At 64.9% G+C, this 57,671-nt stretch carries 50 protein-coding genes and 1 pseudogene (2 of these 51 only partly in view); 33 read left to right on the top strand and 18 right to left on the bottom strand.

Translation table 11 applies throughout. The annotated features are described in order from the left end of the window. The 4 genes from N7650_RS11815 to N7650_RS11800 form a co-directional block, all read left to right on the top strand. A protein-coding gene (locus N7650_RS11815) for an ABC transporter ATP-binding protein (protein WP_279898322.1) crosses the window boundary here: on the top strand, nt 1-1,389 show its 3' portion. 447 nt of this gene lie to the left of the window's left edge; 1,389 of the gene's 1,836 nt are visible here — the last part of the coding sequence; the start codon falls outside the window, past its left edge; its stop codon occupies nt 1,387-1,389. 187 nt (nt 1,390-1,576) lie between these two features. Further along, nucleotides 1,577-2,731 carry an LLM class flavin-dependent oxidoreductase gene (locus N7650_RS11810; protein WP_279898321.1) on the top strand — a complete coding sequence of 385 codons (1,155 nt, stop codon included), beginning with the start codon at nt 1,577-1,579 and terminating at the stop codon, nt 2,729-2,731. After that, a complete protein-coding gene (locus N7650_RS11805) occupies nt 2,728-3,786 on the top strand; it encodes an ABC transporter substrate-binding protein (protein ID WP_064304748.1) in 1,059 nt (352 codons plus the stop codon). The genes N7650_RS11810 and N7650_RS11805 overlap by 4 nt, the downstream gene beginning before the upstream one ends. 295 nt (nt 3,787-4,081) lie before the next feature. Next, the gene (locus N7650_RS11800) at nt 4,082-5,212 is read left to right on the top strand and encodes a hypothetical protein (RefSeq protein ID WP_279898320.1); all 1,131 of its coding nucleotides are present in this window, start codon (nt 4,082-4,084) and stop codon (nt 5,210-5,212) included. Here N7650_RS11800 and N7650_RS11795 read toward each other — a convergent pair. Next, nucleotides 5,209-5,781, bottom strand: coding sequence for a sce7726 family protein (locus N7650_RS11795; RefSeq protein ID WP_064304750.1), 573 nt, complete (start codon nt 5,779-5,781; stop codon nt 5,209-5,211). The two genes, N7650_RS11800 and N7650_RS11795, sit on opposite strands and share 4 nt — an antisense overlap. 283 nt (nt 5,782-6,064) lie before the next feature. On the opposite strand from N7650_RS11795, the pseudogene N7650_RS11790 reads away from it, so the two are divergent. Both N7650_RS11790 and N7650_RS11785 read left to right on the top strand, forming a co-directional pair. Further along, nucleotides 6,065-6,199, top strand: a pseudogene (locus tag N7650_RS11790) (cytochrome c); the annotation flags it as partial. A gap of 530 nt (nt 6,200-6,729) precedes the next feature. Beyond that, entirely contained in the window at nt 6,730-7,026 is a 297-nt protein-coding gene (locus N7650_RS11785; protein WP_279898318.1) for a DUF3077 domain-containing protein, read from the top strand. 107 nt (nt 7,027-7,133) lie between these two features. Here the strand turns inward: N7650_RS11785 and N7650_RS11780 are convergent, their stop codons facing one another. From N7650_RS11780 to N7650_RS11735, 10 genes are all read right to left on the bottom strand, one after another. Then, the gene (locus N7650_RS11780) at nt 7,134-8,057 is read right to left on the bottom strand and encodes an alpha/beta hydrolase (RefSeq protein WP_279898317.1); all 924 of its coding nucleotides are present in this window, start codon (nt 8,055-8,057) and stop codon (nt 7,134-7,136) included. A gap of 66 nt (nt 8,058-8,123) precedes the next feature. Continuing rightward, nucleotides 8,124-9,404, bottom strand: a complete 1,281-nt coding sequence (locus tag N7650_RS11775; RefSeq protein ID WP_009407793.1) for an OprD family porin — start codon at nt 9,402-9,404, stop codon at nt 8,124-8,126. A 50-nt stretch (nt 9,405-9,454) separates the two neighbouring features. After that, on the bottom strand, nt 9,455-10,318 hold the full coding sequence (locus N7650_RS11770) for an aldose 1-epimerase (RefSeq protein WP_009407794.1): 864 nt from the start codon (nt 10,316-10,318) through the stop codon (nt 9,455-9,457). Between the two features lie 93 nt (nt 10,319-10,411). Continuing rightward, nucleotides 10,412-11,503, bottom strand: a complete 1,092-nt coding sequence (locus N7650_RS11765; protein ID WP_279898316.1) for a mandelate racemase/muconate lactonizing enzyme family protein — start codon at nt 11,501-11,503, stop codon at nt 10,412-10,414. Beyond that, entirely contained in the window at nt 11,500-12,312 is an 813-nt protein-coding gene (locus N7650_RS11760; protein ID WP_279898314.1) for an NAD(P)-dependent oxidoreductase, read from the bottom strand. Before N7650_RS11760 ends, N7650_RS11765 begins: the two co-directional genes overlap by 4 nt. 64 nt (nt 12,313-12,376) lie before the next feature. Further along, nucleotides 12,377-13,666, bottom strand: coding sequence for an MFS transporter (locus N7650_RS11755; protein ID WP_009407799.1), 1,290 nt, complete (start codon nt 13,664-13,666; stop codon nt 12,377-12,379). An 85-nt stretch (nt 13,667-13,751) separates the two neighbouring features. Then, entirely contained in the window at nt 13,752-14,045 is a 294-nt protein-coding gene (locus N7650_RS11750; protein WP_009407801.1) for a Dabb family protein, read from the bottom strand. A 15-nt stretch (nt 14,046-14,060) separates the two neighbouring features. Then, complete coding sequence (locus N7650_RS11745) at nt 14,061-15,467, bottom strand: aldehyde dehydrogenase (NADP(+)) (protein ID WP_009407803.1); 1,407 nt, start codon at nt 15,465-15,467, stop codon at nt 14,061-14,063. A gap of 12 nt (nt 15,468-15,479) precedes the next feature. After that, the gene (locus tag N7650_RS11740; protein WP_009407805.1) at nt 15,480-15,926 is read right to left on the bottom strand and encodes a nuclear transport factor 2 family protein; all 447 of its coding nucleotides are present in this window, start codon (nt 15,924-15,926) and stop codon (nt 15,480-15,482) included. A 3-nt stretch (nt 15,927-15,929) separates the two neighbouring features. Then, on the bottom strand, nt 15,930-16,739 hold the full coding sequence (locus N7650_RS11735) for a ribonuclease activity regulator RraA (protein WP_279898309.1): 810 nt from the start codon (nt 16,737-16,739) through the stop codon (nt 15,930-15,932). Between the two features lie 173 nt (nt 16,740-16,912). Between N7650_RS11735 and N7650_RS11730 the strand changes: the two genes are divergently transcribed. From N7650_RS11730 to N7650_RS11720, 3 genes are all read left to right on the top strand, one after another. Continuing rightward, nucleotides 16,913-18,520: an IclR family transcriptional regulator C-terminal domain-containing protein gene (locus tag N7650_RS11730; protein ID WP_009407810.1), complete on the top strand. Its 1,608-nt coding sequence runs from the start codon at nt 16,913-16,915 to the stop codon at nt 18,518-18,520. 202 nt (nt 18,521-18,722) lie between these two features. Continuing rightward, nucleotides 18,723-18,887 (top strand): hypothetical protein, encoded by a 165-nt coding sequence (locus tag N7650_RS11725; protein ID WP_279898308.1) that lies wholly within the window; start codon nt 18,723-18,725, stop codon nt 18,885-18,887. A gap of 4 nt (nt 18,888-18,891) precedes the next feature. After that, entirely contained in the window at nt 18,892-19,533 is a 642-nt protein-coding gene (locus tag N7650_RS11720) for an XRE family transcriptional regulator (protein WP_064304801.1), read from the top strand. Nucleotides 19,534-19,545: 12 nt separating this feature from the next. Here the strand turns inward: N7650_RS11720 and N7650_RS11715 are convergent, their stop codons facing one another. After that, on the bottom strand, nt 19,546-20,028 hold the full coding sequence (locus N7650_RS11715; protein ID WP_080604708.1) for a hypothetical protein: 483 nt from the start codon (nt 20,026-20,028) through the stop codon (nt 19,546-19,548). A gap of 348 nt (nt 20,029-20,376) precedes the next feature. Here N7650_RS11715 and N7650_RS11710 point away from each other — a divergent pair, with 348 nt between their 5' ends. Continuing rightward, a complete protein-coding gene (locus tag N7650_RS11710; RefSeq protein ID WP_009395443.1) occupies nt 20,377-21,156 on the top strand; it encodes a helix-turn-helix domain-containing protein in 780 nt (259 codons plus the stop codon). A gap of 311 nt (nt 21,157-21,467) precedes the next feature. Here N7650_RS11710 and N7650_RS11705 read toward each other — a convergent pair whose 3' ends face one another. After that, a complete protein-coding gene (locus N7650_RS11705) occupies nt 21,468-22,958 on the bottom strand; it encodes a class I adenylate-forming enzyme family protein (RefSeq protein WP_279898306.1) in 1,491 nt (496 codons plus the stop codon). Nucleotides 22,959-22,960: 2 nt separating this feature from the next. Beyond that, on the bottom strand, nt 22,961-23,983 hold the full coding sequence (locus N7650_RS11700) for an alcohol dehydrogenase catalytic domain-containing protein (protein ID WP_279898304.1): 1,023 nt from the start codon (nt 23,981-23,983) through the stop codon (nt 22,961-22,963). A 146-nt stretch (nt 23,984-24,129) separates the two neighbouring features. Between N7650_RS11700 and N7650_RS11695 the strand changes: the two genes are divergently transcribed. The 7 genes from N7650_RS11695 (at nt 24,130) to N7650_RS11665 (ending at nt 33,176) form a co-directional block, all read left to right on the top strand. Then, a complete protein-coding gene (locus tag N7650_RS11695; protein WP_279898303.1) occupies nt 24,130-24,831 on the top strand; it encodes an enoyl-CoA hydratase/isomerase family protein in 702 nt (233 codons plus the stop codon). Nucleotides 24,832-24,922: 91 nt separating this feature from the next. After that, entirely contained in the window at nt 24,923-27,430 is a 2,508-nt protein-coding gene (locus tag N7650_RS11690; protein WP_279898302.1) for a TonB-dependent receptor, read from the top strand. 6 nt (nt 27,431-27,436) lie between these two features. Next, nucleotides 27,437-28,774: an MFS transporter gene (locus tag N7650_RS11685; RefSeq protein WP_279898300.1), complete on the top strand. Its 1,338-nt coding sequence runs from the start codon at nt 27,437-27,439 to the stop codon at nt 28,772-28,774. A gap of 21 nt (nt 28,775-28,795) precedes the next feature. Further along, complete coding sequence (locus N7650_RS11680) at nt 28,796-29,980, top strand: acyl-CoA dehydrogenase family protein (RefSeq protein ID WP_279898298.1); 1,185 nt, start codon at nt 28,796-28,798, stop codon at nt 29,978-29,980. A 9-nt stretch (nt 29,981-29,989) separates the two neighbouring features. Continuing rightward, the gene (locus N7650_RS11675; RefSeq protein ID WP_009395434.1) at nt 29,990-31,303 is read left to right on the top strand and encodes an amidohydrolase; all 1,314 of its coding nucleotides are present in this window, start codon (nt 29,990-29,992) and stop codon (nt 31,301-31,303) included. 272 nt (nt 31,304-31,575) lie between these two features. Beyond that, nucleotides 31,576-32,625, top strand: a complete 1,050-nt coding sequence (locus tag N7650_RS11670) for an NAD(P)-dependent alcohol dehydrogenase (RefSeq protein WP_279898296.1) — start codon at nt 31,576-31,578, stop codon at nt 32,623-32,625. A gap of 158 nt (nt 32,626-32,783) precedes the next feature. Next, complete coding sequence (locus tag N7650_RS11665) at nt 32,784-33,176, top strand: GFA family protein (RefSeq protein WP_279898294.1); 393 nt, start codon at nt 32,784-32,786, stop codon at nt 33,174-33,176. Here the strand turns inward: N7650_RS11665 and N7650_RS11660 are convergent. Further along, the gene (locus tag N7650_RS11660; RefSeq protein WP_009395431.1) at nt 33,173-33,586 is read right to left on the bottom strand and encodes a MerR family transcriptional regulator; all 414 of its coding nucleotides are present in this window, start codon (nt 33,584-33,586) and stop codon (nt 33,173-33,175) included. The genes N7650_RS11665 and N7650_RS11660 overlap by 4 nt on opposite strands. A gap of 84 nt (nt 33,587-33,670) precedes the next feature. Here N7650_RS11660 and N7650_RS11655 point away from each other — a divergent pair, with 84 nt between their 5' ends. The 3 genes from N7650_RS11655 to N7650_RS11645 all read left to right on the top strand — a co-directional run bounded on the left by N7650_RS11655 (nt 33,671) and on the right by N7650_RS11645 (nt 36,207). Next, on the top strand, nt 33,671-34,900 hold the full coding sequence (locus tag N7650_RS11655; RefSeq protein ID WP_279898293.1) for an NADH:flavin oxidoreductase/NADH oxidase family protein: 1,230 nt from the start codon (nt 33,671-33,673) through the stop codon (nt 34,898-34,900). A gap of 78 nt (nt 34,901-34,978) precedes the next feature. Further along, complete coding sequence (locus tag N7650_RS11650; protein WP_170394523.1) at nt 34,979-35,536, top strand: hypothetical protein; 558 nt, start codon at nt 34,979-34,981, stop codon at nt 35,534-35,536. 2 nt (nt 35,537-35,538) lie between these two features. Next, nucleotides 35,539-36,207, top strand: a complete 669-nt coding sequence (locus tag N7650_RS11645; protein WP_009395428.1) for a hypothetical protein — start codon at nt 35,539-35,541, stop codon at nt 36,205-36,207. A 48-nt stretch (nt 36,208-36,255) separates the two neighbouring features. Here the strand turns inward: N7650_RS11645 and N7650_RS11640 are convergent, their stop codons facing one another. Beyond that, nucleotides 36,256-37,356: an HNH endonuclease gene (locus tag N7650_RS11640; protein WP_009395427.1), complete on the bottom strand. Its 1,101-nt coding sequence runs from the start codon at nt 37,354-37,356 to the stop codon at nt 36,256-36,258. 294 nt (nt 37,357-37,650) lie between these two features. On the opposite strand from N7650_RS11640, the gene N7650_RS11635 reads away from it, so the two are divergent. From N7650_RS11635 to N7650_RS11580, 12 genes are all read left to right on the top strand, one after another. Then, nucleotides 37,651-39,237, top strand: a complete 1,587-nt coding sequence (locus tag N7650_RS11635) for an FAD-binding protein (RefSeq protein ID WP_279898291.1) — start codon at nt 37,651-37,653, stop codon at nt 39,235-39,237. Next, entirely contained in the window at nt 39,234-39,614 is a 381-nt protein-coding gene (locus N7650_RS11630; protein ID WP_279898290.1) for a 4Fe-4S binding protein, read from the top strand. The genes N7650_RS11635 and N7650_RS11630 overlap by 4 nt, the downstream gene beginning before the upstream one ends. Further along, on the top strand, nt 39,607-40,299 hold the full coding sequence (locus N7650_RS11625; protein ID WP_279898289.1) for a peroxiredoxin-like family protein: 693 nt from the start codon (nt 39,607-39,609) through the stop codon (nt 40,297-40,299). Before N7650_RS11630 ends, N7650_RS11625 begins: the two co-directional genes overlap by 8 nt. Before the next feature lie 35 nt (nt 40,300-40,334). Then, the gene (locus N7650_RS11620; protein ID WP_279898287.1) at nt 40,335-41,663 is read left to right on the top strand and encodes an LLM class flavin-dependent oxidoreductase; all 1,329 of its coding nucleotides are present in this window, start codon (nt 40,335-40,337) and stop codon (nt 41,661-41,663) included. A gap of 248 nt (nt 41,664-41,911) precedes the next feature. After that, complete coding sequence (locus N7650_RS11615) at nt 41,912-42,703, top strand: class II aldolase/adducin family protein (RefSeq protein WP_279898285.1); 792 nt, start codon at nt 41,912-41,914, stop codon at nt 42,701-42,703. 3 nt (nt 42,704-42,706) lie between these two features. After that, complete coding sequence (locus N7650_RS11610) at nt 42,707-43,693, top strand: ABC transporter substrate-binding protein (protein ID WP_009395419.1); 987 nt, start codon at nt 42,707-42,709, stop codon at nt 43,691-43,693. Nucleotides 43,694-43,854: 161 nt separating this feature from the next. After that, on the top strand, nt 43,855-46,293 hold the full coding sequence (locus N7650_RS11605) for a TonB-dependent receptor (RefSeq protein ID WP_279898284.1): 2,439 nt from the start codon (nt 43,855-43,857) through the stop codon (nt 46,291-46,293). A 50-nt stretch (nt 46,294-46,343) separates the two neighbouring features. Further along, nucleotides 46,344-47,663 (top strand): LLM class flavin-dependent oxidoreductase, encoded by a 1,320-nt coding sequence (locus N7650_RS11600; RefSeq protein ID WP_064304290.1) that lies wholly within the window; start codon nt 46,344-46,346, stop codon nt 47,661-47,663. A 9-nt stretch (nt 47,664-47,672) separates the two neighbouring features. Continuing rightward, entirely contained in the window at nt 47,673-49,268 is a 1,596-nt protein-coding gene (locus N7650_RS11595; RefSeq protein ID WP_279898282.1) for an ABC transporter substrate-binding protein, read from the top strand. Between the two features lie 2 nt (nt 49,269-49,270). Continuing rightward, the gene (locus tag N7650_RS11590; protein WP_009395410.1) at nt 49,271-50,215 is read left to right on the top strand and encodes an ABC transporter permease; all 945 of its coding nucleotides are present in this window, start codon (nt 49,271-49,273) and stop codon (nt 50,213-50,215) included. Continuing rightward, a complete protein-coding gene (locus N7650_RS11585; RefSeq protein WP_279898281.1) occupies nt 50,212-51,057 on the top strand; it encodes an ABC transporter permease in 846 nt (281 codons plus the stop codon). Before N7650_RS11590 ends, N7650_RS11585 begins: the two co-directional genes overlap by 4 nt. Beyond that, complete coding sequence (locus N7650_RS11580; RefSeq protein WP_279898279.1) at nt 51,054-52,715, top strand: ABC transporter ATP-binding protein; 1,662 nt, start codon at nt 51,054-51,056, stop codon at nt 52,713-52,715. Before N7650_RS11585 ends, N7650_RS11580 begins: the two co-directional genes overlap by 4 nt. A 168-nt stretch (nt 52,716-52,883) precedes the next feature. Here N7650_RS11580 and N7650_RS11575 read toward each other — a convergent pair whose 3' ends face one another. Together N7650_RS11575 and mqo are read right to left on the bottom strand one after the other, a co-directional pair. Beyond that, nucleotides 52,884-55,418 carry an EAL domain-containing protein gene (locus tag N7650_RS11575; protein ID WP_279898277.1) on the bottom strand — a complete coding sequence of 845 codons (2,535 nt, stop codon included), beginning with the start codon at nt 55,416-55,418 and terminating at the stop codon, nt 52,884-52,886. Nucleotides 55,419-55,589: 171 nt separating this feature from the next. After that, the gene (gene mqo / locus N7650_RS11570) at nt 55,590-57,239 is read right to left on the bottom strand and encodes a malate dehydrogenase (quinone) (RefSeq protein ID WP_009395405.1); all 1,650 of its coding nucleotides are present in this window, start codon (nt 57,237-57,239) and stop codon (nt 55,590-55,592) included. Between the two features lie 397 nt (nt 57,240-57,636). On the opposite strand from mqo, the gene N7650_RS11565 reads away from it, so the two are divergent. Beyond that, nucleotides 57,637-57,671: the start of an APC family permease gene (locus N7650_RS11565; RefSeq protein WP_279898276.1), read on the top strand. Its footprint extends 1,450 nt past the window's final position; the window shows 35 of its 1,485 coding nt (coding positions 1-35); the start codon lies at nt 57,637-57,639; its stop codon lies beyond the right edge, outside the window.

Below are 57,671 nucleotides of genomic sequence, written 5' to 3'. Positions count from 1 at the left end.
GCCGACCGCGACGTCGATGCCCTCGAGCCGCTGCTGATCCAGGGCCCGCCGGAACTGCTCGGCGCCCTGCTGCGCTGCACCCTGGCGGCGCTGATGCTGTGGCTGATCACCCCGCTGTTCTTCTTCGCCCTGATTGGCAGCGTGCCGTTGCTGTTCCTCGCCACCTGGGCCTTCAAGCGCGTGGCCCAGCGCAACTGGGCCAGGGTCGCCGAGCAGCGCAGCCGCTTTACCGCGCACCTGGTGGAGAGCGTCGGCGGCGTGCGCCTGCTGCAGCAGAGCGGGCGCGAGGCGGACAACCAGCGGCGCTATCGCGGGCTGCTGGACGAATTCAACAACGCCCTGATCACCGGCAGCCTGCGCTCCGGCTGGTTCGCACCCTTCACCGCGCTGCTCGCGGCCGGCGGCATGGCGGTGCTGGTGCTGGTGGGCGCCTACTCGCTGGCACAGGGCACGGTGACCGTGGGCCAGGTCGGCGAAAGCCTGTTCTACGTGATGCTGTTCCTCGGGCCGCTGCAGGAACTGACCGATCTGTTCGAGCGCTACGCCACCGGCTCGGCTTCGGCGCAGCGGATCTTCCTGCTACTGGATACCGCGCCGGAGATCCGCGATCCGGAGCGACCACTGCCATTGCCACGGGTGCAGGGCGAAGTGCATTTCGACAAGGTGCGCTTTGCCTACCAGCCCGACAGCGGGCGACCGGTGATCGATGACCTGGACCTGCGCATCCGCGCTGGCGAGGTGTTGGCCATCGTCGGCCCGTCCGGGCATGGCAAAAGCACCCTGGTGCAGTTGCTGACCCGCTTCTACGAAGTCAACGACGGCGCCGTGCGCCTTGACGGCGTGGATATCCGCCATGTCAGCCAGGCCCAGTTGCGCCAGCATATCGGCGTGGTGCTGCAGGACAACGTGCTATTCGCCGGCAGCATCCTCGACAACCTGCGCCTGGCCGCGCCGGGGGCGGACGACGCCAGCCTGATCGCGGCGGCGCGGGAGCTGGGCGCGGACGAGGTGCTGGAGCGCTTGCCCCATCAGTACGCGACCCAGGTCGGCAGCCTAGGCAGCCATCTGAGTCATGGCCAGCGGCAACTGGTATGCCTGGTGCGCGCCTACCTCGCCAACCCGGCGGTGCTGGTGCTGGACGAGGCCACCTCGGCGGTGGATGTGCACACCGAGCGACGCATCCAGCGGGCGTTGCGCAGGCTGTGCCAAGGCCGCACGGCGATCATCATCGCCCACCGCCTGGCGACCATCCGCGATGCCGACCGCATCGTGGTGATCCGCCAGGGCCGCGTGCAGGAACAAGGCAGCCACGGGCAACTGCTGGCGGCGGACGGAGCCTACGCGGCGCTGTATCGCAGCCATGACCAGCTGGCCGTGCATGAACAGTGATTGCTTTTGGGGTGCTGCCCAGGCAGCACCCCGTGGTGGCCTTCAGGGCCTCATCGCTGGCAAGCCAGCTCCCACAGGTGCGGCGAACACAGTACCTGTGGGAGCTGGCTTGCCAGCGATGAGGCCCACGAGAACACCGTGGCACACAGGTTGCACCTTCTCTTTTCAATTCACCAAAGGACCCGCCATGACCACCGAATTCTTCTGGCGCCTGCCCCTGGGCACCGACGGCCCGCAACTGACCACCGACAAGCACAACCGCGGCAGCTTCGCCGGCCAGCACGGGCATATCGCCCCGGGCCTGCTGGCCGACGGCAGCCCCGATGGCTTCACCTACATCGACTACATCGCCCAGGTGGCCAAGGCCGCCGAGCTGGCCGGCTTCGAAGGCGCCCTGCTGCCCACCGGCCCGGAGCCGTGGATAGTCGCCGCCGCCCTGGCCCGGGAAACCCGGCGCCTGCGTTTCCTGGTGGCGTTCCAGGCAACCTGGACCCTGCCCGCCTACGCCGCGCAGCAGGCCGCGATCCTGCAGCACCTGAGCCATGGGCGCCTGGACTGGAACATCATTACCGGCGGCAGCCCGGCCAGCCAGCGCGCCCAGGGCGACTTCCTCGACCATGACCAGCGCTACCAGCGTACCGGCGAGTTCCTCGACATCATCGATGGCCTGTGGAACCACAAGCGCTTCAGCTACGAAGGCCAGGTCTACCGTCTGGAAAACGGTGCCCTGCCGCCGGGCCTGGGCAACGAGCGTAAACCGGCGGTGTACTTCTCCGGCTTCTCCGACCCGGCACTGGAAGTGGCGGCCCGGCATGCCGACGTGTACCTGAATTGGGCCGAGCCGGTGGACAAGCTCAAGCCGCATATCGAGCGGGTTCGTGAACTGGCCGACAAGCAGGGACGCACGGTGCGCTTCGGCCTGCGCGTCGACCTGTTCGCCCGGGAAACCGAGGAAGCCGCCTGGCGTGACCTGCGCCGCCAGTTCGAGCGCCTGGAAGGCAAGCCCAGTGCGGTCTCCAGTGCCTTCACCCGGGCCAGCGACTCGGTCGGCGGCGCACGGCAGACCGCCTATCATCAGAACATCCAGGACTTCGACGACCTGGTCATCGGCCCTAACCTCTGGGCCGGGTTCGCCAAGGCCAAGCCGGGGCCGACCGTGGGCCTGGTGGGCAGCCACCAGAACATTGCCGAGCGCCTGGCCGAATACCGCGACGCCGGCTTCTCCACCTTCATCCTCGCCGGCAACCCGCACCTGGAAGAAGCCCTGCGCATCGGCCAGGAAGTCCTGCCGCTGCTGCGTCAACCCACTCCCCAGGCTTTCAAGGATACGATCGCCCCATGAGCACACCTCTCGATACCCTTTGGTACACCCACAGCCCGGTGCCCACCGGCCTCGGCATCGCCGTGCAGACCGGGCGCCTGGCCGAGGCCTTCGCCCCGCTGGGCACCTCGATCCAGTCGCTGCGCGAATCCAGCGAACGGGAAGTACGCGAGGCCCACTACGACCACCACCTGCCCAACTCGGTGCGCCATGGCGGCAATATCCCGGCGATCTGGGCCTACTCGGCCGGGGTCGAAACCCGGGTGCTGGGCTTGAGCTGGGCCGATGAAGTGCAGTTGATCCTGACCACCGCCGAAAGCGGGGTGAAAACCGTCCGCGACCTGAAGAACCGCCGCTTCGGCCTACCCAAGTGGGCCAACGTACAGATCGACTTCACCCGCGCCCAGGCCCTGCGCGGCCTGGAAAACGCCCTGCGCCTGGAAGGCCTGAACGTGGGTGATGTGGAACTGGTGGACTATCCCTATGGCGGTACCCACAGCGACGAGCAGGTCACCCATGTCCACGGCGCCGCCGTCTATCTCAGTGGTGCCCGCATCAGCCGGCGCAACAACGAGCTGATCGGCCTGCTGCGCGGCGATATCGACGCGATCTTCCTCAAGGGCGCCACGGCCTTGCAGCTCGCTTATGAACTGGGCCTGCATGTGGTGATCGACACCGGCTCGCACCCCGACCCGCTGATCCGCGCCAACAACGGCACACCGCGCACGCTCACCGTGGACACCCACCTGCTGGACAACCACTTCGGCGCCTGCAAGCGCATCGTCGACGTGCTGCTGCGCACCGAGCAATGGGCCTGGGCCAACCCGGACGAGACCCGACGCTATCTGGCGCGGGAGCTGAACACCAGCGAGTACTGGGTGGCGGCGGCCTACGGCGAGGACGCCCACCGGCGCCTGCGCACGACCCTCGACAGCCGCTCGATCACCGCCCTGCAGGACTTCACCGATTTCCTGTATCGCTGGGAGTTCATCCCACGGCACTTCGATGTGCGGGAATGGATTGATTTCAGGGTGCTGGAGGCGGTGATCGGGTCGACTTCGCGGGTGGCGACCTGAGGGAAACAGCTGTTGTAGCTCATGACCTCATCGCGCATTTTCTGGCGATGGGGTCGAGGTAAAAAACGATGCATAACCACACCGAAACTTATGTTTATAAAAAAGGAAATCTCTTACACCGAGCAATAAGCAAGAAACAAACCTTGAAACAAACGGTATGAATTCCCGGCATTCAATCATTTAAACGCCATCTATAACTACTTCGCCTTACCTTCAAAGCAAGCCAAGCACAGGCGTCATCTCCGAGTGCAGAGTGTGACGCCTAACCCATGGCATTGGAAAATGCGGAGTAAATATGGATCAGTTGAAAGACATCATTTATGCACCCTGCCTGCGATCAAGTACATACGACCTTCTGGCACTAAGAGAAATCGAGGAGCGTCGCCGAAAGAGGATTAGTCCAATCATATCTGCCAGGGGTAATGATTTGACCTTGATAAGCGAGTTCGCCAAGTATTGGGAAGGTGATAGCTTCTGGCTGGACTCATCAAGATTTCCACAGGACAGCCAGACCGAACTGACAAAGAAACTGAACGATCCTAGCGGAAATTTTGACGGCAAGTTTTCTGCCTTCAGTAAGATCAAACAGATCAATCCAGGCACACTGCCCGTTGTAGGTTTCAGTTCCGGTGATAAACCGCGTAACGTGGTGCAATTCGCCCTTCGACTATATAAGGAGTTTTCAGCGGTCGCCATTCGCATTGAGGGTTCTGGTGCAGTTCTTGAACGCAACCTGGCAACAGCGCGCGCCGTTCTGAACGCTGTCAGCGACGAAGATCTAGCACGTACAACCATCATCCTGGATGCCTGGAGCATCAGCCAGATCCCTTCCATGCAGGAAGGAAGCAGCCTTCAGAAAATGCTCCGTCTGACCGAGGAGTACGATGTCGCCAACGTGATCACCCTAAGCACGTCCTGGCCCGACGACCGTCCAGACAGAGGTGTCAACGCGACTGTGCCCTGCATTGACCCTTTCTGGCAGGCGATCACGCACAAACAGTTGGGTACTAGGGGAGTAGCACATGTCTACGGGGACTACGCTGCTACTAACCCGATGCGCGATCTGCTGGACGATTTCGATCCCAAGAAAATGGCGCAGCCTATTCCTTTCGCCGGCTACTACAACGCTTGCTCCTGGCATCAGGAACGCCATGGTGCAGGTGGTGAAAACGAGAAATATCGGGATATCGCCCGCTCATTCAGGGCACTCGGTAACTACCACGGTGACGAGTTCTGCTGGGGCACACGTGCAATCGGGGCGATCGCTAGTGGCGCACGTGAAAAGCCCGGAAATATGGCATTCTGGAACAAGATCCGTATCAACCAACACATCTGCGCCATGCTTGAGGACCTCTCGGGAGGCCTGCTGCAAGCCCTAAGCAACCCACATGAGCCTGAGTACGACGATCTGGATGACCTGATCTAGCCGCCCTTACGGTCCTTGAGACAAGCCAGTACACAACTGCGAATCGAGTCGATAGGAACAGATCCGGAGACCTTGCCGCGGACTTCCGCCTTGGTCTCCTTCTTTTTCACAACGATGCCGTTTTGCTCGCACAAGGCATCCAACTCCTCACGCCAGAGCAGACCAGTGAGGTCGTAAGCATTGGCTTGGCGATTAGGCTTAGCATTGCGCAACAACACGAGCCCTCCCAGGTCATCAGCAACAAGAATGCCGACGCCTTTGGGCGTGACCTCGAGTGCCTTCTCAAGATGGCGACCATGGGTACACAGCCACACCTCATCGAAGACGTTGAAATAGGCATCACATTGGCTCGGCCAGCGTTTCAGCGTATCGGCACCGGATTTGATTTCAAAAGCGACAAGGCGGCCATTGGCAACTGCAAGATCCGCCCGGAAGGTCATGTCGATGGACCGCCCTTCCTGCCGGTTGACGAACCCCAGCTCCTCGATAAGCACATCATTGACGTCCTTGGAGAGATGGGTCGTGACCCAACCTTTCAGGTTGTCCCGGATGGCGGCAGGCGAAAGCATGGCGATTCCTCAAACGATAAGCGGCGGGAGTATAGGAAATCGCCAAGGGCCTAGCCAGCGTCACCTATCGGTAGCAGCCAGAAGAGTTGTTTCTAAACGGCAAAGACCGATTTCATCTTGCATGGTCGGGAAAATATGCAATAAAGGCCGCCCTACGGATTACCCGGCCTTTCGAGCCGCCATGGACTGCCAAGCCGATGAACATCAATAAGACCTGCATCGCCCTGCTGGGCCTTCTGACCCTGCCCCATGCCTCACTGTCGATTGCCGACCCTGCCAACGGCTCCGACTCAACGGCAATCTGATTCCGAAGACCTTGCAGGAAAATGGCGTGAAGATGCCGCCGTTTACCTGGAAGGTTCAGGATTTCCGGGATTTGAATCAGTACATGGTGGGGGTGATTTCAAGAGCGCGGTGATCCGGGTAGGACAATCAAGGCTGCTAAGCCATTACAGAAAGGTACAGTTGCCACCCTTTGCTTGATTCGCCGCGGCCCCTGTGGGAGCTGGCTTGCCAGCGATAGCGGTGGTGAATTCACCGGCGTCATCGCTGGCAAGCCAGCTCCCACAGGGTCCGTGTCGTCAGGCCGGCTTCCCGCCATATCAGGCAACGAAACTTCACCGATTTCCGACTTTCTTGTAGGCAATTTCCCAAGCATACTTCCGCGGCTTATCAGCTGTTGCGTGCCGGGGAAACGCTGCCTAGTCTTGCTGCCGTCGTTGATGTCTGGCGACCGGCTTTGACAGGCCGAAGGTAAAAGATTCCCCCAGCACCATGCTCACCTTGCTCGGGCGCCAAGCGCCTGGCTCCGTGTTATGGCGGCTGTATGTGGGGCGCACTCGTGCGCGCCGGGTTTCCCTTTTGCCTCGGTCTGTCAACCCACGTACAGCTGCCACCCGCCGTTTGACAGCCGTGTGTAGCAGCCCCTTTTCGCAAAAGGAAATGCTCATGAAAAAGCTCGTCCCCGATCCTCCCCGTGCCGTCACCGTCCACACCCGCTTTTCCGCCTGCGACGGCCACCATTCCCCGCTGTTCGCCGTCTGTGCCGGTGCCGATGTCGACAAGGCGCTGGCCCATCTCGTCGTACTGCTGCGCTCTGCCTATGAAACCAATCTCCAGGCCTGCGACGCGGTCAAGAATGACCATCTGGCCGGAATCCTCTGGGCGACCCAGCACGCCCTCGAAGCGTCCAGGGCGCTGGCGGAGTCGATGATGAGGGGGATAGCGGAGCAGGCCTCTGGCTGAGCCAGTTGATTCGATGCGGACCCTGTGGGAGCTGGCTTGCCAGCGATTGCGGTAGTGAATTCACCGGCGTCATCGCTGGCAAGCCAGCTCCCACAGGGTCCGTGTCGTCAGGCCAGATATTGCAAGGCTATTACGCCCAACCGATCCCATAATTGCTCTACCCGCTTGACACCGAAGGCGCGCAGTCCGGAGTGAACCAAGCCCGCTACCACCTCGACCTTGGCTTCGCCTCCCGCCCCTACAAGCGCCGCCGCATAAGCCAGCCCGTGATCCCGCAACGGATCCACCCCGGCCACGGCAATGAACGCCGGCGCCAGCCCGCTGAAATTCTCTGCCTCCAGCGGCATGGCACAAGGATCCTGCCAATCACTCTGTTGCGGCACAAACCCCGCCAACGATCGCCGCAATCCCGCCACTGTCATCAACGGTGCCTCGGCATGCTCGCTCATCGATGGCAGATGCTCCCGCGACGTCAGCACCGGATAGACCAGCAACTGCCCCAACGGCTGCGGCCGACCATCCCGGCGCAAGGCCATGCACAGCCCGGCAGCCAAGGTACCGCCAGCGCTGTCACCCCCGACGATCAGCCGCTCGCGACTCAGCGCCGCATCGACCCGCCCTTCGCGCAAGCCATTCCATGCACCCATGCAATCCTCCAGCGGCGCCGGATAACCATGTTCCGGCGCCAACCGGTACTCCACCGCCACGATCGCCACCGACACCCTTCGCCCAAGCGCATAGGCAAACCAGTCATGGGTGTCCAGGTTACCCAGGTTCCACCCACCACCATGCAGATACAGCAACGTTGGCCAGCCACCATGCGGTACCGGTCCCGCTGGCTTGTAGACCCGAAGCCTCACGCCATCCAGCACCCGGTCAGCGATAGACCAGCCTACCGGCGCCTCGGGCGTACAAGCCCGACAAGCCCGCAGAAACGCCTCCCGCCGTGCCTCGATACTGTCATCGACAGGCACAAACCGCTGGCATGCCTCGACATAGGCCTGGATTTCCGGATCAAGGCGATAACTCATGACAACACTCCAAAAACGCAAAAGCCGCCGCCCGTTCCAGGGCAGCGGCAGGGTTCAAGACAAAGGTCAGAACAACGGCAAGGTATACGCCAGGATCACCCGGTTTTCATCCCGGCGTCCGGTGGCATCGCCTTGCAGCTGGACATTGCGCAGGCGCAGGGCAAGGTTCTTCAGCGGCCCGTCCTGCACGGTGTAGGTGATGTCGATATTGCGCTCCCACTCGCTGCCGTCCTCGCCCGCCACCTTGAAGTTGTCGCCCTTGACGTATCGGGCGAAGGCCACCAGCCCCGGCACGCCCAGCGAGGCGAAGTCGAGGTCGTAGCGCGCCTGCCAGGAGCGCTCCTGGGCCCGGTCGAAACGCAGCACCTGCACGGCGTTGGCTGCCGCTGGCAGGTCGGTGTCGTGGATGAACGGTAACGCGCTGTCACCGGCGTTGTACTGGTAACCGACGCGGAAGGTCTGCGGCCCGAGAGTGGCGCTGAGCATTCCGGAGGTCATGCGGCTGTCCAGCTTGCCGGCCTTCTCGGCGCCGGACTCACCGGTGTCGAGGTAGTTGAGCGTTCCGGACAGGTTCCAGTCACCGAGCTTCTGCGTATGGGTGACGGTAGCGAGGTTCTGCTGGTAGACATCCTCCAGCCGCCCGCCCCACAGCCCCGCCGACCATTGCGGGGTAATCCGCCAGGTGCCACCGAGGTAATTGAAGCGGTCGCTGAACACGCTGTAGTAGTTGCCCACCTGGATATCCCGGGCGCCTGCAAATTCACGCTGGTTGACCTGGCGCATCTGGCCGACGCTGAGGTCGAGGTTGTCGATCTCCTTTACATCGAGCATGGCGCCTTCGAAGAACTGCGGCAGCAGGCGCGCGTCGCCGGAGCTGACCAGGGGGATCTTCGGGAACAGCCCGCCCACCTTCAGCTCGCTCTTTGAATACTTGAACTTGAGCGCGGCAGTGGCTTCGGAAAACTCGTCCACCGAACGCGGATCGGCATTGCGCGGGCCGCCGGCACGGTCGTAGGCGCCCGGCAGCAAGGCAGTGCCACTGCGCGACGGTGAAGAGTCCAGCTTCAGGCCAAGCCCGGCGTAGAAGTCCACGCCCACGCCGATGGTACCCTCGGTGTAGCCCGATTCACCCTTGAGGATGAAGCCCTGGGCCCACTCCTCCAGCTTGGATTGCGCGGGCTTGGTGGAGTCGCGCAGGTCGTGGTTGTAGTAGAAGTTGCGCAGGGTCAGGTTGGCCTTGGCATCTTCGAAGAACGCCGCATGGGCGCCCAGCGGCGCCAGGCCCAGCAGCAGTGTCAGGGGTTTTGCCGAGCGAGCGAAGCCCGCCCCGTACGAGGATGATTTCATTGTTGTTGTTCTCTTTTTAGGGGTGATGGATCGGTAACGCGCTGCCGGGCTCAGCGCCCGTGCCAGATAAACGTCAGGGTCGTCTCCAGGGCCTCTCCCGGGGCCAGTTCATGGGTGCCGACCTCGGTCCACTCCGCTCTGGGGCGGTTGAAGGCGTCGGCCAGATGGGAAACCGGCTCCAGGCACAGGTAGCCCAGGCCTGCGGGGGCGAAGGCAACCATGTGGGTCAGATCGCTGTGCAGCTCCAGCGTACCCTGCGGATAGTCCACCTTTAGCTTGCCGTCCCAGCGCGACTGGTAATGGGCGACCGCCTCGCCGTTGTCGGCGGCGATCTGCAGGGTTTTCGGTGCGTCCAGGTAGCTGCCGGTAGCGAGGTAGTCGGCATCGATCTGCCATTCACGCCCGACCCGGTATTCCACGCGCATCCCGGGATGACGCTGGAAGTACGGATGCAGCCCGAGCCCGGCCGGCATCGGCGTCTCGCCCTGGTTGACAAGGCGCAGGGTGACCCGCAAGCGAGGGCCCTCCAGCGCAAATTCCTGCTCGGCACGAAACGCCCAGGGCCAGTGCTGGCCCTGGTAATCGCAGCGGATCAGCGCCCTGTCGGCTCCGGCGCTGACTACTTGCCATGGCTGGGTATGACTCACGCCATGCAGGGTGTGCGGCAAGGCCGCGTGGTGGGCCGGCAGACGATGCTCGACGCCGTTGAATGCCAGGCGCGCCTTACGGATGCGGTTGGAATAAGGAAACAGCGGATAGCCCCCGGCCCGCGGCCAGTCCAGCGGGTCGAAGGACTCACTGGTGATCGGCAGCAGCAACTCCAGCCCGTCCGCGCTGAGCGAAGCGATACGCCCGCCCCACGCCGGCAGCAAGGCCAGTTTCCAGATGGCGTTGTTCAGTTCGACACGTTGCATGACACCCTCCGTTACCCCGAAGCGGGCACGACAAGCCCCTGCCGCCACGCCGAAGCGTGGCGGAGGTTGAAAGCCAAAGGACGAGAAAGCCGCTCAGTTGCGGCGCAAGCGCTCGATCACCTGCTGATCGATGTCCAGCCCCAGGCCCGCGCCTTGCGGGATCTGCAACTGGTTGCCGCTGCGCAGCGACTCCACCGGATATAGCCAGCCTGCCGGCTCGACGAACAGGTATTCCACCTGCGGCACCCACGGCTGGACAGCCGCCAGGTGCAGGGTGGCGATCAGGCCGGGGCCGAAGTACGGGCAGTGCGGCAGCACCACCGCGTCGCGCTGGCGCGCCAGTTCGCCGATGCGCAGGCATTCGGAAATACCGCCGACCTTGGTCACGCTGGGCTGGATCGAATCCACCGCGCCCGTCGCCAGGGCCTGTTCGAACTGCACTGCAGTGCACCAGTTCTCCCCCGCCGACAACGGCACTCCCTGCCCGCGCAGGCTGGCCAGGGTCGCGAAGTCTTCCGGCGGGAAGATAGGTTCTTCCAGCCACGCCAGCTTGAGGTCACGCAGTGCCGGCAGCCAGTCGCGGGTGTCGCTGACCTTCCAGCCGCAGTTGACGTCGGTGGCCAGCGGCACGTCGTCGCCGATGGCGCGGCGGCAGGCGGCGATCTCGTCGACCGTGACTTCATGCAGCTTGATATCGCTGAAGCCAATTTCCAGGGCCTTTTCGCAAATGGCCGGCGCCACCTCGTTGTCGGAATAGCGGACCAGGCTGGCATAGGCCGGCACACTCTCGCGCACCGCCTCGCCGAGCAGGCGATGCAGCGGCAGGTTGCGCCGGCGCGCCGCCAGGTCCCATAGGGCGATATCGATGCCGGAGATGGCGAACATGGTCACGCCATAGCGCCCGAACAGGTGCAGGCGCAATTGCAGCTCCTGGTTGAACGCGGCGATATCGGTGATCTCACGGTTCAGCAGCAGCGGCGTGATCAAACGGTCTATCAGGGCCTTGGTGGCGTTGGCGACGAAGTAGCCGAAGGCCTCGCCCCAGCCGACATTGCCGTGCTCGTCCTCGATGCGGACCAGCACGTTTTCCAGGGTGTTCCAGGTGGTCGGGGTGATGCCCTGGCCCTTGCCACCATCATGGAACGGGATTTCCACGATCTGCGTGTCGATGCGGACGATCTTCATTGCGGGTTCTCCAGCAGCGAAGCCAGGGGCACGCCGGCGTACGCACCGCCGACATGGTCGCGGCCCGAGCCTTCCGCGGCCATGGTTTCATAGGGCAGATAGTTGTCGGCCAGATGCTCGCCGGCATTGTCCTGGGGCTGATAGCCGAGGGCACGGGCGCGGTTGTTGTGGAACAGCGGATTGGGGCTTTCCGAGACGCCATAGACGATCTCGTTGCGCACCTCGGGGTGTTCCAGGCCGATCAGCATGAGCTGGGCCAGGTCGCGGGCGCTGGTCCACATGCGCAGGCGACGGGCGTCGGAAACCTTGGGGTCGGCATTGCCGATCCGCACGATGAAGGTCGCCACTTCGCTGCGCAGGGAGAAGGTGGTGCAGGCCGCTTCACCGAACACCTTGCTCAGCGCGTAGTAGCTGTCCGGGGCCACCGGCATGTCGTCGAAAAACTCGGCCCGGTCGCTGCGGTACTGGCCCAGCACATGGTGGCTGCTGGCGAAGACGAAACGCTTCACGCCATAACGCTGCGCCGCTTCCAGCAGGTACAAGGTGCCGTGGTAGTTGGGCTCGACGGTGCTGTTGAAGTGGATGTCGGTGCCATGGGCACAGGCCAGGTGGAGGATGCCATCGACCCCGTCCACCGCGCGCTGCACACAGGCCGGGTCGGTGAGGTCGCCGACCACCGCGGTCTCGCCCTCGTGCAGGTCCGCGACTGCCTGGCGGTCGAGCAGGCGCAGGCTGTAGCGCTGGCGCAGGAAGGGCCGCAGGGCGGTCCCGACGATACCGGCGGCGCCGGTGACAAGAAGCGTAGGCATAGCGAATTCCTGAAATCCTGGTAATTGCACAAGCGGGTTGCGGCCCGCAGGCCGCGTTTTACTATCAGGCTGCCGCGACCACGGCGTCGCGCTTGACCGGCGCCTTGCCGACGAAGAACGCTACGATCAGCGCTCCCAGCACACCGAGGCCGCCGGCCAGGGCGAAGCCGCTGCCGTAGGTGCCGGTGGCCTGGATGATAAAGCCGGTCACGGTCGGCGCTACGATCCCGGAGAGGTTGGCCAGGCCGTGCATGAAGCCGCCGGCAGTGCCCACCTGGTGATCCGGCACCGCGTCCTGGATCAGCGACCAATAGGCCGGTGCGGTGAGCATCAGGAAGCCGATGGCCACGGTCATCACCGCCACCGTGCTGGTGACGCTCTCGACCCGTCCGGTCAGGACGATGCACACCGCCGCCACCAGCAGGCAGGTAACCAGCACCACCTTGCGCGAGAACAGCTGCTTGCCGGTGCGCTTGAACACCCAGTCGATCAGCAGGCCGCCGCAGACGAAGCCGACCGTACCCACGAGCCATGGCAGCGCGGTGACGATGCTCATGGACTTGAGGTCGATGCCCTTGGCGTCGATCAGGTAGCTGGGGAACCAGGTCATGAAGAAGTACAGGATGTAGTTGTAACAGAACAGCGAGACACCGGTGACCAGCACCGACCGTTGCAAGATGATCTGCAGCACCGGGGTGCGCGGGGCCTGCTCGGCGGTCATGACCGGGGCAACGCGGCCTTCATTGATTTCGGCCAGTTCTTCCGGCGAGACCTTGGCGTGTTCCTGCGGTGTCGAGGTCGCCAGGCGATACCAGGCGATGGCCCAGAGCACGCCGACCACCGCGATCACCACAAAGGCCACGCGCCAGCCCAGCCACAGCGCCAGGAAACCGACGATCGGGCCGGCCAGCGCACCGCCCAACGGGCCGCCGGCCTGGTTGATGCCGATGGCGCGGGCGCGTTCCTTGATCGGGAACCAGCTGTTGACGGTCTTGTTCGCGGTGGTCGAAACCGGGCCTTCACCTACCCCGAACAGGGCGCGAACGATCAGCAGCGACCAGAAGTTGAAGGCCAGCGCGGTGGAACCGCAAAGCACCGACCAGAAGCTCATGGACCAGGTCAGGACCTTCTTCGGCCCGAAGCGGTCGGCCAGGTAACCGCCGACGAAGCAGAACAGTGCATAGCCGAAGAAGAAGCTGCTGAAGATCATGCCTTTTTCGGCAGGGGTCAGATGGTATTCCTGGGTAATGAAGGGCATGGCGATGGACAGTGCGGCCCGATCGACATAGTTGATGATCATGGCGATGAACAGCATCGTCAGGATCGTCCAGCGGTAATTCTTTTTCTTGTTCATGTACGTCTCCGTCCGGCGCCAGTAGCGAACCGGATCTTGTTGTTATAGCGCCGGACCCCAGGCAGGGTCCGGCTGCCTGTCGGGTCTAGACGCTGTAATCCACTGCCACCCACTCGAAGTACTGCTTGAGCTCCGCGACCAGTGCCTGGTGCGCGGGGTGTGGCAGGTACCGCTCTACCGCGGCGGCATCGTCGAAGCCCGAGTCGAGGATGTAGTCCCAGCAGATGGGGCGATCCAGCTCGTTGGCGGCGACGGTCCAGTCACGGATGAAATCGATCTCCTGATCGAGGTCGCGCATGCGCGCGACCAGGCGTTGCTCCAGTTCCGGCTGCCGCTCGACCTCGGCGAGGCGGCGAAACAACACGACGTGACGCATCATGGCGCTGCCCTCCCCTTAGCCCAGCGTCCACGCCGGCGCGTCCTGCAACGCGACCGGACGCAGGAAGCGCTCCAGCGCGGCGTAGCCGACCGAGGTGGTTTGCGGGGTGGTGGACGACGGCCAGGGCCCGCCATGCTGCTGGGCGTGGCACACCGCGACACCGGTCGGCACACCGCCGAACAGCACGCGCCCGGAGATCCTCTCGGCCGCACGAACCAACTGGCGATTGTCATCGCTGGCCTGCTCGGCACCCCATAGGGTGGTGGTCAGGCTGCCGCCGACGGCCTCCAGCACAGCCACCACTTCGGCAACCGAAGCGGCACGCACCAGCAGCGCCGCGGGGCCGAACATCTCCTCGCGCAGATGGGCATTGGCGATGAACGCCGCCGCATCGGTGCTGAACAGGCGCGGCGCCGGGCCGGCCCCATCGGCCGCCGGGGTGAACACGGCATCGGCATTTGCGGCCACGGTGGCAGCAGCCGCGTCGAAGCCCTGGCGCATGCCGGCGGTGAGCATACGGTGCGTGGCGATCGGCGCAATGGCCTCGGCCAGCTGGGCGACGAAACGCTCGCTGTGGGGCGAGTCCAGCAGCACGATCAGGCCGGGGCTGGTGCAGAACTGTCCGCAGCCGAGGGTAATCGAGGCGGCCAGCGTTTTCGCCAGGCCTTCGCTGTCTTTTTCCAGGGCGGCAGGCAGGGCCACCAGCGGGTTGATCGAACCCAGCTCGCCGAAGAACGGCACCGGACGCGGACGCTCATTGGCCGCCTGCCACAGGGCCTTGCCACCCTGGTAGGAGCCGGTGAAGGCGACGGCGGCAATGCCCGGATGCTGCACCAGGTAGGTACCGCCAGCACGGGAGGTGGCTTCGACCAGGGTCAGCAGGCCTTCCGGCAGGCCCTGCTGGCGAACCACACCGGCCGCCAGTTCGTATACCGCACGGGACAGCTCCGGGTGACCGGAATGCGCCTTGACCACCACCGGGCAACCGGCGGCCAGGGCCGAGGAGGTATCACCACCCAGCACCGAGAAGGCGAACGGGAAGTTGCTCGCCGAGAACATGGCGACCGGACCAAGTGCACGCTGCACCCGCACCAGCGCCGGACGCCCGGCAGGCGGTGCGCCGGCCACGGCATCGCTGACCACCTGGCGATACGGCACGCCCGCTTCCACCTCGCTGGCGAAACCGCGCAACTGGAAGGCGGTGCGGGCCACTTCGCCCTTCAGGCGGCCTTCGCCCAGGCCACTTTCACGGTCGGCAATGGCGACCAGTTCGGCCTGCCGGTCTTCCAGCGCGGTAGCCAGGCCATTGAGCAGCGCAGCGCGCACGGCGGCCGGGGACTCGGCCCAGAAGTCGGCGGCGGCAACGGCCTTGGCGACCACCTGGTCGATCAGCGCCAGGGACGGATCATGTTGAATATTCATTGAACGCTTCCTTCAGCGGGCCTTGGGTTCAAGGTGATAACCGCGGCCGGTGTAGTCGAAGTCCACCAGCTCGTTGATCGCCACGTCCTTGTCCGCCGGCGAGGCGTAGTAGGCGCGGATCTCGCGGATCAGGCCGCTTTCCTCGTCGAAGACGTACCACTCGTCACCGCGCAGCGCGGTGCCCGGCTTGCTCTTCCAGTGGGTCCACTCGATCACCGCTTCATTACTGTCGTGGCTGACCAGGATCTTCTCGATGGTCCACTGCGAGCCCAGGTTCTCCACGCACCACACCCACTTGCGGGCGATGGTGTCGGCCGTGCGCCAGGGCACTTCCGGCAGGCCGGCGGGGAAGTAATGCACGGCGTCCGGGGTGAAGCAGGACACCAGCTTGTCGTAGTCGCCCTCGTTGCAGGCGTCGAAGTAACGGCGGATCAGTTGCGCGTGCTTGTGCTCGGCCACGGCTCAGGCCTCCTTCTTATCGATGATCGAGGGGATCGCCGGACGGCCGTTGGCGACCCAGGCGTGGTAGTCGGAGACCGAGGCCGGGCTCGGCGGGTAGACGCCCCACAGCGGCTCGCCCGAGGCGATGCGCATGGCCAGGTAGTGCTCGATGTCGTCCTGCACGCTGCACACCTCGGCCAGCTCCTCGGCCAGGTGCGCGGGGACCACCGTCAGGCCATCGGCATCGCCGACGATGATGTCGCCCGGATACACGGCGACGCCGGCACAGCCGATCGGCACCTGCAGGTCGGCGACGTGGTGATAGGAAATGCGCGTGGTGGCGGTGATCTCGCGGGCATAGGCCGGCAGGTTCATGGCAGCGATCTCGCTACCGTCGCGCAGTGCCCCATCGGTGACGATGGCCTTGGCGCCACGTGCTAGCAGGCGGGTCACCAGGATATTGCCGGCGGAGGCTGCGGCTGGGTCGTTGCGGCTGTCGATTACCAATACGTCGCCAGACTGCACCTGCTCCACACCAACCCATTGCAGGTTGTCGTCGTTGGGCTTGGTGGTCATGGTCTGGTAGGTGTCGATGTCTTCACGGGCAGGAATGAAGCGCATGGTGAAGGCGCGCCCGGCGAACGGCTGGGTGTCGCGGGTCATGGCGCGCAGGCCGACCAGCGCCGGCTGGCGGAAGCCGCGCTTGAACAGCTGGGTGGTCAGCGAACCGCTACTGCACGCGGCCAGCTTGGCCAGGGTGGCGTCGCTGACTTCGACGCGCTTGCCCGAGGCGCTTTCGTGGGCATCGGCATAGGTATGGATGACGGACATTCTTATAGGTTCTCCAGGCGGATTCATCCGATGGGTGGCCGACGTCATTCCCACCATGTGGAACAAGCGCCGGCTTCAACCCCCGTTGAGGCCGATTCTATGGGGGAAAGTCCCAGCAAAAAGGGGCAGAATCGGTGTCACAGCCGTTCCGTTCCAACTGATGGGAATAACCGATGAAACCAGGTGAAGGCACCGCCGCCCTTGAAAAGGCCCTCGACGTGCTCCAGGCCGTGGGCGCCATGCCCAGCGGTATAAGCCAGGCGCAACTGGCCGCCCAGGTGCCACTGCCGCGCACCACCCTGTACCGCATCCTCGCCACCCTGGTGGAGCGCGGGATGATCCGCCGCGATCCGACGCGCAAGGTCTACCGCCTGGGCTTCAACTACCTGGAGATGGTGCGCAATGCCTACCTGGAGCCGGACCTGGTAGCGGCGGCCAGCGAGGAACTGCGCGCCCTGCGCGACCTGACCGGGGAGACTTCGTACCTGGCGGTACTCGACGGCAACCAGGTGCTGTCCCTGGAGCGCTGTGATGGCGCCCATACCCAGCGCTCGGCGGCCAGCCTTGGCCAGGGCAAGCCGGTGTACTGCACCGGCCAGGGCAAGGCGATTCTCTCGGCGCTGTCGGCCACGGCACGGGACGAGATCCTCAAGGGCGTGGTAATGGAGCCGCTCACTCCGCTGACCATCACCGACCGCCGCCGATTGCTGGCCGAGCTGCAGATTACCCGCGCCCGCGGCTATGCCCTCGACGACGAAGAAATCCGCCTCGGCGTGCGCTGTGTGGCGGCGCCGATCATCGACAAGCAGGGTGTGGTGCGTGGTGCGTTGAGCGTGGCCGGGCCGGCCTATCGCCTGACCCTGGAGCGCCTGACCCTGCTCGGCCCGGAGCTGGCGGATGCGGCACGGCGGGTGGGCGAGCAGTTGCGCCCGGAAACCACCCAGCGGCCGTCGGGTGCCTTGAACGTGCTGCCGGCGCCCTGGTCGTTCCATGGCGCCTTTCCGCGCTGGCATGCCGCGAGCGGCCTGCTCTACTGGGCCGACACTCTGGCCCCGGCAATCCATTGCTGGGACGGACGAACCAGCCGCCTGCTGACCCGTCTGGACATGCCGGTGCGAGCCATGGAGCTGCACCGCGACGGCTTGCTGGTGGCCCAGGCCGGGGGCTGGTCGTTGGTGGATTGGGAAGGAAACGAGCATCCGATGCAGGATGTACTGGGCAGTCGCTTGCTCGCCTTGGCCGGGCATCCATCCGGCACCCTTTGGGCCTGTGCACGCACGGCCAGCGGTTGCCTGATCGGCGAGATGAGCAACGAGGGCGAGTTGCGTCATGGCTGGGCGCTGAGCGAGCAGATCAGCGGTTTTCGCTGGGATGCCAGTGGCAGCGCGGTGTATGCGATCGCGCCGGAGACCGGGGCTATCCTGCGCTTGCAACCGGGGAGCACGGTGGTGCGGCGCTTGGCGTCGCTGCCTCGGGGTGGCGGTAGCCTCAGCGGGCTGGCGCTGGATGCACAGGGTGGGGTCTGGACTACCCAGCGTGATGGCTGGAGCCTGGCGCGCTTCGATGCCGAAGGGAACCTGGAGCGGATGATCGGGTTGCCGGTGCCCTGCCCTACGGATCTGTGTTTTGGCGGGGATGGGATGCGGACGCTGTTCATAACCAGTGCGCGGCAGGAATTGAAGCTGGAGGTGCTGGGGAGTGCGCCGGATTCGGGGGGTGTGTTGCAGGTGGAAACCGAGGTGGGTGGGCAGGTTGTGGGTGGGATCAACAGGTTTCCTTGACCTTCCGGGCCTCATCGCTGGCAAGCCAGCTCCCACAAGTCAGCGGTGCACACGATCCCTGTGGGAGCTGGCTTGCCAGCGATGAGGCCCTCAGGAACAACAGCAAAATGGAATTAACAAATGCAAATTCATTATTTCTGGTTCTAAGAGCAAACCAGTAGTCTCCCTCTCATGGCCCCCTGCTCCAGACAAGGAATACTCCATGAGCCACGCCGCCACCATTCTCGATTTCACCCTGCACCGCAAACGCAAGCTGGCTCAACAACAAGGTCGTCTGCTGTGGGCGATGTATGCGCAGCAGGCCGGCTTTGCCGCCAGCCCGGAGAACGTCGCCATCACCTCATCGAAAACACCGCGCCAGGCGTAATGGCATGACCACGCCCACCCGCTTTCTGATCACCTCCGACGAACCGCCTTTTGCCTTGCCCGACGCCGTCACCCAGGAAGACGACGGCATCGGCCAGCGGGTCGCCAGCAATCTCCAGCGCCTGCGCGCCAAGCGCCAACTGTCCCTCGACGCCCTGGCCCGGGCCAGCGGCGTCAGCCGGGCGATGCTGGCTCAGGTCGAATCCGGGCGCAGCGTGCCGTCGATCCGTGTGCTGTGCAAGATCGCCCGGGGCTTGAAAGTGTCGGTGGCGGCGTTTCTGGATCAGCGCGAATGCGCCGGGGTCACGGTGCTGCCGGCGCGCGACAGCAAGCGTCTGGTCAGTGCTACTGGAGCTTTCGTCAGTCGAGCGCTGTTTCCGGTGGATGTACCGCAACAGTCCGAATTCTATGAATTGCGCATCAGCCCGTTGGGCGAGGAGCACTCCGCCGGACATGGCCCGGGCGTGCGGGAGAACCTAGTGGTGGCCCAGGGTGCGCTGGAGATCAGCGTCAATGACGAGCGTTTCCTGCTGTCGACCGGCGATTCCATCGTCTTCTACGCCGACCAGCCCCACCGCTATCGCAATCCGGTGGACAGCGAAGCGGTGGCGTACCTGGTGGTGACCCATCCCGAGAGCCGGGACTGAGTCACCCGCCCATCAGCAGGTGCAGCACATCATCGGCATGCCGTTGCAGCTCATCATCATCGGCATGCTGCAGTCGTTCATCATCTTCATCATCAGCATGCAGCAGCTGTTCATCATCTCCATGCTCATGCCGGCCATCGGCATCATCTTGCAGGTCATGCCGTCGGCCATGACGGTGCACTCCATCATGCATTTCATCATCGGCATCATCATGCCGTTCATGGGCATCATCGGCATGGTCATCTGATTGCAGCCCATGAGCATCAGGTTGCCGCACTGCATCATCATCGGCATGCCGCAGTTCATCATCATCTGCATCATTTCCGCGCTGTTGCGGAACATCGCCATGTCCATGCCGGCGGCAGGCTTCATGGTGCACATCATGCCGTCGTCGACCATCTTGCAGGTCATCGTGGCCATCATCATCGGCATGCCGGTCATTGGCATCATCGGCATGGTGGCGTTCATCATCGGCATCTGCATTGCGTTCATCATGGTGAAGTCCTTGTTCAAAGTGACGAGAAGAGATGGATGCAGATTCTAGGGATCGGCCACGAGGCGGCAAGATGGCGGAAAAACAGCGGCTGGCGGTGCGACGACGGGCAAACAGGACGCTTTGGCAACTCCATCCAATGCAATAATGACTATCCGTATAACATTGCAGCCATAACTGGCATCCAGACTGGAAAAACGACGCAATGGATATCGCCAGATGATCCATGCTCATAACCGCCATGCATATTCGGTCTAAGCCGCCGTGAAATAATCGCCGGTGGCGGCTCTTCACCCGCTGGCGGATCACGGCTAACCTTGGCGACCGGTCTTTTGGAATCCCCTGTCACGATGGAAATCTCTGCCCCTCAACCTGCGGCCAACGGCAAGGACAACGCCGGCGGACGCGTCCAGGTCATCGACCGCTCGATCGTCCTCCTGCGTGCCCTCGCCAACCTCAAGCACGGCGCCAGCGCCCTGGACCTGGCACGGCAGACCGGCATCGAACGCTCCACCATCCACCGACTGCTCAAGACCCTCACCTACTGGGGCCTGATCGAATCCCGCGGGGCCACCTACCATATCGGCCCGGAAAGCCTGATCTATTCCGCCGCCTACCTGAACCGCCTGAACCTGCGCCGCCTGGCCCTGCCCTATGCCATCGAATTGCAGCGGGTGATCGGCGAACGGCCGGCGATCGTCTCGCTGTCGGTGCCGGTGGGGGACCAGGTGGTGCTGATCGAGCGCATGTGGACGCCAGCCACGCCGTTGAATGTGATCGTGGACCTGGCGGATCAGTTTCCGATCGAGGGCAGCCCCAGCGGCCGGGCGGTACTGGCGACCTACAGCGAAGCGATGGCGCTTGGAGTGCTCGGGGAAGAGCGCTATGCCAAGGCGCTGCCGGGGTTGCAGTTGATCCACAGCCAGCAGGACTTCGCCTTCGGGCATGGCGAGTTCAAGCCGGGGCTGTCGTCGGTGGCGTTTCCGATCCGCCTCGCGGGCGGGCAGGCGCTGGGAGCGGTGGTGGTGGCCGGGCTGGATATGGAGGAAGAGACCCATCCCGGGTCGGCGCTGGCAGCCCATGTGCGGCGGGCTTGTGAGGGGATTGCGGCGCAGTTGGGGAATCTCTAGCCCTGCCTTGTTTATTAGGAGCACATCGAATGAACAGCGATCATAAAACCCGTGAGGCTTTGGTAGATGTAGATACTGGTCAGGTCGTTGACCACCGCCTCGTTCAGGACTGGGCAAATAGTCTCAGCACTTGCTGCCCCAAACCTGTTCCTCATTTCGAAACCAGCGAAAACGCAGCAAGCCGGGGTGATCAACCCGTTTAGTTTCGCGTCGTTGCCAATGGCCTCATCGCTGGCAAGCCAGCTCCCACAGGAATCGCATGCACCGCGGACCCTGTGGGAGCTGGCTTGCCAGCGATGGGGCCTGAAAGATCAACGCATGTCAGCCCCCAGCACCGCCAACAACCGGTTGCGCTGCACCTTCCCATAATGCGAACGCGGCAGCTCCTCAATGAAGTGCACCTGCCTCGGCACCTTGTAGCGCGATAGCAAACCGCGGCAGTGCTCCAGAAGCTCTTCCACCGTCACCACGGCGCCAGGCTCCAGGACCAGGGCCGCACACACCTGCTCCCCCCACTCCAGGTCCGCCCTGCCGAATACATGAGCCTCGCGCACCGCGGCATGGCTGAGCAATGTCTGCTCCACCTCCCCCGGCTGCACCGATTTGCCGCCGCTGCGGATGATGTCCTTGCAGCGCCCGAGCACTTCCAGCAGCCCATCAGGGCGGATTCGTCCCAGGTCGCCGCTGCGCAACCAGCCGTCCACCAGCACCTCACCGGTAAGACCCGGCTGCTGCCAGTAGCCCGCCATCAACTGCGGCCCGGCCAGCAGGATTTCGCCGATACCGCGCTCATCCACCCGGTCGATCCTGACCGCCGCCGAGAACAGCGAACGCCCGACCACGCCTTCGGCGCTTTCGCCGGACGCACGCAGCGCAACCATTTGCGCTGCGGACAGGTAGCAGCTCCAGGGGGCTTCGGTCATGCCGTAGAGCACCGCGATGCGCCCGGCGAACAGGCTGAACGACCCCTCAAGTACCTCGCCGGTCAAGGCCGCCGCGCCAATGTCCAGGCTCTTGAAGCAAGGCAGCTCAGCCGGCGCATTGCCGTTCTCACGCAACAACCGCAGCAACTGGGTCGGCACCAGCGAACTGAACGCCACCCGATACTCGCGCAGCGAATCCAGGAACTGCTTGCTGTCGAAGCGACCACCCAGCACCACCTCGCCACCCGCAAGCAGATGCGCCAGTACCGCCACCGCCGCGATCGGCCACAGCGGCCGCACATTCAGCAGAACATCCCCCGGCAGCGCACCACGGCCCATGACCACGTTCTGCAACACTGCGCAGAGGCTGGCATGCCGGTGCATCACCGCCTTGGGCAGGCCGGTGGTGCCGCCGGTGTAGTTGAGCGAGGCCAGGGACTGTGCCGGCTGGGCGGCGCGAACAGGCAAGGGTGATGCGCAACCGACCGTCAGCGAAGCCAGGTGCCGACACTCGACGCCCTCCCCGCGCAACGCCTCGGCCACCCCCGAATACGCCGAGGAAAACAGCAGCAACGCAGCCCCGGCATCGCGCAACTGGGCCAGCAATTCGCCCTGGGACAAGGCCGGGTCCAGCGGCACCCGCACGCGCCCGTTAGCCATGCAGCCATAATCGGCGATCAGGTAATCGACACTGGCATCGGCCAGCAGCGCCACCCGCGCCCCTGGCTCGATACCCAGGTCGTCCAGGGCCAGGCCGAACGCCGTCAGTGCCTGGTCCAGTTGCGCGAAGGACAGGCGCCGCCCGGTAGCCGGCTCGTGCAGCGCCGACGCCTCCGGCCATTTGCCTGCGGCCTGGCCCAGCAGGGTACTGATATCCATGCTTACCACCCGCTCAGGACGATGCGTCCATTGACCAGCCGCGATTCCAGCAGCGCATGGGCTTCACCCGCCTGCGGGAAGGGCATGACCCGGTCGATCAATGGCCGTACCTGCCCGCCATGGATCAGCGCCAATGCCGTGCGCAACTGCTCCAGGGTCGCACTGCCCGAGCCTTGCAGCTTCAACCTGCGCCCGATCAGCAGCCCGGGATTCACCGGTACGCTGCCCGGCTCGACATTGCCCAGCACCACCACGCGACCGCCCAGGGTCATGCTGCGCAGGGTGTCTTCCAGCGTGTGCCCGAGGTTTTCCATGGCTACATCGACGCCGCGCTTGCCGGTCAGCTTCCACACCTCGGCGCTATAGCCGCCGGCAGAAACCACCACCTCATGGGCCCCCAGCTGGTGCAGGAACTCACGCTTGGCCTCGCTCCCGGTCACCGCGATCACCCGCGCCCCCAGGGCCCGGGCCAACTGGATCTGATGCGCCCCCAGACCGCCACTGGCGCCATTGATCAGCACCGTCTCGCCGGGCTGTAATCCGGCTTCCCCATACAGCGCGCGAACGCTGGTAGCGATCGGGCAGGACGCCAGCGCGGCGAGCGCGTAGTCCAGCCCTTCGGGCAATTCGACCGCGGAAATCGCCGGGATCCGCAGGTATTCGGCGTAGGCGCCCTCGGTATCCACCGACGGCAGGCCCAGGGCGCGGCACAGGTCCTGACGCCCGCGCAGGCAGTCGCGGCATTGCCCACAGAAACGTCGTTGATAGACCACCACCCGCGAGCCGACCTTGAGCTGCAATACGCCGGCGCCGACCTCGACCACCTCCCCGGCCACTTCATGCCCCAGCACCACCCCGGTATGGGCCCCCGGCAGTTGCCCGGCGCGGTGCAGCAGATCGTGATGGCAGACTCCGGCAGCGTGCACCCGCACCAGCACTTCTCCCGGCCCGGCCTGTGGCGTCGGAACCTCTTCGAGTTGCAACTGTTCCGGCCCGCCGAAGGCCTTAAGTACTATCGCTTTCATTTTTTATAACCATTTGAGAGGAATACAAAACATGTTCGTATAACAAACATGTTGTTTGCATTATGAACATACATTAAGTTTTCCCCACTTCGACGCGATGCCGCAAGAGGCAAAACGTCTTTCTTTCACCCGCAGCGAAAATCGTAATGACAGTCGACTACCAACCCCTTGGCGATGGCGTGGTGCAGATCACCCTGAACCGCCCCGAGCGTCTGAATGCCCTGGATGGCCAGGCCAAGCGCGAACTGGCCGAGGCCTGGGCACGTGCCGCCGCAGACCAACAGGCGCGGGCCATCGTGCTGCGCGGCGACGGCGACAAGGCCTTCTGCGCCGGCTCCGACCTCAAGGAAATCCAGGCCACCGGCGAAGCCGTGGCCAGCGCCCTGCTTGCCCGCGCCCTGCCCGATGTCGGCCTGGACCTGAACAAACCGGTAGTTGCCGCCTTGCACGGCCACACCCTGGGCCTGGGCATCAGCCTGGCGATCCACTGCGATTTCCGCATCGCCCGCCCGGACACCCGTTTCAGCTTCCCGGAAGTGCGCCACGGCATGCTTTCCGGCTTCAGCGCGATCACCCTGCCCAGCCTGATCGGCGAGGCGGCGGCCCTGGACATCATGCTCAGTGCCCGCAGCTTCGATGCCGAAGAGGCCCTGGCCCTGGGCCTGATCAACCGTATTGCGCAGGACCCGCACGCCGCCGCCATCGAACTGGCGACACAACTGGCCGGACATTCGGCCAAGGCCATGGAATGGAGCAAGACCCTGCTGCTGGCCGACCGCAAGCGTCGCCTGCAACAACACATGGCGCTGGTCGACCAGGCCCGACAGGACGTCATGCTGTACCGATAACCAAAAGCCCAACACTTAAAAGCCTCGCCAGTACTGTCAGGAACACCCACCACCAGGAATGGACAGCGGCCCCCGATCCCGGAGCCTCACCATGTCTCGCCCCATTCTTTTCCAGCCAAGGCTCAACCTGCTGACCGCAGGCATCCTCGGCTTGTGCGTCGCGCCCCTGGCCAGCGCCGCCGATACCAGCAGCACCGACACCGCCCTGCAGACGGTAGTGGTCACCGGTGCCCGCGACAGCGGTCGCACCGTGGCCAAGAGCCTGGCGCCGATCGATGTGATCAGCGCCGACGACCTGGCCCGGTCCGGCAAGCAGAACCTGCGCGACGCCCTCGCCGCCAGCGTGCCGTCCTATACCAATGCCGCAGGTTTTACCGGCGGTACCGGGCTGTCGGTGAAGTCCGCGACCCTGCGTGGCCTGGGTGGTAACCATGTGCTGGTGCTGGTCAACGGCAAGCGCCGGCACAACACGTCGCTGATCTTCGTGCAGACCGCCGCCAGTTCCAGCGGCCAGTCGCCGGCCGACCTCGACCTGATCCCGATCAGCGCCGTGGACCATGTGGAAGTGCTGCGCGACGGCGCCGCCGCGCAATACGGTTCGGACGCCATCGCCGGGGTGATCAACATCATCCTCAAGGACAACAAGTCCGGCGGCAGCGCCAGTGCGTTGTATGGCCAGTACGAGAACCGCATCGGTGGCAAGGGCAACTTCGGTGCCCGTGGCCAGGGCCAGATCAACCAGGGCTTCGAGCTGCCCAACGACGGTTTCTTCAGCCTCAGCGCCGATATCGGCATCCAGGAAAGCTCTAACGTCGCCGGCGCCGTGCCGGAGCGCACGCGCATCTATTTCCCGGTCAATGGTGCCGCCGACCCGCGCGAAAACGGCGAAAGCCGCTACCGCCAGCAACTCGGCCAGCCGCGCTCGCAAACCTACAACTTCGGCTACAACGCCGAGTTGCCGCTGAACGACCAGGTCAGCCTGTATTCCTTCTCTACCCTCAGCCACCGCAACTCCACCAGTTGGGGCACCTACCGCACCGCCAACTCGCCGCAGAACATCGTCTCGGTGTACCCGGACGGCTTCTCGCCGCGCTTCGTGGTGGAAGAGGACGACTTCCAGACCGTGATCGGCCTGCGCAACGAGAACGTGCTGGGCTGGAAGCTGGACCTGAGCACCAGCTACGGCTACAACGACGCCAACACCCGCAACGAGAAGTCGCTGAACCCGTCCCTCGGCCCGGACAGCCCGCGCAACATGGACGGCGGCCATCTGATCGCCAGCCAGTGGACCAACAACCTCGACCTGACCCGCGCCTTCGACACCGGGCTGTTCGCCAAGCCGCTGAACGTCTCCACCGGCCTGGAGTTCCGCCGTGACGGGTTCGAGATCGAGGACGGCGAATATGCCTCCTACGCCGATGGCGGCTACGTGTTCCCGGCCGGCCACCCGCTCGCCGGCCAGCGCCCGAACCCTGGCGCACCGGGCCTGGTCGGCTTCACCCCGGCCGATGCGCACAACTATTCGCGGACCAACACCGCCGGCTACATCGACCTGAGCCAGAGCCTCACCGAGCAGTGGGACGTCAGCCTGGCCGGGCGCTTCGAGCACTACAGCGACTTCGGCGACACCGCCAGCGGCAAGCTCTCCACACGCTATGCCTTCACCCCGCAGTTCGCCGTGCGCGGCACCATCAGCAACGGCTTCCGCGCGCCGTCGCTGCAACAGCAGTACTACTCGTCATCGCTGACCGCCTGGCGTACCAGCCCGCTGACCGGGGTGCTGGAACAGGCCACCACCCGCTACGTAACCGTGGACGACGCGGCCGGCCGCGCCCTGGGTGCCAAGGACCTGAAGCCGGAAAAATCCATGAACTACAGCCTCGGCTTCGTCGCCACGCCGACCGAGAACCTGGATATCACCGTCGACCTGTACCAGATCGATATCAAGGACCGCATCCTGCAGACCAGCAACCTGCAAGGCACCGCCGTGTCCAACATCCTCGCCGCCAATGGCCTGGACCCGAACCAGATCGTCTCCTACTTCGGCAACCTGGCCGACACCCGCACCCGCGGCATCGACCTGGTCGCCGACTACCGCTACGACCTCGGCGAATACGGCAAGACCAAGTGGACCCTGCTGAGCAACCAGAGCCTGCAGACCATCGAGAAGATCAAGGAACCCGATGCCCTTGCCGGCACCGGCGTGACCGCCGTCGGCCGCGACCGCCAGGGCAACCTGACCAGTGCCTATCCGAAGAACGTCACCTCGCTGACCGCCGCCTGGCAACTGGGCGACTTCGACGTCACCCTCAAGGGCACGCGCTATTCCAAGGTCACCGGGCGCAACCAGATCTCCGCCAGCCGCGACGAGGAAATCCGCCCGGCGTTCATCACCGACCTGAGCCTGGGCTACTGGCTGAGCGATTCGGTCAAGGTGACCGTCGGCGGGGAAAACATCTTCGACCGCCGGCCACAGCAACTGAACGCCGAAGCCAAGCGCTTCTACTTCTTCCCCACCGACGACCCGACCTACAGCTGGTACTCGCCGTACGGCCTGGAAGGCGCGTACTTCTTCGGCAAAGTCGACGTGAGCTGGTAACCCGCGATGAACAGCCTGTCTGCAACCACCGACGCCGCGCCTGCGGCGTCGGCACCGAGCTTCGACCAGCGCCTGTACCGCAAGCTGGCCTGGCGCATCATGCCGTTCCTGTTCCTGTGCTTCGTGCTCAACTGGCTGGACCGGGTCAACATCAGCTTCGCCCACTTGCAGTTCAAGGCCGACCTGAACATCAGCGACGCCACCTTCGGCATCATCGTCGGGGTGTTTTCCATCGGCTACCTGCTGTTCGAGATCCCCAGCAACCTGTTGCTGGAGAAGTTCGGGGCGAAGAAGACCATGACCCGGATCATGATCCTCTGGGGCCTGGTCACCATCGCCACCGCCTTCGCCCAGACCCCGGCGCAGTTCTATGTGCTGCGGGTGCTGCTGGGGGCGGCCGAGGCCGGGTTCTTCCCAGGGGTGATCCTGTACCTGACCTACTGGTTCCCGGCGGCCTACCGGGCGCGGATCACCTCGCGCTTCATCATGGCCATCGCCGTCTGCGGCATCGTCGGTGGCCCCTTGTCCACCTGGATCATGAGCCACTTCGGCGGGGTCGGCGGGTTCAGTGGCTGGCAATGGCTGTTCGTGGTCACCGGCATCCCGCCGGTGTTGGCCGGCCTGTTCGCCTGGTATTGGCTGGACGACAAGCCGGCCAAGGCCAAATGGCTGAGCGACGTCGAGAAGCAGACCATCGAGCAGGCCCTGGCGGACGAGAAGAGCAAACGCAAGCCTGGCGGCCACCAGCGGTTCGTCGAGGCGCTGAAGGACCGCAAGGTGTGGTTCATCACCCTGGCCTATTGCCTGACCATCATGTGTACCGGCAACGTTACCAATATCTGGGCGCCGTCGATCATCCGCGATTCCGGGGTGAGCAACCTGGGCCAGCTCGGCCTGTTCTCGGCCCTGCCCTATGTGGTCGGGGTTGGCGTGATGCTCTGGGCCTGCCGCCATTCCGACCTGCACCAGGAACGCCGCTGCCATTTCGCCCTGGGCGGCCTCACCGCCGCGCTGGCCATGACCCTGCTGCCGAACCTGATCGCCGGGCCCTGGTCGGCCATCGCCCTGCTGACCCTGATGACCAGCGGTTACCTGGTGGCCACGGCGGTGTTCTGGACCATTCCCACCTATTACCTCTCCGACCGCGCCCGGGCCGCCGGCCTGGCGCTGGTCAACTGCTGCGGGCAGATCAGCAGCCTGCTGACGCCGATCATGATCGGCAGCATCAAGACCAACACGGGCGATATCAGCCTGGCGCTGTACATCGTCGCGGGGCTTGTCACCTGCGGCGCCCTGATCCTTTTGCTCGGCGTTCCGCGCCAGGCCTTGCGCGATGCATCCTGATCCCTTTTTCGAGACATGCCCATGACCGATTACCTGGCACTGGCCAATGAACTGGCCACCCATATCCAACCTGGCGCCGCCGAGCGCGATGCGCGGCGCATCCTGCCCCATGAGCAACTGGACCTGATCCGTCAATCCGGCCTCGGAGCCGCCCGTGTTCCCGTAGAACTGGGCGGTGGCGATGTCAGCCAGCTCGACGTGGCACGGATCTTCATCACCCTGGCCAAGGCCGACCCGAGCGTGGCCCAGGCGTTGTTTCCGCATTTCGCCACGGTGGAACATCTGCGCCTGATCGCCGACGCAGACCAGCAGCGCCGCTACCTGGGCGCTTTCGCCGAACGCCGGTTGTCCTCCGGCGCGATTGCCGAGCGCAGCGGCAAGTTCCGCGGCGAAATCCACACGCGCCTGGAGCGCGATGGCGAGCGCCTGGTGCTCAACGGCAGCAAGTTCTACAGCACCGGCTGCCTGTTCGCCGACCTGCTGAAGATCCAGGCGGTGGACGAAGCCGGTGACGCGGTGTACGTCATGCTCCCGGCCGATACCCCGGGCATCACCCTGCTCGACGACTGGGACGGCATGGGCCAGCGGGTCACCGCCAGCGGCACCACCCTGCTCAAGGATGTGCCGGTGCTGCCCGAGCAGGTCATTCCCCTGGCCACGTGGTACCAGCGGCGCAACTATATCGGCGCCAGCGCCCAGCTGATCCACTGCGCCATCGATATCGGCATCGGCCTGGCGGCACTGGACGATGCGGTGGAATGGTCACGCACGGGGGCGCGCCCGGTGCGCGAAAGCGGCGTCGACCAGGCGCGCAACGACCCGTACATCCTGCATACCGTGGGCGATCTTTCCGCCGCGATCCATGGCGCCGAGGCGCTGGTGGAAAAGGCCGCGCTGACTGTCGATCTGGCCGCTCGTACCCAGTTGCAGGGCTTGCTGGAAGGTGAGGATCTGGACGCCCTGCTCGCCCGGTCCTCCATCGCCGTGGCCGAAGCCAAGATCGCCTCGACCCGCGCCGCCCTGCATGTCTGCGAGCGGCTCTACGAGGTCGGCGGCGCCGCCACCACGCAGTCGCGCTACAACTTCGACCGCCACTGGCGCAACGCCCGTACCCACACCACCCACGACGCGGTGGCCTACAAGTACAAGGCCATCGGCGACTACCTGGTGAACGGCAACTATCCGCCGATCGCCTTTACCTACTGAGGAGCCGGAATGCTGCCGTTTCGTCTTGCAGGGTTCGCATTGCTACTGGTGTCAGGGGCCGTTGCCGCCGAGGATTGGGGCGACCTGGATGCACGGATCGCCAAGGCCTTGCCCGGGGTGATCGAGCTCCGCCACCAGATCCATCAGCACCCTGAACTGGGCAACCGCGAAGTGCAGACCGCCGAGCGTATCGCCCGGCGCCTGCGCGAACTGGGGCTGGAGGTGCAGACCGGGGTCGCCCATACCGGTGTGGTCGGTATCCTGCGCGGCGGCAAGCCGGGGCCGGTGGTGGCGATCCGCGCCGAACTGGATGCCCTGCCGCTGACCGAGCAGACCGGCTTGCCCTACGCCTCCAGCGTGCGGGCCAAGGACGAAGGTGGCGATTTCCGCACCCGGGGCAAGGAGGTCGGGGTGATGCATGCCTGCGGGCATGACGCCCATATGGCCATGGCCCTGGGCGTGGCCGAGGTGCTCGCTGCGCGGCGCGACGAATTGCCGGGCACCTTGAAGCTGATCTTCCAGCCTGCCGAGGAAGGTCCGCCACTGGGCGAATCCGGTGGGGCGAAGCAGATGATCGAAGAAGGCGTGCTGCAAAACCCGGCGCCGGCAGTGATTTTCGGGATCCATGTCACTGCTGGCGCCTCCGGTGGTTTCACCCTGAGTCGCACCCGCACCACGGCGGCGGCGGACACCTTCGTCGCCCGGATCAAGGGCCGCCAGACCCATGCCGCCTTCCCCTGGACCGGCATCGACCCGGTGCCGGTGGCGGCGCAGACGATCCTCGCCTGGCAGACCATCCCCAGCCGCCAGTCGAACCTCAGCGTGTTGCCGGCGCCGGTGATTTCCGTGGGCCGGATCGAAGCCGGCGACCGGCATAACATCATTCCTGCCGAAGTGCGCCTGGAAGGCTCGGTCAGGACGGTCAGCGACGAGCAGCGCGAGGATGTGCTGCAGCGCATGCGCCGCACGGCGGAAAAGATCGCCGAGGCCTCGGGGGCCAGTGCCGAGGTGGACTACCTGCCCGGCAACTACCGCGCCGGCTACAACGACACGGCGCTGGTGGACCGGCTGTTGCCAGTGCTGGAAAGCGTCTCGACAGTGCCGGTCAAGGTGGATAGCGGCACCTATGGCGCAGACGATTTCGCCGAATATGCGCGGCAGATCCCCGGGATCTTCATGCGCATGGGGGTAACGCCGAAGGCATTGGCAGACAAGCCGGTATGGCCGACCCATTCGCCGGGGTTCCAGGTGGATGACGGGGCGTTGGCGGTAGGGATCCGGGCGTTGGCCAGGATGACCCTGAGTTATATGCAGGAGCATTGATGGTGTGCTTGAGGGCCTCATCGCTGGCAAGCCAGCTCCCACAGGGTCCGTGTGGTAGCTGACTTGCCAGCGATGAGGCCCTCAAGGTCTAGACTCAACCAGCCACCCTACCCAGGAGTTGCCGTGATGACCCCGAAAAGCACCATCTCCCACAGTGTCCGGATCGAAGCGGCGCTGAAGGATTAGGCAAGAACCCGGTCGGATCGGGTTACCGGCTGCGCCCGGCAACCACTGAAGATGAAACCGTCACTTACCCTACCGAGGAGTTGCGCATGCAAGTCATCGCCTATGGCGCCCATTCCGGCCACCAGCCGCTGGAGCCGCTGACCATCACCCGCCGCGATGTCGGCGCCCACGACGTGCGTATCGAAATCGCCTACTGCGGCATCTGCCACTCCGACCTGCACCAGGTGCGCTCGGAGTGGGACGGCACCCGTTACCCCTGCGTGCCCGGCCATGAGATCGTCGGCCGGGTCGCCGCCGTCGGGGGGCATGTCAGCGGTTTCAAGGTCGGCGACCTGGTGGGCGTCGGTTGCATCGTCGATAGCTGCAAACACTGCGCCGACTGCGACGAAGGCCTCGAGAACTACTGCGACGGCATGATCGGCACCTACAATTTCCCGACGCCGGATGCCCCGGGCTGGACCCTGGGCGGGTATTCCGAACAGATCGTCGTACACGAGCGCTATGTCCTGCGCATCCGCCACCCCGAAGAGCAACTGGCCGCCGTCGCACCGCTGCTCTGTGCCGGCATCACCACCTACTCGCCGCTGCGCACCTGGGGTGCCGGGCCGGGCAAGAAGGTGGGTGTGGTCGGCATCGGCGGCCTGGGGCACATGGGCATCAAGCTGGCCCATGCCATGGGCGCCCATGTGGTGGCCTTCACCACCTCCGAATCCAAGCGCGAGGCGGCGCTGGAGCTGGGTGCGGACGAAGTGGTGGTGTCGCGCAACCGGGCGGAAATGGCGGCGCACAGCAAATCCTTCGACCTGATCCTCAACACTGTCGCCGCGCCCCACGACCTGGATGCCTTCCTGGTCCTGCTAAAGCGCGACGGCACCCTGACCCTGGTCGGCGCCCCGGCCACCAACCACCCGTCACCGAACGCGTTCAACCTGATCTTCAAGCGCCGCAGCATCGCCGGCTCGATGATCGGCGGGATCCCGGAAACCCAGGAAATGCTGGACTTCTGCGCCGAGCACGGGATTGTCTCGGATATCGAGCTGATTCGGGCGGAGCAGATCAACGAAAGCTACGAAAGGATGCTCAAGGGGGATGTGAAGTACCGGTTCGTGATCGATAACGGGACGCTGGCTGGCTGAGCTTTGTAGTGGTCTTTCGGGCCTCATCGCTGGCAAGCCAGCTCCCACAGGGTTACGCGGTGCCTGTGGGAGCTGGCTTGCCAGCGATGAGGCCCGAATGAACAACACAAACCTGGAAGAGTCCCAACACCATCACCCCCACAACAAAGGTGCTGGTCATGTCCCCCATCACAGGCGGCTGCCTTTGTGGCCAGGTCCGCTTCGAAGCCCGCGGCGAGCCCTACCGCGTTGGTCTCTGCCATTGCATGGACTGCCGCAAGCACCACGGCGCCCTGCTCAACGCTTCGGCGATCTACCCCGAAACCGCCGTCAGCGTCACCGGCCAGACCGGCACCTACCAGAATCGCCATTTCTGCCCCAAGTGCGGTTCCCCGGTGTTTTCCCGCAGCGGCGATGAAGTCGAGCTGAATATCGGCTCGCTGGATGCACCCAGCCAATTCAAGCCCACCTACGAGCTCTGGGTGATACGTCGGGAAAACTGGCTCCCGGAATTTCCCGGCATCAAGCATTTCGAACGTGACCGCACTGGCACCAGTCGCAACGAGGACTAGGCTTTTTGCTTGCTGCGCAACCGCTCCAACACCTGCTGCGCATTCTCCGAGCAGGCCTGGCCCTGCGGCCGGCTTTCGATGCCCTCGATCGCTACCAGCAACTGTGCCTTGTTGCGCGCCAGGCGTTCCTGCAAAACCTCGATCTCCGCAACCTTGCGCCTCAGCCCGGCCAGCAGTTCCTCCTGCGGCCAGGCGCCCCCGGAGGTCGGCAGCAGGCTGCGGATCTCTTCCAAGGAAAACCCGGCGCGCTGCGCACCGGTGATGAGTTCGAGCATCCACAACGCATCCGCGTCATAGCTGCGGTAACCGTTTCCCGTACGTTCTACCGTGCTCAGCAAGCCGCTGGACTCGTAGAAACGGATCCTCGACGCCGATAACCCGCTGCGTTTCGCCAACTCGCCGATTTTCATCCACCACCCCGTAGCAAAGTGCTTGACCTTAAAGTTCACTTTAAACCTAAGGTGAGGCCACGACCAATCGTGGAGCCTCCTCTTATGAACCTGTTCACGCCCCTCACCCTGCCCAACGGCAGCGTGGTCCCCAATCGCCTGGCCAAGGCCGCCATGGAAGAGAACATGGCCGATGCCGACCATGCCCCTTCTGCCGAGCTGCTGCGCCTGTACCGGACCTGGGCCGAAGGCGGTGCCGGGCTGCTGATCAGCGGCAACGTGATGATCGATCGCCGCGCCATGACCGGCCCCGGTGGCGTGGTGCTGGAGGACGACCGTCAGCTCGAACGCTTTCGCCACTGGGCCCGTGCCGGACAGGCTGGCGGCGCGCAGTTCTGGCTGCAGCTCAACCATCCCGGGCGACAGATGCCGGCCAATCTCGGCCAGCCGGCCTGGGCACCCTCGGCCGTGCCCTTGGCGCTGGGCAATATGTCACGGCATTTCGCGCTGCCCCGGGCCATGGATCAAGCGATGATCGCCGAGGTGATCCAGCGCTTCGCCAACACTGCCCGCCTCGCCGAGCAGGCCGGTTTCAACGGCGTGCAGATCCATGCAGCGCACGGTTACCTGCTCAGCCAGTTCCTTTCGCCCCTGAGCAACCAGCGCACGGATCAATGGGGCGGTTCACTGGAGAACCGCGCACGCCTGCTGATCGAAGTGGTGAAGGCCGTACGCGCCGTGGTCGCGAAGGATTTCACCGTGGCGGTCAAGCTCAATTCCGCGGACTTCCAGCGCGGCGGCTTCAGCGCCGAGGACGCCCGCGAGGTGGTGATGCGCCTGAACGAGCTGCCCGTGGACCTGGTGGAATTGTCGGGCGGCAGCTACGAAGCACCGGCGATGCAGGGCGTAGCCCGGGATGGCCGGACCCTGGCCAGGGAAGCCTATTTCATCGACTTCGCCCGGGACCTGCAAAGTGTGGCGAACATGCCGCTGATGGTGACCGGCGGCATCCGGCGTCGCCCGGTGGCCGAACAGGTGATCACCTCCGGCGTGGCCATGGCCGGGATCGGTACGGCCCTGGCCATCGAACCCGACCTGCCGCGCCAATGGCAGCAAGGGCAGGACAACGTCCCGGCACTGCGCCCCATCACCTGGAAGAACAAGGTGCTGGCATCGATGGGCGTCATGGCGGCCGTGAAGTTCCAGTTGCGCCGGCTGGGTCGGGGCCGCTCTCCCGATAGCACGGTATCGCCGGCCTGGGCGTTGCTGATGCAGCAAATCAGCACCCTGTGGCTGACACGCCGGTATCGCAAACACATGGCCCTGCAGCAATAGTGATCCAGGGGGTGTGCCATCGCCAAATGATTGCAATATGATGCCACCCCACCATTCTGGCCCATGCAAGGAACGCCGGTGAAACGCATCGCACGAGACTTCGTAACCCTCTTCAATTGCCTCTGGTATCGCGACTTTCCCGTGACGGAGGAACACTCCATGGCCAACCCGGCCAACTGGACGATTCATATCGGCCTGGTGGTCAGGCAATGCGCGACCCTGCTCGGGGCTCGTGCATTGTTCGAGCAAGGCGGCCGTACCGATGCGGTCATACGCTTCCCGGAACAGACCCTGTCCTACGTGGAGTGGGAGTGGAAACGCGCCCATACCGATATCAACGAGTTCGAAAAGCTGCTCGAGCGTACCGATGATGCGGTGTTCCAGACCTTCATCGGCTACACCCGGGTCAATGAGCTGGACATGGCGCTGGAGCGCATACACGGGGTATGGGAAAACGCCGACAAACCATTGCTGGTGTTTCTCGTGACCTATGAATGGCACGGGCGCAATCGCTACTTCCAGCAATTGAAGACCTATGAATTCGCCAGGGGCTGCTACAAGCACGTTCGCAGCCAGCCGGCATTGCCCTGGATGGTCAACCGCAAGACCTACAACAACGTCGGCGAGGATGCCTGACGATGAACAACGCCCAGGCGCTGACGCTTGTCGATAGGGTGTTCGCCGACATTCTCCGGGCACGCTCCGTCGCTGAATTGTCGGCCATTGTCTCCGAGCACCCCGGGCTGCATGTCAATCGACTGGACCGCAAGGACTATCCGGAACTGCGGCTATCGATCAACAGCGATGAGATCGCCACCCTGATGGCCGAAGGGCTGCTGACCGACAGCGGCGAGTTTCATCCACGGATCAGCGACAGGGCGCTGTCACCGCTGGAAAAGCTGCTGTATTCCATCGCCTGGAAGAACGGCGACCTGAGCAAGGTGACGCACATCGTCGAAGGCGTGCGTGGCGTGCATGCCGAAACCGTGCGGAAAAACGGCCCGGGCCAGGTGTTCCACCAGTTCGGTCGCCACCTCGCCGACAAGCGCGAGCCCATCATCGACCAGCATGTGCTGCGTGGTTTCCTGTTGTGGCGCGCCGATCGCAACGACGAAAAAAAGATGGACGCGATCCGCCGGATCACCTTGCTCAACAACCAGGTTTCCGGGATCAACGAGTACAAGCGCTGGCTGAAAACCGAACGCTTCGAACCGCAACTGAAAGCGTCGGCGGACTACCTGATGCATATCGACAGCACGCTGTTTGCCCTGGGCAAAACCATCAAGCAGGGCAAGACCGCCGGATGATCTGCGTTTCGGGGTGATGCAACGGGGCGCCGATCAGCGCCCCGCTCATCACTGCTGAAACACCTCGGTGCGGTGATAGTGCAGGTAGTGAGCCATTGCGCCCGGCACGAAGCGCAGCGCCCGTGGCAGCCCCAAGGCCGCCCGATCAGCCTCGCCCAGCCAATGCGACACCAGCATCTGCCCCTGCTCGTCGAAAGACAGCAGGCCACGGTAGAACAGGACGTCGAGGTTCGCCGACAACAGCAACCCGTTATCAGGATCCAGACGCTCCTTCGCCGTCGCCACCGCCCAGGGCTTGATATGCGAGGCACGCAACACCTCGGCACAGGCCAGCCCGGTCACCGCACAGGCCCCGCCCCAGGTTGCCAGCAGGTCCTGGCGGAACTTGCCGCGTCCACGACGGGCTTGAAGGTTAGCCAGTTGCTCGGTCACCGGCTCGCTGCCTTCCAGCAGCGCATCCCGGTCCGAGGCCGCCACCGGTTCGCTCGGCGCGCAGTGGATCGCGTCGATCAAGCGCGCCCAGCGCTCGCCCCGCTGCGACGCGGGAATGGCATCCATGATCCGCCCCACCAGAGCCAGGTCCAGCTCGCTGGTACCTGCGGACGCCAGTTTCTCCGCGCCAATGATCGCGCGCAGATCAAGGGTGACGGGCTCGTCGAACCACCAGAAGTACTCTTCCGGGCAGATCCAGGCAGGAATACGCTGAAGGTTCTGTTTCCAGTTGCGCAGGAAGTGGTGGCGGTCATCCTCGTGGATACGCCGGACCTTGGTCACGGCCCAGGCTTCTTCCCACAGTTCCTGCAGGGCGAGCTTGTCGACGATCTGCTGGCGCTGCCCCAGCAGGCGCTCGTCGAACAGGCCGACGGCGTTACCGGCGACGCCTACCAGTTGCAGGATGCCGTTGTGCGCGGCGGTCATGAACACGAAGGTCTGGCCGGCGTTCTCCACCAGCGGCGCCGCACCAGCGCCCTCGGTATGGAAGACCCGGTAGCGCTGGTTGCCCTGGCGCAGGAGCAGGCGTGGCGAGTTGTTCCATTCTTCGTGGCCGTAGCCGTTTTCCCGGGCGAAGCCACTGGTGGCGAAGCCGCCGGACGGCGCGATGTAGTTGTTGGTGTTCCAGAACACCGGCTTTTGCAGGAATAACGCCATGGGACTCGGGATCCTTAGTACAACTCGCTTGCGCAGAGCGCTGGATATTATTTGTGGGCAAATGATAGCAAAAAGACACTAGCCGTAGGAGCCCCCCACAGGGTTGTCGGCACTGCCAACTAAATACTTATTCCTGATTTTGAAAAGCAAATAAATACATAACTCGCATAATTAGCTTAGAACCAAAAAGCCTTTCCCTACCACCTGCTCCCGCGCCTATCGTTCTATCCCAAGACCCGACCCCATTCCCGGCGGAGGCCGTCCCCAACGACCTCAGCCGGAGTGAATGCGCCAATGATCCCCCTGTTTCACAACGCCCCCGCCCCGCTCCAGCTCGCTGCCGATGTGCTGGTGATCGGCGGTGGCCTCGCCGGCACCTGGGCCGCCGTCGCCGCCGCCCGTGAAGGCGCCAAGGTGGTGCTCGCCGAAAAAGGCTGGTGCGGCACCAGCGGCGTGACCGCCACCGCCGGGCCCGGCCATTGGTGGGTGCCGCCCGAGCAGCGCCAGGCCGCGATCGGCAAGCGCGTCGAGAGCGCCGCAGGCCTGGGTGACGCGCGCTGGATGGCGCGCATCCTCGAAACCACCTGGCAGTCCCTTCCGCAACTGGACCGTCTCTACCATTTCCCCAGCGATGAGCAGGGGCGCAAGCAGTACCGTGCACTGCGCGGCCCTGAATATATGCGCGCCATGCGCCAGCTTGCGCTGGAGCACGGCGTCACCCTGCTGGACCAGAGCCCGGCCCTGGAACTGCTGCGCAGCGAATCCGGCGAATTGGCCGGCGCCCGCGGCTGGCAGCGCCAGCTCAAGCGCGAGTGGCAGGTAACGGCCCCGGCCACGGTGCTGGCCACCGGAGGTTGCGGCTTCCTGTCACGCCTGCTCGGCAGCCATACCAATACCGGCGACGGCTACCTGATGGGCGTGGAAGCCGGTGCCGAGCTGTCGGGCATGGAGTTCTCCGCCTACTACTGCATCGCCCCGGCCGGCAGCACCATGACCCGTTCGATGGTCTACACCTTCGGCCGCTACTTCGATGCCGCCGGGCGCGAGCTGGATATCCCCCAGGGCCCTGATTTCAACAATGCCCTTGCCAGCCATCTGCTGCGCGGGCCGGTGTTCTGCCGCCTGGACCGGATTCCCGCCGACATCCGCGCACGCCTTCCCTATGTGCAGCCGAACCTGATGCTGCCGTTCGATCGCCTGGGCATCGACCCCTACCGCGACAAGTTCGCCGTGACCTTGCACGGCGAAGGCACCATTCGCGGTGTCGGTGGCCTGCGGGTGACCGACGACCACTGCCAGACCACCGTGCCCGGCCTGTTCACCGCCGGCGATGCCGCCAGCCGCGAAACGGTGACCGGCGCGATCTCGGGCGGCGGCGCGGTGAATTCCTCGTGGGCGCTGTCCAGCGGGCAATGGGCGGGAAGCGGTGCTGCGCAGTACGCAAAAGCCAATCGTACAGCGATACGTACCGTGGCACGGTACGCTGAAACCTCGATTCCTGCTGCCGACGCCGATTACCGCGAGACCATCCAGGCCGTGCAGAACGAATTGCATCCGTACGACAAGAACCTGTTCCGCACCGGCGCCCAATTGCAGCGCTCGTTGCTGACGCTGGACAGCCACTGGGACCGCCTGCGCGGCAACGCCCACCACAGCGACCCGGACAGCCTGTTGCGCCGGCGGGAAACCCAGGCCCTGCTGGCCAGTGCCCGCTGGTGCTACTCAAGCGCCCTGGCGCGCAAGGAAAGCCGCGGCATCCATCAACGCACCGACGCACCGCAACGACACGACCGCTTCGACGTGCACCTGCGCAGCGGCGGACTGGACAGCCTCTGGGTCCGTCACGACCCGGTCACGCGCCCCGTGGAGACCCCGGCATGATCGAACTGATCTTCAGCGACCGCTGCAGCGGCTGCAGCCAATGCATCAGCGTCTGCCCCACCAACGTTCTCGCCCTCGGCAGCGACGGCAAACCGCGCATCGCCAACCAGGGTTCCTGCCAGACCTGCTTCATGTGCGAGCTGTACTGCGCCAGCGATGCGCTCTACGTACACCCCGACTGCGAACACCCGGTCAGCCTCGACCCCGTGCAGGTCCTGGCCAGCAACCTGCCTGGCCAATATCGCCGCGATTCCGGCTGGGACGAGTTCGCCAACGACCCGCGCTACGACAACCAGCACTGGCGCATGGAGCACATCTTCGCGCTCGCCCGGGAGCTGGCCACCCCTTCCCCCGACACAGGACCACGCCATGAGTGAATCCCTCAATCACCTGCTTGCCGAACTGCATGCCGAACGCGTGCGCACCTGGGCCCCGGAAGCCCTCAAGGTCAATATCGACCAGCGCCAGCGTCTGGTGGAAGAAGCCGATCCGCAGCGCTTCATCAAGGCCGGCGACCTCGTCGAGTCCTTCGAACTGCTCAAGGTCGAAGGTGGCCCGCTGACCCTCGACCTGTTGCTGGAGAACGGCCCTGCCGTGCTGGTGTTCTTCCGCTTCGCCGGCTGTCCGGCCTGCAATATCGCCATTCCCTACTACGAGCGAAACCTGCAACCGGCCCTGCAGCGTCGCGGCGTGCCGCTGGTCGCGATCAGCCCGCAGGTGCCGGAGCGCCTGGTGGAAATCCGCGACAAGCACCGCTTGACCCTGCAGGTCGCCAGCGACCCGGACAACCGGCTCGGCCGCCGCTTCGGCGTGCTCTACAGCTTCGACGAAGCCTCGCGCCAGGCCGCCCTGGCCAAGGGCAACAGCATCGGCGCCGTGACCGGCACTGGCACCTGGGAACTGCCGCAGCCCACGGTGGTGGTGATCGGCCGTGATCGCCGGGTGCAATTCGCCGAGGTCAGCCCCGACTGGCTGGTGCGCAGCGAAGCCCAGCCGATCATCGACGCGGTGGATGCCGCCCTCGATGCCGACGGCCTGGTGGTCCGCCACGCCTGGGCCTGAGCCCCCTCTTCTTCACCAACTACAGGAGTTGCAGCATGAGCACACGGCAATTGCACCTTGGCGCGATCCTCACCGGTGTCGGCACCGACCAGCAGGAATGGCTGGACCCGGGCATTCCCGGCAACGCGAGCATCGACATCGACTGGTACAAGCAGCAGGCCCGGGCGGCCGAAGCGGCGAAGTTCGACTTCGTCTTCATCGTCGACAGCCCCTACATCACCCCGGACTCGGCGCCACACTTTCTCAATCGGCTGGAGCCGCTGACCTTGCTCTCCGCCCTGGCCGGCGCCACGGACAGGATCGGCCTGGTAGCGACCCTGACCACCTCGTACACAGAGCCCTTCAATGTCGCCCGCCAGTTCGCCTCGCTGGACCACATCAGTCATGGCCGTGCCGGCTGGAACGTGGTGACCACGGGGCTGGAAGGCGCCGCCGGCAATTTCGGCCGCGAGCAGCATATCGACCACGGCGAGCGCTATCGCCGCGCCCATGAGCATGTGGCGGTGGTCCAGGGGCTATGGGACTCCTACGAGGACGATGCCTTCCCCCGGGATCGGGCCAGCAAGCGCTTCCTCGATCCGGCCAAGCAGCATCGACTGGACCATCGCGGCGAGTTCTTCTCGGTCGCCGGGCCGCTGAACATATCCCGCTCGGCCCAGGGCCAGCCGGTGATTTTCCAGGCCGGGGTATCGGAGTCCGGTCGCGGGCTGGCCGCGCACATTGCCGAGGGGATCTTCGCCGGGGTCGACAACTTCGACGATGCCCGCGAGTACTACGCCGACATCAAGCGCCGGGCGGCGCAGGCCGGGCGCGATCCGGCGCAGGTGCTGGTGTTCCCGGGAATCACGCCGATCATTGCCGATACCGATGAACAAGCGCAGGCGATCCTCAAGGCCAGGCATGGCGAACTGGACCTGAACAAGGCGCTGGTGCAACTGGGGCGGCCGTTCAATTACCACGATTTCAGCCAGTACCCGCTGGATGAGCCGTTCCCGGAGCTGGGTGACCTGGGCAGCAATGGCTATCGCGGACATGCCGAGAAGATCAAGCGGGTCGCGCGCGAACAGGGCCTTACCCTGCGCGAGACAGCACTCAGGTTCGCCCGGCCTTTTACCGGCTTTGCCGGGTCGGCGCGAACGGTGGCCGACGAGATCGAACGCTGGTTCAAGGAAGGTGCGGTGGACGGATTCAACGTGCACGTCGGCGCGCCGGCGGCGTTTGCGCGCTTTACCGACGAAGTGCTACCGATCCTGCGCGAGCGTGGGTTGTTCAGGGAGAACTATGCGGGTCGGACCTTGAGGGACCACCTGGGACTGGTGGTGCCGGTGAACAGGAATAGTGTGAAGGCGGCTGACGTAGCCTGATTTTGAGGGCCTCATCGCTGGCAAGCCAGCTCCCACAGGGGTCGTGTGGGAGCTGGCTTGCCAGCGATGAGGCCCTTTCTAAAAATGCAATAACTAAATATTCATCTGATTTTTTATTCTGAAAAATAATAATAAAAATAGATCAAAACAGTATTTCTTCCCTTCCCTTCCCCCTTGCTACAGTCCCTCCAGACCCGACCCCTCGCACGGTGGAGGCGCCCGATTCATCCACCTGCGAGTACGCCCCGATGAGCCATAGCATTACCCGCCTGCCGAACCACAACCATCGCCTACAACTGAGCGCCCCGACCACCCACGCCGATCTTCACGCCGAACGCCTGCACCGCAAGCAACGACTCGCGGCGTCCTATCGGCTGTTCGCCGAGCTGGGCTTCGAGGTCGGCCTGGCCGGGCATTTCACCGCCCGCGACCCGATCGAGACCGACCATTACTGGATCAACCCGCTGGGCGTGCCGTTCTCGCAGATCCGCACCAGCCATCTGCTGCGGGTCAACGGCCAGGGCCGGGTAGTGGAAGGCGACGGCCTGCTCAACACCAGCGCCCTGGAACTGCACTACGAGTTGCAGAAGGCCCGTCCGGAGGTGGTCGGCATCGCCCATCTGCACGGTTTCCATGGCCGGGTGTGGTCGTCCCTGGGCCAGCTGTTCCAGCCGATCACCGCCGAGTCCTCGGCCTTCGTCGGCGAGCAGGTACTGTTCGACCGCCATGCCCTGGGCAACGCCGATCGCGACCTGGTGGCCCAGGCCTTCGTCGAGACCTTCGCCGACAACAACCTGCTGGTCTGGCAGAACCACGGCCTGTGGACCACCGGCCAGACCGTGGAAAGCGCGGCGTGGCGCTTTATCCTCGCCGACGACACCGCCCGCGCTCATCTGCTGGCGTATGCCGCCGGCCAACCGCGCATTCCGCAGGTGGGCGAGGACAGCTTCGATGCGGCACAGCGCGAGCTGTTCGGCTGGCTGAACTTCCTGCCGCTGTGGGACCGCATCGTCCAGCAACAACCCGACCTGCTGGACTGAGCCATGAACATCGACCTTCACCGCCGCCGCTTCATCCAGCACAGCGCCCTGCTCGGCCTCGCCGCGGGCATGGCTCCGGCGCTGGCGAACACCCCGAAGGCACTGCGGGTCTGGCGCTACAAGGGCCAGGCCGCAAGCTTTCTCGGCGATGCCGGGCAGGCCGCCACGCCCTATCCGGTGGAATGGGTGGACATCCCCGGCGGGGCCATGGTGCTCGAGGCGTTCGCCAGCGCCAGCCTCGACTACGCCTTCATGAGCCCGGTGCTGCCGTTGTTCGCCAGCGCCGCCGGCAACCCGCTGGTGCTGATCGCCAGCTACCAGGGCGAGCAGAACCGTAGCGGCGTGATCGTCAAGCGCGGCAGCGGCATCCGCTCGATCACCGACCTCAAGGGCAAACGCATCAGTTTCGTACGCGCCACCGACACCCACTACCTGGTGCTCAACCTGCTACGCCACAACGGCCTCACCCTTGACGATATCCAGGCCCGGGCGATGCCGGCGCGCGATGCGCTGATCGCGTTTCAGAACGGCCATCTCGACGCCATCGTCGCCGGCGGCATCGGGGCGCTCCAGGCCTTGACGCAAATGGACGGCGAACTGCTGGCCGATGCCAGCCGCTACCAGTGCGGCAATTACCTGATCGCCACCAGCGCCAAGGTGTTGGCGCAACCGGGCAAGCAGGCACAGATCGCCGACTTCCTCGAACGCGAACGCGCCACCTGGGACTGGGTGGAGCGCAATCCCGACGCCTGGGCCGCGCGCAACGAAGCCCTGACCGGGATCTCCCGGTCGCTCTACCTGCAACAGTTCGACCAGCGCCAGCGGCCATGCCGCCTGCTCCCGGTCAGCGACGAGGACATCGCCGCGCAGCAGCGCATCGCCGACCTGTTCCATGACAGCGGCCTGCTGCGCCAACCGGTGACGGTCCGCGACTTCTGGGACCGCCGCTTCAGTTCATTGCTCAGCGGCCAGGGATCCGCCGCGGCATAAGCGTACCGGCGCGCGCCGGACGAGACACAGGCACGCCGAACCACGGGAGCAATGGACCTCCCGCAGGCCCGGCCATGCCTGGAAAACGTGAAACAACCTATGAGAGCCCGTTCGATCGCACATCCAGGGCCTGACTGCCAATCGAACCCTTAGGAACCGTCATGAAGTCCGTATTCACTCCCTTGTCCATGGCCCCGGCGCTGCTCGCCGGCTACCTGTTCAACCCGCTGGCGCTGGCCGCCGACAGCGATACCGCGCTCGGCACGGTGATCGTCACCGGTTCGCGCGGCAGCGAGGTGCGCACCGTCACCAGCAGCCCGGCACCGATCGACGTGATCGACAGCAAGCAGCTCGAACAGACCGGCTCCAGCAGCCTGCGCGAAGCCCTGCAGAAAACCCTGCCGTCGTTTTCCCAGCGCCCTTCCGGCACCTCCAACGACAGCGTCGCCCGCCCCTACAGCCTGCGCGGCCTGAACGGCTCCAACGTGCTGGTGCTGGTCAACGGCAAGCGCCGCCACAACAGTTCGGTAATCAACCTCGACTCCACCGCCGCCTACGGCACCAACCCGGTGGACCTGGACATGATCCCGATCAGCGCCATCGACCATGTCGAAGTGCTGCGCGACGGTGCCTCGGCCCAGTACGGCTCCGACGCCATCGCCGGGGTGATCAACATAATCCTCAAGCAGAACGACAACGGCGGCTCGGTCAGCACCCAATATGGCCAGTACTACGAGGACGGCGACGGCGGTAACCTGCGCCAGACCCTCAACCAGGGCCTGGCCCTTGGCGACAACGGCGGCTTCTTCAACTACGCCCTGGATGCCAAGTCCGTGCAGACCGCTACCCGTTCCCGCGAGGCCACCGGCAACCTGTACTTCGCCGGCGACCCGCGCAACGCCACGGCCGACCGCGAAGTGCAGAAGAACGGCCTGCCGAAGATCAAGGCGATCAACCTGTCGTACAACGCCGAACTGCCGGTGAGCGACGACCTGACCCTGTATTCCTTCTCGACCCTGAGCCAGCGCGATGCCAAGGGCGGGCAGAACTACCGGCGCCCCAACTCGACCAACATCATTACGCAGATCTACCCGGACGGCACCGCGCCCTTCTACACCCTCAAGGAAACCGATTACCAGGCCGCTGCCGGCGGCAAGGGCGAGATCGCCGAGTGGCACTGGGACCTCAGCTCCACCTTCGGCCGGGCGAAAAGCCAGGCCGGCGCCGACGAAACCCTCAACGCCTCCCTCGGCCCCAGCAGCCCGACCCACTTCGATACCTACAGCAATACCTTCGACCAGTGGACCAACAACCTTGACCTGACCCGTGCCTTCGAGGTCGGCCTGAGCAAGCCGCTGCAGGTGTCCTGGGGCCTGGAGCACCGCCACGAGCGCTACAAGACCGAGTCGGACGACCCGCTGTCGTGGATCAACGGTGGCTATATCTACCCCAGCGGCCCGCTGGCCGGACAACCCGGCTCGGTGGGCGCCCAGGGCGCGATCACCCTGACCCCGGAAGACGAAGGCCAGGCCAGTCGCAACAGCTACGCCAGCTACCTGGACCTGGGCTTCAACCCCACCGAGAAGCTCTACCTGGGCGCCGCCGCACGCTTCGAGAAATACGACGACAACAGTGGCAATACCCGCAGCGGCAAGCTCACCGCGCGCTATGACTTCACCCCGACCTTCGCCGTGCGCGGCACGGTGAGCAACGGCTTCCGCGCACCATCGCTGTCGCAGTCCACCTACGCCCAGACCGCCAACCAGTACACCACGGTCAACGGCGTGTCGCAGTTCGTCGAGGCCAAGACCGCCCGGGTCGACTCAGCCCTGGCCAAGGCCCTTGGCGCCGAGGACCTGAGCCCGGAGAAGTCGCGCAACATCAGCCTCGGCCTGACCTGGCAGCCGCTGCCCCAGGCCAGCGTGACCCTCGATGCCTACCAGATCGAGATCCGCGACCGCATCGCGCTGACCGGCTTCCTCTACGGCAACGGCGTCGATCAGATCCTCGTCGCCAACGGCTACAAGCCCGGCTACCGCATCAAGTACTTCACCAATGCCGCCGACACCACCACCCGCGGCATCGACCTGGTGGCCGACTACCGGGTCGATTACGGCCAGTTCGGCCGGGTGAAATACGGCATTGGCGCCAACTACAACAAGACCGATATCGACGACATCAAGCAGACCCCGGCCGCCCTCAAGGCCGCCGGCAACAATCTTGAACTGTTCGACCGCGTGGCCCAGGGTTACCTCACCGTGGCCAACCCCAAGACCAAGCTGATCCTCAGCGCCAACTGGCAGATCGAGCGCTTTACCGTCAACGCCGCCGTGACCCGCTACGACAAGGTCACCGCCCGCGACGCCAACCCCAACTACGACGTGACCTACGGCGCCAAGTGGCTCACCGACCTGGAAGTGGCCTATGCGGTCACCGACAACTTCGATATCGCCGTGGGCGCCAACAACCTGTTCGACGTGCGCGCCGATAACAACGCCTACCCGGCCGGCGACGTCAACGGTTTCCCTAAATTCGGTTCGATCTCGCCGTTCGATCCGTACGGCGGCTTCTGGTACACCCGCGTCGCCTACAACTTCTGACCCCAACGATCGAGCGCCCGCCTCGTTCGGCGGGCGCCAGGAGAATGTTCATGAGCCAAGGCCAGTTCGTACTCGGCGCCTTCATCCCCGGCACCCTCAGCGGCAGCGCCTGGCGCCTGCCGGAGGCGCCGCTGGATACCTTCCGCAGCCTGGAGCACTACCAGTACATCGCGCGCAAGCTGGAGGCCGGGCGCTTCCACTCGCTGTTCTTCAACGACACCCTCGACGTCAAGCTCGACCTGGCCCTGCAACGCGGGCCCAACAGCGTGCGCTGGGACCCGCTGATCCTGGCCCCGGCGCTGGCCGCCAGCACCCGTCATATCGGCCTGATCGCCACCGCCAGCACCACCTACAACGAGCCCTACAACGTGGCGCGCAAGTACGCTGCGCTGGACCACCTGAGCGGTGGCCGGGCCGGCTGGAACCTGGTCACCTCCCTGGGCGGCGGCGAGAACTTCAATCGCCAGGAGCATGTCGAGCATGACGACCGCTATGCCCGCGCCGAGGAGTTCTACGACGTGGTCAGCGGCCTGTGGGACAGCTGGGCCGACGACGCCTTTATCCAGGACAAGGCCAGCGGTACCTGGCTGGACATCGACAAGCTGCACGTGCTCGACCACCAGGGCGAGCACTTCCAGGTCCGCGGCCCGCTCAACGTATCGCGCTCGCCCCAGGGCCATCCGGTGGTGGCCCAGGCCGGCGCCTCGGTGGCGGGCAAGCGCCTGGCGGCGCGGGTCGGCGAACTGATCTTCACTGCCCAGCACACCATCGAGCAGGGGCGCGCCTTCTACCAGGAAACCAAGGCCGCGGCCGCTGCTTTCGGACGTGGCGCCAATGAGCTGAAGATCCTTCCCGGCGTGTCCCCGGTAGTCGGCAAAACCCTCGCCGAAGCCCAGGCCAAATACGACCGCCAGCAGGAACTGCTGGAGCCGAAGGCCTTCCTCAGCTCGATTTCGAAGTTCGTCAGCCTCGGCTACGACCTGTCCGAACTGCCCTTCGACGAAGTGGTGCCATTGCCACCGGAGCATTTCACCACCAACACCCACCAGAGCCGGCAGAAGCTGGTGTTCGACCTGATCCGCCGCGAGCGCCCGACCGTGCGCCAGCTATTCAACCAGCTCACCTCCGGCGGCCATCGGATCCTGATCGGCACCCCGGAAAGCATCGCCGATGACCTGCATGCCTGGTACGAAGCAGGTGCCGCCGACGGCTTCAACATCATGTTCAGCGGCCTGCACTCGGCCATCGACGATTTCGTCGACGGTGTGGTCCCCGAGCTGCAACGCCGTGGCCTGTTCCAGCGCGAATATGCCGGTACCACGCTGCGGGAAAACCTCGGCCTGCCCTACCGCACCAACCGGTTTTTCTGAGGAGCGCCCATGATTCGACCCCTGGCAATCCTGGCCATCGCCGTGGCCCTGGCCGGCTGCGACGGCAAGCCCGAGCAAGCGGCCGCCACCGGCACCCCGGCGCAGCCGCAGACTGGCGGCGTACTGCGCGTGGCCTTCGACGGCGACCCGAACTGCATCGATCCGCAGCAGGCCGGCAACAACACCGCGCTCAACGTGGGCCGGCAACTGGTGGACTCGCTTACCGACCAGGACCCGCAAAGCGCCGAGATCCTGCCCTGGCTGGCCGAGCGCTGGGAAGTCAGCGAGGACTCGCGACAGTTCGATTTCCACCTGCGCGAAGGCGTGACCTTCGCCGATGGCAGCCCGCTGGATGCGGCGGCGGTGAAGGCCAATTTCGAGGCGATCGTCGCGCTTGGCGCACGCGCGCAACTGGCCGGGACCTACCTGGCGGGCCTTGAATCGGTGGAGGTCACCGGCCCGTCGAGCGTACGCGTCACCTTCAAGCAACCCAACGCCCAGTTCCTCCAGGCCAGTTCAACCATGAGCCTCGGGCTGTTTTCCCTCGACACCTTGAAACGCACCGCCGAGGAGCGCTGCCAGGGCGCCCTGGTGGGCTCCGGGCCGTTCACGGTGAAAAGCTTCGAGCACAACAGGCTGGTGCGCATCGAAGCCCGCCCCGACTACCGGTGGCCGTCTTCGATTGCCCAGCATCAGGGCCGCGCCTGGCTGGACGCCATCGAGTTCCATATCCTCCCCGAGTCCGGCGTGCGCCTGGGCAGCCTGCTGTCCGGGCAGATCGACGTGAACACCAGTGTGCCGGTGCAGGACGAAGCGGTGCTGCAAGCCCAGGGCGTGCCCTCGATCAACCGCCCCAACCCGGGCATCGTCTTCAGCCTGACGCCGAATGTCTCGCGGGCGCCGCTGGATGAACTGGCAGTGCGCCAGGCGCTGAACAAGGCCATCGACCGCAGCCAGTTCCAGGGCGTGATTTCCCGTTACCAGAAGCCCGCGACCTCGGTACTGGCGAGCAGCACGCCGTATTACCAGGACCTGAGCAGTCATCTGGCCTACGATCCGGCGGGCGCGGAAAAGCTGCTGGATGACGCCGGCTGGCGCAAGGGTGCCGATGGCTGGCGCCAGCGCGACGGCAAGCGCCTGGGCTTCACCCTCGACTACTGGCAGGCCACCACCCCGGTGCTGGAGCTGGTACAGCAACAACTGCGCAAGATCGGCGTCGAGTTGCGCCTGAACAAATCCACCATCGGCCAGGTCAGCCTGCAACAGACCTCCCTCGACTACAGCCTGTGGTTCTTCAACCTGACCCGCGCCGATCCGGACGTACTGCGCACGGTATTCCTGTCTCCGGGACGCAACGTCAACGTTCGCGCACCGCTGCCGCTCGACCGGCTGCTGCTCGACTCGGCGGCCAGCCTCGATGGGCAGAAACGCGGCGCGCTGATCCAGCAGGCCAGCGCCGAATTGCTGGACCTGGGCCATGTGCTTCCGCTGGTGGAAATGGCCACCGTCACCGCCTTCCGCGACGTGGTGCACGGCCTGCACTACGAGGCCTCGACGCGCCTGCAGTTCTACGACACCTGGCTGGCACAACCGGGAGGCCACTGAGCATGCACACCTCTGCATTCTGGCGTCTGGCCCAGGCCCTGCTGGTGCTGTGGGCGGCCTTCAGCCTGTCGTTCGCCATTCTTTATGCGCTGCCGGGCGATCCGGTCGGCATCCTGCTCGCCCAGGGCGGCGAACCGGGCACGGCGGATCCGGCACAGGTCGCCGAACTGCGGGCTCGCTATCACCTCGACGGCAGTCTCTGGCAGCAGTACGGCGGCGCCCTGTGGCGGTTGCTGCACCTGGACCTTGGCGTATCGCTGCAGACTGGCAAGCCGGTCGCGGCGGCCCTGGCCGCAGCCCTTCCGGCAACCCTGGCCCTGGCCTTTGCCGCACTGCTGATCGCCGTGCCGCTGGGCATCGGCGTGGCCCTGGCGGCCCACCAGGTGCGCCGGCGCCCGCTGCAGGCGGCGCTGCACAATGCGCCGGCGCTGGTGGTATCGCTGCCAACCTTTTGGGTTGGCCTGCTGTTGCTGCAACTGTTCTCCTTCCGCCTGCACTGGTTGCCGGCGATGGGCGATCACGGTCTCGCCAGCCTGGTGCTGCCGGCTGTCACCCTGGCCCTGCCCTGCGCCGCGATGATCGCCCAGGTGCTCGGTCGTTCCATCGCCAGCGTCAGCCAGCAGCCCTTCGTCCAGGCCCTGCGCAGCAAGGGGGTCGGGCGCTGGTCGTTGCTGTGGCGGCATATCCTGCATAACGCCTCGATCCCCCTGCTCAGCCTGACCGGCACCCTGCTGGGCAATCTGCTGGCCGGTGCGGTGGTCACCGAGACGGTGTTCTCCCGTGACGGCGTGGGCCGCCTGGCCCAGGCGGCGGTGGCCAGCCAGGACATCGCCGTGGTCCAGGGCGTGGTGCTGCTGGCCGCGGCCCTCTATGTGCTGACCAACCTGCTCACCGACCTGCTCTACCCGTTGCTGGACCCACGCATTCGCCAAGGGAGCCGACCATGATCCTGCACCCCGCCATTTCCTCCTTGCCTGCGTGGCGCTACCGGCCTGGCTTGCCAGTAGCGCTGAGCCTGGTGCTGTTCGTGCTTCTGCTGGGCTGGGCGTTCTTTCCCGGGCTGTTCACCAGCCTCGATCCGTTGCTGGCCGACCCCACCCAGACCCTGCGCGCGCCCTCGGCGCAGCACTGGTTCGGCACCGACCATCTGGGCCGCGACCTGTATGCCCGTTGCGTATACGGTGCAGCACTGTCGTTGCAGGCCACGGCCATTGCGGTGGTCATCGCACTGCTGGCCGGAACCCTGCTCGGCGGCATCGCTGGCTGGTTCGGTGGCGCGGCCGACCGCGTGCTGGCGGTGCTGGTGGAGGTGCTGATGGCGATTCCGGCCCTGCTGCTGGCCATGGCCATCGTCACCGCCCTGGGTTTCGGCACGCTGGAGATCGCCATCGCGGTGGGGCTGTCGTCGGTGGCGGTGTTCGCCCGGCTGGCCCGGGGCGAAGTCCTGCGCTGGCGCAGCCGGGTCTTCGTCGAAGCCGCCCAGGTGGTCGGCGTTGGTTCCTGGACCAATCTTTGCCGGCATGTACTGCCCCATGCCGCCGGGCCGTTGCTCGCCCTGGCGGCACTGGAGTTCGCCAGCGCGGTGCTGGCGGTCTCGGCCCTCAGTTTCCTTGGCTTTGGCGCCCCGCCGCCGCAACCGGAATGGGGCCTGTTGATTGCCGAAGGGCGCAACTACATGGTCGCCGCCTGGTGGTACACCACCCTGCCGGGGCTGGTGGTGGCCGGCGTCGTGCTCGCCACCCAGCAGCTTGGCCGGGGTTTGCAACGTCTTCAGGGAGAACATCCATGAGTACGCCATTGGTGCGTATCCGCCAGTTCGGGGTCGAGTATCCGGGGGCGGCGCAGGCCGCCGTGCAAGGGCTGGACCTGGACATCGCGGCAGGCGAGATCGTCTGCCTGGTCGGCGAGTCTGGCTCCGGCAAATCCACCACGGCTGCGGCGCTGGCCGGCTTGTTGCCCGAAGCGGCGCAGCAGCACGGGCAGCTGTGGTTCAAGGGCCAGGCGCTGGACAGCCTCGACGAACATGCCTGGCGCCAGCGTCGTGGCCGCCTGGTCGGCTTCGTGCCGCAGGATCCGGGTACCTCGCTGGACCCGGTGAAGACCATCGGGGCCCAGGTGGTGGAAGCCATGACCGTGCACGGCATGCCCCTGGCCCAGGCCCGTCCGCGTGCCCTGGAACTGCTCCGGGAGGTCGGCCTCAAGGCGCCGGAAACCCTGCTCGCCCGTTATCCCCATCAACTGTCCGGGGGCATGTGCCAGCGGGTGCTGATCGCCATTGCCCTGGCCAACGACCCGCCGCTGCTGATCGCCGACGAACCCACCAGCGCCCTGGATGTCAGCGTGCAGCGGCAGATCCTCGACCGCTTGCAGCAACTGGTCCGCGAGCGTGGCAGCAGCCTGCTGCTGATCACCCATGACCTGGCGGTGGCGCTGGATCGCGCCGACCGGATCCTGGTGATGCGCCACGGTCGCCTGCTGGAAAGCGGTACTCCGGCGCAACTGTGGCATGCGCCGGCGCACCCCTACACCCGCCAGTTGCTCCAGGCCTCGCCGCTGGCGCGCTTGCAACAGCGTCGCGTGGCGCCAACGGTGAGCCGGGAACCGGCGCTGCTGCAGGTCACCAGCCTCAACCGGCGCTTCGACAAGCGCGGGGCGGCGGCGGTGGATGGTGTCAGCTTCAGCCTGCAACGGGGCACCACCACCAGCCTGGTGGGCGAGTCCGGCTCGGGCAAATCCACCACGGCGCGGATCATTCTCGCCCTGGAACAGGCCAGCTCCGGCAGCGTGCGCTTCGACGGCCTCGAGGTGCTCGGGGCCGGTCGCCGCCAACTGCACGCTTACCGGCGGCGAGTGCAACTGGTCTACCAGAATCCTTATGCCGCGCTGGATCCGCGCCAGGATCTGCTGGCGATCGTCAGCGAACCGCTGCGAGCGTTCGGGATAGGCCAGCGGCGCGATCATCGGGCACGGGTACTGGCGCTGCTCGAACGGGTCGGCTTGCCGGGCGACCTGCTGCATCGCCGCCCTGCCCAGCTCTCCGGCGGCCAGCGCCAGCGAGTCGCGATAGCCCGGGCACTGGCGGCGGAGCCGGAGCTGCTGGTGCTGGACGAGCCGCTGTCGGCGCTGGACGCACCGGTGCAGGCGCAGGTGCTGGATCTGTTGCAGCGTTTGCAGGAGGAACTTGGCTTGACCTATCTGTTCATCTCCCACGACCTGGCGACGGTACGCGGGATCAGTGACCAGGTACTGGTAATGAGCCAGGGGCGGCTGGTGGACCAAGGCCCGACCGAAGAGGTATTCGGGCGACCGGGAAGCGACTATACGCGGCGGCTGCTGGAGGATATGCCGGGGCGGTTGCTGCCGGAGGCTGAAGTGCACACCAGGGCAGTGAACATCTGCGGCCTGCAACGTCCCTGTGGGAGCTGGCTTGCCAGCGATTGGGCCTGAACTCACAACACCACTGCCCGGGCCGGCCTCATCGCTGGCAAGCCAGCTCCCACAGGGTTGTGTGCAAGCCGCAGATGCCTTCACCCATTCTTCATCATCCCTACCAGCACGCGGTTCTCCACCGGCAGGCTCAGCATTATACCGTCCCTGTGGGAGCCGCAGATGCCTTCATACATTCTTCATCATCCCTACCAGCACGCGATTCTCCACCGGCCGGCTCAGCAGATAGCCCTGTACTTCATGACACTGGTCGGCACTGAGCAGGTCCAGTTGCCGCTCGGTCTCGACCCCTTCGGCGGTGACCGTCATGCCCATGGCGTTGCCCAGGTTGATGATCGCCTGCACCACGCTGCGGTCGCTGTCGCTCTTGCCCAGGGCCTGGACGAAGCGCTTGTCGATCTTGATGCTGTCGAACGGATAGGTGCGCAGGTAGCCCAGCGACGAATAGCCGGTGCCGAAGTCGTCCATGTTCAGGCGCACGCCCAGCTCCTTGAGGGCGGTCATGGTCGCCAGGGCGTTCTCGATGTCGTTGAGCATCACGTTCTCGGTGATTTCCAGCTCCAGGCGGTGCGCCGGCAGGCCACTGTGCAGCAAGGCCTCGCGGACATCGCGCACGACATTGCTGCGGGTGAACTGCGCCGGTGACATGTTCACCGACACCAGCACCGGCTGCGGCCAGGCCTTGGCCGTGCTGCAAGCCTCGCGCAGCACCCAGTTGCCCAGCTGGACGATCAGCCCGGACTCCTCGGCCAGCGGGATGAACTCGTCCGGCCCGATCAGGCCGCGTTGTGGATGCTGCCAACGCACCAGGGCCTCCACCGACGCCACGGTGACCCCATCGATCAAAAAGCGTGGCTGGAAATGCAGGACCAGTTGCCCCTGTTCGATGCCCAGCGCCAGCTCGCGCTCCAGGGTGCGCTTGCCCTGCACGGCATCGTTCATCTGCGCCGAGAAGTGCAGCCAATTGCCCTTGCCGGCCGCCTTGGCGTTGTACAGGGCAATATCGGCGTACTTGATCAGGTCCGCCGGCTGCCCGCCGTGCTCGCGAGACAGCACCACGCCAAGGCTGGCATCGATATGCAATTGCTGGCCGTCATGCTCGATGGGCCGGCGCAGGGTAACGATGACCCGCTGGCACAGGGCATCCATTTCCTCCCGGGTGCCCGGCCGCGCCACCACCAGGACGAACTCGTCACCGCCCAGACGGGCCACAAGGTCGCTGTCGCGGGTGATGGTTCCCAGGCGCCGCCCCACTTCGATCAACACCGCATCGCCGGCCGGGTGACCGAGGTGATCGTTGATCGGCTTGAAGTTGTCGAGGTCCAGGATAAGCACAGCCAGGTCCGCCTTCCCTTCCAGCAGGGCCTGTTCGATAAAGGCGAACAGCTTGTTGCGGTTGGGCAGGCCGGTCAGGGCGTCGTGCTGCGACAAGTGCTGGATACGGGCATGGGCCGCCACTTCATCGGTGATGTCGAAGCTGGTACCGCGAAAGCCCTGGAGCTGCTCGTGATGCAACACCGGCCGCGCCGTCAGTCGGCAGATACGCTGTTGGCCGAGGTGGTCACGGTACTGGCAGCGCAGGCTGTCGGAGCCGTTGACGCTGCCCAGTTGCGCCAGCCAGTGCTGCAGATGGGCAGTGTCGCAACTCATCAGGTCGGTCAAGGGCCGGCCCAGCCACTCCTGCACCAGGTAGCCGGTCAGTTCGGCGAAACGCCCCGACAGGTAGGTGAGCCGGAGCTGGGCATCGGTTTCCCAGATCCAGTCCGAGGCCGCCTCGGCCACCGCCTTGAAACGCTCCTCACTGACTTTCAAGGCTTCGCGGGACGCTGCCAGTTCCTGATAGTTGCGGTCGTTGCGCGCGCTGACGCTCAAGGCCTGGCGGGCGAAGGCGAGCATGGCCAGGAGGATCACCAGGGTCGCCAGGGCCAGCGGCGGCATCACGGTCAGGGCCAGCTCGCTGCCAGGACGCTGGACCGGCCACACCAGCCAGTAGCCGCTGTTGTCCAGGCGCATGCGGTCCTCGCCCGGCGCGTCATAGCCACGCGCAGTGACCGAAAACGAAGCCAGGCCGACGCTATCGGCCAAAGGCTGCAATACCACCGGGGTCAGGGGCCGGACGAAGACCAGCACCCGTTGCGGCCCGGGGACGTGATGGGGCAATTGCGGCGGGCGGATCACCGCAGCGCTGAACAGCGCCGGGCCATCGCGAAAGCGGATATAGCCCGATGCAGCCTGGTCGTCCAGCAATGCCACCCGCGCCTGCGCCAGGATCCGTTGCTTTGCCGGGGTCAGGGCCTCCAGCGGCTGGTCGCTGAGCTGCCCGTCGACGACCGCGTAGCTGGTGGTGTTTTCGTCGATGACGAAAACCCCGGCATAACCATCGCTGCTGTACAGGGTCGGGCCGATATTGTCCTCGGCGTAGGCCCACTGGCGGTTGTTGCCGATGCCCAGCTCGTCGTAGGCCGCCTGCCAGAAGGCATGGGACAGCAAGTAGGTCTTCTCGGACTTCTCCAGGCTTTGCCGGACCGAACCGGCGAGAAAGGCGCTGCGCAGTTGCTCGCGTTCATCGAGGGCCACGACGATGCGGTAGAGGGACGCCAGGCCGACCGCGAGGATCAACAGGATGGCACCGGAAAAACCCAGGATCAGCTGCCGTGTCAGGCGGCTGCGGCTTGCGCTGGTAGAAGTCGTCCCTGCTTGCATGCGTGTCCTCGTTGGCCAGGATCATGCGGACCTTGGGGGAACGGTGGTGCCGGGCCTTGGTATGCCCTACGTGAAAACTGAGGGTCCGCTTGGCCAGGGTGTTCAAACCAGGCGACGGACGGACGCCTGCAAAAAGCCCGAAGGCCGCGTCTGCGGCCTTCGGTGATCGTGCTATTGCTCTCCCTGCGGGTTGATATCCGGGTCGGCTCCGGCACCCGGCTCGCCCAGCGGGTCGATGTTCTGCGGGTTACCCGCGTCCTGGCGCTGATCGATCCCCGGCGCAGGCGCCAGTTGCAGCACTTCGCTGGTGTAGGCCCACTCCCGCTCCACCGCCGCCGGGTCGTCGTTCAGGTGCGTACCGTAGCTGGGAATGATCTGCTTGATCTTTTCCTGCCAGGCCGAGGACTGCAGCCGGTCCTTGAAGACCTTCTGCATCAGGTCGAGCATGATCGGCGGCGCCGTCGAGGCACCCGGCGAAGCGCCCAGCAGGCCGGCGATGCTGCCGTCCTTGGAGGTCACCACTTCGGTACCCAGCTTGAGCACGCCGCCCTGGTTTTCGTCCTTCTTGATGATCTGCACGCGCTGGCCGGCTTGCCACAGGCGCCAGTCTTCCTTTTTCGCATGGGGGAAATAGGTCTGCAGGGCGGCGAAACGGTCGTCATCGTTTTGCATCAGTTGGCCGATAAGGTATTTGACCAGGTCGAACTCGCGCACCCCGACCCTCACCATCGGCCAGACGTTATGCACTGACATGCTGGCGAACAGGTCGAGCAGCGAGCCTTCCTTGAGGAAGCGGGTGGAGAAGGTCGCGAACGGCCCGAACAGGATCACCCGCTTGCCATCCAGGACCCGGGTGTCCAGGTGCGGCACCGACATCGGCGGCGCGCCGGTGGAAGCGATACCGTAGGCCTTGGCCATGTGCTGGAGGGCGATATCCTGCTTGTCGGTCACCAGGAACGAACCACCCACCGGGAACCCGGCATAGTCCTTGGCCTCGGGGATGCCGGACTTCTGCAGCAGCGGCAGCGCCGCGCCGCCGGCCCCGATGAACAGGAACTTGGCGTCGGTGGTGGTCTTGCTGCCGTCCTTGAGGTTCTTGTACTCGACCCGCCAGGAGCCGTCGGCGTTGCGGGTGATGTCCTCGACCTCGCTGTTGAGCTTGAGGCTGAAATTCTGCTGTTTCTGCAGGTAGCCTACGTACTGGCGGGTAATCTCGCCAAAGTTGACATCGGTGCCGATCGGGGTCCAGGTGACCGCCAGCTTTTGCTGCGGATCGCGGCCTTCCATCATCAGCGGCACCCATTTCCTGATCTGCTCGTGGTCTTCGGAATACTGCATCGGGCGGAACAACGGGCTCTTCTGCAGGGCTTCGTAACGGCGCTTGAGGAAGCTGATGTTGTCATCGCCCCAGACGAAGCTCATGTGCGGCGTGGTGTTGATGAACGAACGCGGGTTGTTCAGCACGCCGCTCTTGACCTGCCAGGCGAGGAACTGACGGGTGATCTGGAACGACTCGTTGATCTCCACCGCCTTGGTGATATCGATCTTGCCGTCCTTCTCCGGGGTGTAGTTCAACTCGGCCAGGGCCGAGTGGCCGGTACCGGCGTTGTTCCAGCCGTTGGAGCTTTCCTCGGCCACCTTGTCCAGGCGCTCGACCATTTCCATCGACCAGCCCGGCTCCAGTTCGTTGAGCCAGATGGCCAGGGTCGAACTCATGATCCCACCGCCCACCAGCAGCACATCGACCTTCTTCGGCTCGGCGGCCTGGGCGCCGGCGAGGTTGCATGCCAGCGCAAAGCCGACCAGCGCGCCTCTCCACATGATCCGGTTATTCATCTTTTCTCCCACGAGGCGAGCCCCGATTCGATTGGCGTGTGTTCCCTGCCCGATGGAATGCCCATGTTGTCCTTGATGCACGCAAGGCACCAGGCTTGAGGCTCGAAGGCAGCACTGCAAGGTTCGAGACCCTCCATCGACGAACAGTTCAAAGGTTAGCCGAGACTCCCGGGCTTGCCGGGGCGCGGCGTCCCCTGAGTAGCACGAACGGCGTGGCCGGGGCTTTAGTCGTGGCGGGCAAACATCAATCAAGACTGATGCCAGTCGCAATAATCATGAATTTTTCCTGACCCGACGTCGACATACGCTGTGCCGGAACCTCGAGTGCCCTCAAGAGGCACCGGATCTCGATAACAATTCCAATACCTGCCGAGGATCCCCCATGTCCGTTCCGTCCAATCCCGACGAGCACCTGCT

Source organism: Pseudomonas sp. GD04058, assembly GCF_029836855.1.
GTDB classification, from domain to species: domain Bacteria; phylum Pseudomonadota; class Gammaproteobacteria; order Pseudomonadales; family Pseudomonadaceae; genus Aquipseudomonas; species Aquipseudomonas bharatica.
Note: the sequence above shows the minus strand (reverse complement) of the source record. Positions and strands in the feature narration are given on the sequence as shown.

Excerpts from the sequence above, each read along its gene's own strand:
- N7650_RS11810 (WP_279898321.1), top strand. The coding sequence starts at position 1,577 with ATGACCACCGAATTCTTCTGGCGCCTGCCCCTGGGCACCGACGGCCCG.
- N7650_RS11805 (WP_064304748.1), top strand. The coding sequence starts at position 2,728 with ATGAGCACACCTCTCGATACCCTTTGGTACACCCACAGCCCGGTGCCC.
- N7650_RS11800 (WP_279898320.1), top strand. The coding sequence starts at position 4,082 with ATGGATCAGTTGAAAGACATCATTTATGCACCCTGCCTGCGATCAAGT.
- N7650_RS11795 (WP_064304750.1), bottom strand. The coding sequence starts at position 5,781 with ATGCTTTCGCCTGCCGCCATCCGGGACAACCTGAAAGGTTGGGTCACG.
- N7650_RS11785 (WP_279898318.1), top strand. The coding sequence starts at position 6,730 with ATGAAAAAGCTCGTCCCCGATCCTCCCCGTGCCGTCACCGTCCACACC.
- N7650_RS11780 (WP_279898317.1), bottom strand. The coding sequence starts at position 8,057 with ATGAGTTATCGCCTTGATCCGGAAATCCAGGCCTATGTCGAGGCATGC.
- N7650_RS11775 (WP_009407793.1), bottom strand. The coding sequence starts at position 9,404 with ATGAAATCATCCTCGTACGGGGCGGGCTTCGCTCGCTCGGCAAAACCC.
- N7650_RS11770 (WP_009407794.1), bottom strand. The coding sequence starts at position 10,318 with ATGCAACGTGTCGAACTGAACAACGCCATCTGGAAACTGGCCTTGCTG.
- N7650_RS11765 (WP_279898316.1), bottom strand. The coding sequence starts at position 11,503 with ATGAAGATCGTCCGCATCGACACGCAGATCGTGGAAATCCCGTTCCAT.
- N7650_RS11760 (WP_279898314.1), bottom strand. The coding sequence starts at position 12,312 with ATGCCTACGCTTCTTGTCACCGGCGCCGCCGGTATCGTCGGGACCGCC.
- N7650_RS11755 (WP_009407799.1), bottom strand. The coding sequence starts at position 13,666 with ATGAACAAGAAAAAGAATTACCGCTGGACGATCCTGACGATGCTGTTC.
- N7650_RS11750 (WP_009407801.1), bottom strand. The coding sequence starts at position 14,045 with ATGATGCGTCACGTCGTGTTGTTTCGCCGCCTCGCCGAGGTCGAGCGG.
- N7650_RS11745 (WP_009407803.1), bottom strand. The coding sequence starts at position 15,467 with ATGAATATTCAACATGATCCGTCCCTGGCGCTGATCGACCAGGTGGTC.
- N7650_RS11735 (WP_279898309.1), bottom strand. The coding sequence starts at position 16,739 with ATGTCCGTCATCCATACCTATGCCGATGCCCACGAAAGCGCCTCGGGC.
- N7650_RS11730 (WP_009407810.1), top strand. The coding sequence starts at position 16,913 with ATGAAACCAGGTGAAGGCACCGCCGCCCTTGAAAAGGCCCTCGACGTG.
- N7650_RS11725 (WP_279898308.1), top strand. The coding sequence starts at position 18,723 with ATGAGCCACGCCGCCACCATTCTCGATTTCACCCTGCACCGCAAACGC.
- N7650_RS11720 (WP_064304801.1), top strand. The coding sequence starts at position 18,892 with ATGACCACGCCCACCCGCTTTCTGATCACCTCCGACGAACCGCCTTTT.
- N7650_RS11715 (WP_080604708.1), bottom strand. The coding sequence starts at position 20,028 with ATGATGAACGCAATGCAGATGCCGATGATGAACGCCACCATGCCGATG.
- N7650_RS11710 (WP_009395443.1), top strand. The coding sequence starts at position 20,377 with ATGGAAATCTCTGCCCCTCAACCTGCGGCCAACGGCAAGGACAACGCC.
- N7650_RS11705 (WP_279898306.1), bottom strand. The coding sequence starts at position 22,958 with ATGGATATCAGTACCCTGCTGGGCCAGGCCGCAGGCAAATGGCCGGAG.
- N7650_RS11700 (WP_279898304.1), bottom strand. The coding sequence starts at position 23,983 with ATGAAAGCGATAGTACTTAAGGCCTTCGGCGGGCCGGAACAGTTGCAA.
- N7650_RS11695 (WP_279898303.1), top strand. The coding sequence starts at position 24,130 with ATGACAGTCGACTACCAACCCCTTGGCGATGGCGTGGTGCAGATCACC.
- N7650_RS11690 (WP_279898302.1), top strand. The coding sequence starts at position 24,923 with ATGTCTCGCCCCATTCTTTTCCAGCCAAGGCTCAACCTGCTGACCGCA.
- N7650_RS11685 (WP_279898300.1), top strand. The coding sequence starts at position 27,437 with ATGAACAGCCTGTCTGCAACCACCGACGCCGCGCCTGCGGCGTCGGCA.
- N7650_RS11680 (WP_279898298.1), top strand. The coding sequence starts at position 28,796 with ATGACCGATTACCTGGCACTGGCCAATGAACTGGCCACCCATATCCAA.
- N7650_RS11675 (WP_009395434.1), top strand. The coding sequence starts at position 29,990 with ATGCTGCCGTTTCGTCTTGCAGGGTTCGCATTGCTACTGGTGTCAGGG.
- N7650_RS11670 (WP_279898296.1), top strand. The coding sequence starts at position 31,576 with ATGCAAGTCATCGCCTATGGCGCCCATTCCGGCCACCAGCCGCTGGAG.
- N7650_RS11665 (WP_279898294.1), top strand. The coding sequence starts at position 32,784 with ATGTCCCCCATCACAGGCGGCTGCCTTTGTGGCCAGGTCCGCTTCGAA.
- N7650_RS11660 (WP_009395431.1), bottom strand. The coding sequence starts at position 33,586 with ATGAAAATCGGCGAGTTGGCGAAACGCAGCGGGTTATCGGCGTCGAGG.
- N7650_RS11655 (WP_279898293.1), top strand. The coding sequence starts at position 33,671 with ATGAACCTGTTCACGCCCCTCACCCTGCCCAACGGCAGCGTGGTCCCC.
- N7650_RS11645 (WP_009395428.1), top strand. The coding sequence starts at position 35,539 with ATGAACAACGCCCAGGCGCTGACGCTTGTCGATAGGGTGTTCGCCGAC.
- N7650_RS11640 (WP_009395427.1), bottom strand. The coding sequence starts at position 37,356 with ATGGCGTTATTCCTGCAAAAGCCGGTGTTCTGGAACACCAACAACTAC.
- N7650_RS11635 (WP_279898291.1), top strand. The coding sequence starts at position 37,651 with ATGATCCCCCTGTTTCACAACGCCCCCGCCCCGCTCCAGCTCGCTGCC.
- N7650_RS11630 (WP_279898290.1), top strand. The coding sequence starts at position 39,234 with ATGATCGAACTGATCTTCAGCGACCGCTGCAGCGGCTGCAGCCAATGC.
- N7650_RS11625 (WP_279898289.1), top strand. The coding sequence starts at position 39,607 with ATGAGTGAATCCCTCAATCACCTGCTTGCCGAACTGCATGCCGAACGC.
- N7650_RS11620 (WP_279898287.1), top strand. The coding sequence starts at position 40,335 with ATGAGCACACGGCAATTGCACCTTGGCGCGATCCTCACCGGTGTCGGC.
- N7650_RS11615 (WP_279898285.1), top strand. The coding sequence starts at position 41,912 with ATGAGCCATAGCATTACCCGCCTGCCGAACCACAACCATCGCCTACAA.
- N7650_RS11610 (WP_009395419.1), top strand. The coding sequence starts at position 42,707 with ATGAACATCGACCTTCACCGCCGCCGCTTCATCCAGCACAGCGCCCTG.
- N7650_RS11605 (WP_279898284.1), top strand. The coding sequence starts at position 43,855 with ATGAAGTCCGTATTCACTCCCTTGTCCATGGCCCCGGCGCTGCTCGCC.
- N7650_RS11600 (WP_064304290.1), top strand. The coding sequence starts at position 46,344 with ATGAGCCAAGGCCAGTTCGTACTCGGCGCCTTCATCCCCGGCACCCTC.
- N7650_RS11595 (WP_279898282.1), top strand. The coding sequence starts at position 47,673 with ATGATTCGACCCCTGGCAATCCTGGCCATCGCCGTGGCCCTGGCCGGC.
- N7650_RS11590 (WP_009395410.1), top strand. The coding sequence starts at position 49,271 with ATGCACACCTCTGCATTCTGGCGTCTGGCCCAGGCCCTGCTGGTGCTG.
- N7650_RS11585 (WP_279898281.1), top strand. The coding sequence starts at position 50,212 with ATGATCCTGCACCCCGCCATTTCCTCCTTGCCTGCGTGGCGCTACCGG.
- N7650_RS11580 (WP_279898279.1), top strand. The coding sequence starts at position 51,054 with ATGAGTACGCCATTGGTGCGTATCCGCCAGTTCGGGGTCGAGTATCCG.
- N7650_RS11575 (WP_279898277.1), bottom strand. The coding sequence starts at position 55,418 with ATGCAAGCAGGGACGACTTCTACCAGCGCAAGCCGCAGCCGCCTGACA.
- mqo (WP_009395405.1), bottom strand. The coding sequence starts at position 57,239 with ATGTGGAGAGGCGCGCTGGTCGGCTTTGCGCTGGCATGCAACCTCGCC.